Genomic DNA, 56,297 nt, shown 5'->3' with positions numbered 1-56,297 from the left:
GGGCGCACTTTGGACGTGGATGTGCTCTGCCAGATCTGCCTGTTCAACGGCGAGCCCTACGGCATGATGATGGCGCAGGACATCACCGCCCACTTCGCCATCGAGAAGAAGCTGCGGCGCAGCCTCAGGCAGCTCGAACTGGCGCAGCAGATCGCCATGCTCGGCCACTGGGAGTTCGATCCGGAGAGCGGGCGGGTGCAGTGCTCCCCGGAAATCCATGGCATTCTCGGCTTCGACCGTGGCCAGGAGGAGCTGCCCAGCGCCCGCTACCTGCAAGCCATCCATCCCGCCGACCGCGAAGCCTTCGTCCAGGCCCAGCGTACAACCCTCGCCGACGGCCAGCACACCCATCGCTACCGGGTGGTGCGGGCCGACGGCGGGGTGCGCTACATGTTCGAGCGGGTGCAGGTGAACACCGACCCGATCAGCCGGAAAAAGACCCTGTTCGCCGCCAGCATGGACATCACCGAACTGGAGCTGGCCGAGCGCCGGCTGGCGCGCCAGCAGCGCCTCTACGAACGCATGGTCAACAGCTTGCCGGAGGGCGTGCTGGTGATCCGCGGCGGCCGCATTCACTACTCCAACGAAGCGGCCCGCAACATGCTCGGCGGCCATCGCGAACGCTCGCTGGAAGGCGTCGAGTTCGCCCAGTGCATCCAGCCGCCGCAGCGCGCCCGCGAAGTCGACCGGCTGGCGGCGCTGCACCAGGGGCTGACCGGCGAACAGCCGCTGCGCGCATTGAAGATGCAGCGCCTGGACGGCAGCGCCTTCGAGGCGGAGGTAGCGGAAATCCGCCTGGAGAACAACGGCTGGCAGGATGTGCAGTTGCTGGTGCGCGACGTCAGCCAGGCCCGGCAGATGCGCCAGGCGCTGGAGGATGCCAACCGGCGCCTGCAGCATCTTTCCCAGCGTCTGATCGAAGTGCAGGAAATCGAACGTCGGCAGCTCGCCCGCGATCTACACGACGATGTCGGCCAACAGCTGACCGGGCTCAAGCTGCACCTGCAGCGCCTGTTGCGCAAGCGCGACGGCGACGACGAAATCACCGAGATCGCCAGCACCCTGGTGCAGAGCACCGACGAGGCGCTGGCGAAGATCCGCAGCCTGTCGCTGATGCTGCATCCGCTGCAGCTGGAAACCCTCGGCCTGGAGGCCGCGGTGCGCTGGCACCTGAAGCATTTCCTCAGCCCCACCTCCGCCGAGTGGGAGCTGCAGGTAGAGGGCGCGCTGGGCGAGATCCCAATGGACAAGGCGCTGACCGCCTTCCGCGTCATCCAGGAAGCGGTGAACAACGTGGTACGGCATGCCTCGGCCAGGCAGGTGCGGGTCCTGCTGAGCCAGATCGGCGACGACCTCACGGTGGAGGTGCTCGACGACGGCTGCGGTTTCGACGTGGCCAGCGCCGGCCATAGCGCACGGAGCCTCGGCCTGACCAGCATGCAGGAACGGGTCGCCGCCTCCGGCGGCGAGTTGAAGATCTCCAGCCTGCCGGGAGTCGGCACGCGCATCGGCGCGCGGCTGCCTGCCGCGCACGGCAGCGAACGAAGGAGGGCCTCGGGATGACCAAACGAGTTGCACTGGTGGACGATCACGCCCTGGTCCGGGCCGGCCTGCGCGCCCTGGTGCAGGACCAGCCGGGCTACGAAGTGGTGGCCGAAGGCGGCGACGGCAGCGAACTGGAAGCGATCCTGCAGCAGCACCAGCCGGATATCGTGCTGCTGGATATCAGCATGAAGCAGATGAGCGGGCTCGACGCGCTGCGCCGCTGGCAGGCGCGCTACCCGCTCGTGCAGTTCCTCATTCTGTCCATGCACGACACCGCCGACTATGTGCTCAGCGCGCTCAAGAGCGGTGCGCGCGGCTACCTGCTCAAGGATGCCGCCGCCCAGGAACTGGACCTGGCCTTGCAGGCACTATCGCGCAACGAGTCCTATCTGAGCCCCGGCATCGCCCAGACCGTCATCGAGTCGGCAGTGGCCGAGGGACGTCGCGGTAGCGGCAGCGCTCCGGCCCTCACCCCACGGCAGACGGAAATCCTGCGGCTGATCACCCGCGGCTGCTCGACCCGGGAAATCGCCGACGGCCTCGGCCTGAGCGTGAAGACCGTGGACACCCACCGCGCCCAGATCATGGAGCGCCTGAACCTGCGCGACGTGCCCTCGCTGGTGCTCTACGCGGTGCGCCAGGGGCTGGTCAGCCCCGACGACTGAGCCGCCGCCAGCGCGGACCTGGCCCGCGCCCGGGCGCCTGCCGGGTGTCGTCATCCGCCTGAGCGCAAGGGGCACCTGGCGAGCGCCTAGGGGTTTCACCGATAGCCGGCTAAGGCAGGAATGCGCAACGCTTCGGCATCTGGCAAGCGCAGCGAGAACCCTATGCACAGCTCCTCCGATTCGTTCCTGGACCACTACCTGGCCCGCCACGCCGCCGAATCGCCCCGGGACGGACTGCCTGCCTGGCTGTCCTGGCTGATGGCGCTGACCCTGGCGGCCAGCGGGCTGCTCTATCCGTACCTGGACACCCACCTGGTGCTGTTCCCGGCCTGGGGGCTGGCCCTGGCCCTGGTCCAACGCGGCCTGCTGGCGTGGCCCCCGGTGGCGGTTAGCATCCTGCTCAGCCTGGCCGGCCCGCTGCTTGACCAAGGGCTGGCCGCCGAGCTGCTAATCGCCGGGGCCCTGGCGATCCTCGCCGCCTACCTGCTGGAGTGCCTGAAAAGCCAGCGCGACCGCATGGACGAACAGGCCCGGCACGCACAACTGCTGCGGCAGTTCAGCCAGGCGTGGCGCAAGACCCAGGGCCACGGTCTGCTGGAAATCGACCTGAGCGGCCGCTTGCTGGCCGGCAGCGACGCCATCCACGGCGCGATGCTCGGCAGCGATGTCTGGCTCGACTGCTGGCAGAACGGCACCGCGCAGCCGGCGCAGACGGCGTTCGACGCCGCCAGTCTGGGTCAGCTCGGGCGATTCTCCGGCTGCTGCGCCAACCGCGCCTGGTGGGACGTGGTGCTGATGCCGGTGACCGGGCCGAGCGGCAACATCGAATCCCTGCTGGCCCTGTGCAGCGATATCAGCGAGGCGAAGGAAGGCGCGCTCGAACTGCACCGCGCCCACGAGGAACTGAACAACCTGCTCGATCACCTCAACGATGGCTTCTACCGGCTCGACCAGGGCTGGCGCTTCGTGCAGATCAACGCCAAGGCCGAAGAACTGCTGCAACGCAGCCGCGGCGAGCTGCTCGGCGAGCACATCTGGGACCAGTTCCCCGAAGCCCTCGACAGCGAGCTCGGCCCGGCCTTCCTCGATGCCATGCACTCCGGCATTCCCCGCCACCTGGAAATGTTCTTCGCGCCGCTGAAGGCCTGGTATCGAGTCCATGCCTACCCGCACCCGAAGGGCATCAGCGTGTTGTTCAGCAACATCGACGCCGAGGTGGCGGCCCTGCAGAAGAGCCAGACCAACGAGACACGCCTGCGCCTGACCCAGGAGATCGGCGGCTTCGCCGACTGGCAGTTCGACCTGGCCAGCCAGCACCTGATCCTCTCCGAACAGGCGCTGCAGTTACTGGGTCTGCCGAGCGGCAGCGAGACATCCCACCAGGACGCCCTGGTGCGGCGCCTGCATCCGGATGACCGGCTGGCATTCATCGCCGCCCTGCTCGACCTCACCGAGAACCGCAGCAACGTCAGCCTGCTGCTGCGCCTGCAGGACGAGCTGCGCCCAGGCGCCTGGCGCGACTTCCAGTTCGTCGGCCTGCTGCTGCATCCGCAATCCCATCGCCGCGGCCTGCTGGTCGGCTGCATGCAAGACGTCAGCGATCAACAGCGCCGCGAGCGCCGGCTGATCGAGGCGGAATCCTTCACCCGCAGCATCATCGACGCGCTGCCCCAGTACGTCGGCGTGCTCGACGAATTCGGCCGGCTGATCACCGTCAACCAGGCCTGGAACGACCTGATCGAGAACCAGCGGGACACGCCGCTGTGGGCCGATGCGGGCAGCGACTACCTGGCCCTCTGCCACGCGGCCGCGATGCGCGGGGTGGCGGTCGCGCCGCTGCTGCTGGAACGCCTGCAGGGGCTGCTCGACGGCCGGGAAGACGAGCTGGAACTCGACTACCAGTTGCCCCTCGGCGGCGACCTGCGCCACTTCCGCGTCCGTGCATTGCCGATGGAGGCCGAGCAGCGGCGCCTGCTGATCGTGCACGAAGACATCACTGCCACCGCGCACTTGCATGAAGCGCTGGGCAACCAGGCCCAGCGCCTGCGCCTGGTACATGAAGGCGCCAACGACGGGCTCTGGGAGTGGGTGCCGCAACGCGGCGAGCTGTACGTTTCCGAGCGCTTCGTCGAGCTGACCGGCAGCCATCTCGACAGCCGGCGCGACTTCACCGAGTGGCTGCTCGAACAGGTCCACCCGGATGAGGCGGCGCCCCTGAGCGACGCGTTGGACGCTCACTTCCAGCGCGACGAGCCCTTCGACATCGAGCTGCGCCTGGCCAGCCCCGGGGGCTGGCGCTGGTTCCGTGCCCGTGGCAAGGCCGAATGGCAGCAGAGCGAGATGGTGCGCTTCGCCGGCTCGCTGATGGACATCAGCCTGCAACGGGACCTGCTGGCGCAGATCCAGGCCAGCGAAACGCGCTTTCGCGAGATGGTCGAATACCTGCCCCAGGTATTCTGGATCTACGACGTCGCCAAGCGCGCCGTCAGCTATGTCAGCCCAGCCCTGGAACGCATCTGGCGCCTGCCGGCCGAGCAGCTTTACCAGGACGAGAGCCAGTGGCTGAAGCTGGTGCACCCGGAGGACCTGGCGATCGCCGAACGCTTCCGCCAGCGGGCGCTGGTGGAACATCGCCAGGGCGAAGCGGAATACCGCTCGCTGAATGCCGAAGGCGACCTGCTGTGGATTCGCAACCGCGCCTTCCCGTTCCGCGACGCCAGCGGCAGGGTGACGCGCATCGTCGGCATCGCCGAGAACATCACCGAGGCGCGCACCTACAAGGAGCGCCTGTTCGCCGTGGCGCATTTCGACAGCTCCAGCGGGCTGCCGAACCAGGCGATCTTCCGCAAGCGCCTGGAAGTGCAATGCGCCCAGGCCCTGAAGAAAAAGCAGCAGTTCACCGTGCTGTTCATCGCCCTCGACCGGCTGAAATGGGTGCAGCAATGCCTCGGGCAAAAAGCCCGCGATGCGCTGATCCAGCAGGTCGCCGAGCGTTTCCGCCGGGCCCTGGACAGCAACGGCTACCTGGCCAGCTTCGGCGGCGGCGAATTCGCCGTGCTGCTCAGCCGCGAGGAGGAACTGAGCCAGAGCCAGGCGATCATCCACGCACTGCTGAAGTCGCTGGCCCCCTACTTCACGCTGAACGACGAGAGCCTGGCGCTGAGCGCCTGCGTCGGCGCCGCGCGCTTCCCCGGCGATGGCGAGCAGGCCGAGCAACTGATCCGCAACGCCAACGCGGCGGTCTACGCCGTTCAGCAATCCGGGCGCAGCGGCTACCAGTTCTACAAGGCCGACCTGCAGGAACACAACCTCGACACACTGCAACTGGAAACGGAACTCAAGCGCGCCCTGGACCGGCAGGAATTCGTCCTGCACTACCAGCCCAAGCTGTGCCTGCGCAGCCAGCGGCTCTGCGGCGCGGAAACCCTGGTGCGCTGGCACCATCCGGCGCACGGGCTGATCGGCCCGTTGCGCTTCATCCACCTGCTGGAGGAAACCGGCCTGATCGTGCCGCTCGGCCTCTGGTGCATCGACCAGGCCCTGGCGCAGCTGGCGGCCTGGCGGCGGCAGGGCATGGACGGTTTCAGCATGGCGGTGAACCTTTCGCTCAAGCAGCTGCAACCGGGGTTGGTGGACAAGGTTCGCCAGGGCCTGGAGCGCCACGCCATCGCCGCCGAGTACCTGGAATTGGAACTGACCGAATCGATCATGCACGAGTCGGGTGCGGCCATCATCGTCAACGAACTCAAGCAACTGGGGGTGCGCATCGCGGTGGACGACTTCGGCACCGGCTATTCCACCCTCGGCAGCCTGAAGTCGTTCGTGCCGGACACCTTGAAGATCGACAAAGGCTTCCTGCACGACATGGTCAGCGATGCCGCCGACCAGGCCATCGTGCGCGGGGTGATCGAGATGGCCCACGCCCTGCACATGAACGTGGTGGCCGAAGGCGTAGAAACGCTGGAGCAGAAGCGCCTGCTGGAGCAGCTGCATTGCGACCAGATCCAGGGCTACCTGTTCAGTCCGCCGATCGACGCCGCGGCTTTCGAGCGGGAGTTCATCACCCAGGCCAAGACCGCATAGGCGGCTGAACCTCGTAGGCTGCAGTTGAGCGCAGCGAAGCCCAACAAGGCCGCACCCGCTGGGCTTCTTCGCTGCGTTGCTTAACCGCACTCCACTTTTCCGTACCGACATGGGCGGAGCGCATGGGTCAGCGTTGCCGCAAAAGCATCTGCAGATCATCCGGCAGCGGTTGCGGCGTCAACGGGCCGACACGGCGGGTGCCGGGGTTGCCCAGCGGGTAGTAGCCGAACAGCGACCCCAGGCTGCCCGGCAAGCGCAGCAGTTGCGCGGCCAGCTCGGCCCAGTCGCGCCGGCGCCAAGCCCAACCGAGCAGCCATAGGTGGCTGAGCAGGTGGTCGCGAAAATTCGGCTGACCGAGGATATGGGCGCGCTCCAGATGCAGCAGTTCGCCCGCGGCATCGCTGCGCTGGCGGTAGAGAGTGGCGAGCAGGTGCTCGCGCTGAAAGGCCTGGCGACGGGTCATGGCACGGCTCCGGGAGTCAAGGGAAGCGCCATGCTGCCGCCATGGGGCCGCCCCCAGGTCAACCTCCTCGGGCGTCCCGCGGGCGGACGAAGCGCGCGCTGGCTTCGGCGCATAGACGACCGTGGCGGTCATGCAGGCTGGCCTTGGCGAACACCTGCCGACCTTCGCGTCCCCTGATGTGCGCCTCAACCTGCAAGGGCAGGCTGTCAGCGTCGAGCGCCTGCCGGTAGGCGACCTCCAGGCCGGCAGTGACATACACCGCGTCGGCCTCGGCCAGCGAATGCACCGCCAGGCCCAGCGCTGCGTCGAACAGCGTGGCGGTGTAGCCGCCGTGCACACCGCCGAGCGGATTGAAGTGCTCGGCGGCGGGCTGGCAGCGCAGTCGCGCCTGCCCGCCCTCGGCCTGCACCTCCAGCAGGCCGTAGGCGCGCCCCAGGTCGCCGGCCAGCCACTCGCGCAAGCGCTGGAAGACGTGCGACGGCCTCATGCGAGGTGCGGCGTGCTGCGCGCCAGCAGCGCGCCGACGTCCAGCCCGCGCGGCAGCGTGCCGTAGACCCGCCCGCCCTGGCCCAGGCGGCTGCCGATGAAGGCATCGGCGACCGTCGCCTGCCCGGCTTCCAGCAGCAGCTTGGCCTGCAGGGCCACCGCCACGTCCTCGGTGAGCTGGCGCGCGCGGTACTGGATATCGGCGGTATCGCGGAAGGCGCTGTGCAACTGCTGGATATGCGCTTTCAGCCGCGCATCGCCATGGCCGTCGCCCAGTTCGGCGAACAGCGCATCGAGCACGCCGGGTTCCTTGGACAGCGCACGCAGCACGTCCAGGCACTGCACGTTGCCCGAGCCTTCCCAGGTGGAATTGACCGGCGCCTCGCGGTACAGCCGTGGCAGAATGGTGTCCTCGACATAGCCGGCGCCGCCCAGGCACTCGGCGGCCTCGTTGATCATCGCCGGCGCGCGCTTGCAGATCCAATACTTGCCGATGGCGGTGACCAGGCGAGCGAACTTTTCTTCCTGTTCGTCATGGGCATTGTCCAGCGCGCGCCCCATGCGCAGGGTCAGCGCCAGCGCCGCTTCGCTCTCCAGGGCCAGGTCGGCCAGCACGTTCTGCATCAACGGTTGCTCGGCCAGCACGCGCCCGCCGACCTGGCGATGGGCGCAGTGGTGGGCCGCCTGGGTCAGCGCCTGGCGCATCAGCGCGCTGGAGCCGATCATGCAGTCGAAACGGGTCAGCGCCACCATCTCGATGATGGTCGGCACGCCACGCCCTTCCTCGCCGATCATCCAGGCCAGCGCCCCGCGGTATTCCACTTCGCTGGAAGCATTCGACCAGTTGCCCAGCTTGTTCTTCAGACGCTGGATGTAGAACTGGTTGCGCGTGCCGTCCGGGCGGTGGCGCGGCAGCAGGAAGCAGGTCAGGCCCTTGTCGGTGTAGGCCAGGGTGAGGAAGGCATCGCACATCGGCGCCGAACAGAACCACTTGTGGCCGACCAGTTCGTAGGCCTGCCCCGGGCCGGGAATGCCCACCGGATAGGCCTTGGTGGTGTTGGCGCGCACGTCGGTGCCGCCCTGCTTCTCGGTCATCGCCATGCCGATGGTGACGCCGGCCTTCTGCTCCATCGGCAGGTTGCGCGGGTCGTACTCGGTGGCGAGGATCTTCGGCAGCCAGCGCTCGGCAATGTCCGGCTGCACCTGCAATGCCGGCACGCTGGCGAAAGTCATGGTCAGCGGGCAGCCGCTGCCGGCCTCGGCCTGGCTGTGCAAGTAGCTCATGCCGGCGCGGGCGACGTGGGCACCGGCACGCGGGTCGGTCCAGGGCATGGACGGGATGCCATGCTCGATGGCCGCGCGCATCAGCTCATGGTAGGCCGGGTGGAACTCCACCAGGTCGACGCGCTGGCCGTAACGGTCATGGCTCTTGAACACCGGCTTGTTCTCGTTGGCGAGAAAGCCGGCCTGCATCAACGGGCCGCCGGCCAGGGCGCCGTAGGCGTGCAGCTTGTCCTCGGCCCAACCGCCCTGGTAGCGGCGCAGCCACTCCTGCAACGGCAGGTCGAGGCGGTAGAGGTTGGCTCCATCCAGCGGCGGCACCTGGTTGAACACGTCATGGGTTTCGGCGTACTGGTGCAGGTTCATGGCTGGGAGTTCTCCGGCAGTTGGGCGCCGATGGCGCGCAGACAGAAGGTCACAAGGGCCCGGCTGACGTCGTCCAGGGCCAGGCACGGCCAGCCCGCCTCGCGGGCGGCACGGGCCGGTGGCGACAACGGACCGACCAGGGACTCGGCAATGGCGCCCACCAGGCAGGCGGCGCTGAGGGTGATCGGCTGGGCGGGAAAGGCGCCAAGGCGCACGCCCTGCTCCAGCAGCTCGACGAAGAGTTCGGCATAGGCTTCGCGGTAGAGCAGGCGCTGCTCGTCAACCTCGGGGTCGACCGGCTCGGCGATCAGTGCGAAGGCCAGTCGCCGGCTCTGCCAGGCGCGCGCGGCGAACTGCTCGAGTCCCGCCGCCAGCCGCGCCGCCGGCGGCCCATCGCCACGCAGCGCGAGCGCCAGCGCCTCGACTTCGCGCTGGCTGGCGCGGGCGAACACCTCGGCGGCCAATTCGCCCTTGCCGCGAAAGTGCCGATACAGGCTGCCGGTAGCGATGCCCGCAGCCTCGGCCAGCGCCTGCATGGTCAGCGCGGCGAATCCGCCCTCCGCGACCAGCGCCAGGGCGCAATCGAGAATGCGCTCGCGTTGCAGCTGGTCACGATCGATACGGGCAGCGGTGACGCGGTAGACCATGATCTGAATCCCGGTTCAGGAGTTACCGGCAGTGAATCAGGATTCAGGGTTTGAGAAAAGCGGCATTTCGGCCAAGCAACAGGGCTACGACCGGCAGGACTCAGGCGCGCTTGTCCGATTCGGCGTCCTCGGCCATCTGCACCTCGGCCTTGCCGGAGTGGCAGAGCACCCAGTCGTGCAGAAGCGCCTGCAGTTCGGCGAACTTCACCGGTTTGGCCAGGTAGTCGCTCATGCCCGCGGCCAGGCAGCGCTCGCGGTCGCCGCTATGGCTGTGGGCGGTGATCGCCAGCACCGGCAGGTCGGCACAGCCGTGCAGGCCGCGCAAGGCGCGACAGGTGGCGAAACCGTCCATGACCGGCATCTGGCAGTCCAGCAGCACCGCATCGACATGCTCGCACCGCAGCACGTCGAGTGCCTCGGCGCCGTTGTCGGCGGTTCGCACGCGGTAGCCGAGCTTCAGCAGCATGCCGCGGGTCACCAACTGGTTGATGGCATTGTCTTCCACCACCAGCACGGTGCACTGCTCCGGGTGCCGCAGCAGTTGCCCGCCGGCGCGGCGCGGCGGCACCGCCAACTGGCGGCTCTGGCTGGGTAGCACGAGCTTGAGATCCAGGCGGAAGCAGCTGCCCTGGCTCGGCCGCGAGTGGTGGCTGAGCCGGCCTCCCTGCAATTCCACCAGTTGCCGGCATAGCGCCAGGCCAATGCCCAGGCCGCCGTACTCGCGGGTCAGCGAGCCGTCGAGCTGGTGGAAGCTCTGGTACAACGAGCCGTCGCTCGGCGTGGTGAAACCGATGCCGCTGTCGATCACCTCGACGAACAATGGCAGGCTCTCGCCTTCGATATCGCCGCCGACCCGCAGGGTCACGCCGCCCTGGGCGGTGAACTTGATGGCGTTGTCCAGCAGATAGCCAAGGCTCTGCGCCAGCTTGCCGGCGTCGCCTTCGAGGGTATCCGGCAGGTTGTCGTCCAAATCGAGCAGGAAGCTCAGGCCCTTCTCCTCGGCGCGCGGGGCGTACTGCGCCCGCAGGCTGTCGAACAGCCCGCGCAGGCTGAACGGCTCGCGCCGCGGGTACAGCTTGCCGGCCTGCAGTTCGGTCAGGGCGAGGATGTCGTTGACCATGCGCATCATGTCGCGCGCCGAACCGGCGGCGGTCCGCTGGTACTGCTCCAGCTCCGGTTCCATGCGGACCGTCTGCATCAGTTCCAGGGAGCCGATCACCCCGTTCATCGGCGTGCGCAGCTCATGGGTTACCGAGGCGAGGAACTCGTCCTTGAGGCGGTTGCTGTTGGCCAGCTCGGTGTTCAGCAACTCGAGCTTGCGGCCGGACTCCTGGAGGATGCGCGTGCGCTCCTCCTTCATCGCGTTGATGCGGTCGGCCAGCGCCAGGGACAGCAGGCCCACCTCCAGCGCCGAGCCGATCTGGCTGGCGTACATGGTGAGGAACATGTTCGGCAGGTAGCCAAGCACCATCAGGGTGTTGACGATGCCGCCCACCAGGAAGGTCGTCCAGGCAATGATGAAGTAACGTGCCACGCGCATGCCGCGCAGCCAGGCGAGCACGCCGGCGGTGAATACCATGCCGGTGAACAGCAACGCCAGGGAAGTCGCCAGGCGCAGCGCGACGGCATATTCGGTGACCAGGGCCAGCACCATCACCAGCGCGCCGTAGGCCATCAGCAGGAGCAGGCCGCGGTCGATCCAGCGGCTGTGCTCGGAAGTGTGCAGGAAGCGACGGGCGAACTGGCAGCCGAACAGCGCAGCCGAGCCGATCAGAAAAGGCGTGGCGGCATTGGCCCACCAGGGGTTGTCCGGCCACAGGTACTGGATGCCGGCACCGTTCACCGATATCTGGTAGAGCCCGAACGAGGCGATATAGAGGATGTAGTAGAGATAGCTGGTATCGCGGACGCTGAGGAAGATGAACAGGTTGTAGATCAGCATCACCAGCAGCACGCCATAGATGATGCCGAGCACGTAGACGCGCTGCGGCTGCTCTTCCAGGTAGGCATCCGGCGACCAGAGGGTCAGCGGCACCTGGATCGAGCCCTGGCTTTCCACCCGCAGGTAGAACCGCTGCGGCTGGTTTGGCGGCAGCATGAACTCGAACAGATAGTTGTCCTGCTTGATCTGGCGGCTGGCCAACGGCAAGGCGTCGCCGGTGCGCTGGGCCAGGCGAAAGCCGCCCTGGCCATCCGGCACGTAGAAATCCAGGTGATCGAGCGGCGGGTAGGCCAGCTCCAACAGCCAGGCCCGCTCGCCGGCATCCTGTCGGGGGCGGTAGTTGAGATCCAGGCGCAGCCAGAATACCGAGCGCGAATAGCCGGCGTTGAGCACGTCCTCGTCATGCTGGCGGAAGCTGGCGGCCAGGGCCGGGGACGTGATCTCCTCGATGCTGGCATCGCCACGCACGTCCTCGAACACAGCCATCTCGCGGCCCAGCGGTAGCCGCCGGGTCTGCTCGTCGAAGTCCACTGCCGATGCCAGCAGCGGCAGAAAACTCATCAGGAATAACAGAAAATAACGCATGCGGCCCCGCATGAGGTCTGCCGGGCTGCGCCCAGCGAGCCTCTCCTCTCCCTGAGTGCCGCAACCAAGCAGTACCTGATTGTTCAATCGGCTCACTTTAGCACAGGCGAGCAGTCTCGGCGGTGAACTCCGTCCTGGCTTGCATGGCTCTATTCCGGTGTTTTGCACGCCCCTGCGGGAAAACTTGGGCATGACCGAAACCGTAGGGTGCGGCGCCGCGGACAGCGGCGCAGGAACGAATAAATGATAAGCTCGCGCACCATGAACATTCCGATCTCCCGCCCCATCGTCCTCTGTCTCTCCGGCCACGACCCCAGTGGCGGCGCCGGCTTGCAGGCGGACATCGAAGCCCTGCTCGCCCAGGGCTGCCATGCCGCCCCCACCGTCACCGCGCTGACCGTGCAGGACAGCGTCGACGTCAGCGACTTCCGCGTGCTCGAGCGCGCCTGGGTACTGGCCCAGGCCCGTACCGTGATTGCCGACCTGCCGGTGGCCGCGGTCAAGCTGGGCATGCTCGGCTCGGTGGAGATGGTCGACACGGTGGTCGAGCTGATGCAGGCCCTGCCGGGCATACCTCTGGTCTGCGACCCGGTGTTGCGCGCCGGCGGCGGCGGTGCCCTGGGCAAGGACGACGTCGGCTACGCGCTGCGCGAACGTTTGCTGCCGCTGGCCACCATCGCCACACCGAACCTGCCGGAAGCGCGTCTTCTCGCCGACCTGCCCGATGGCAGCGCCGACGACTGCGCGGCCAGGCTGCTGCCGTACTGCCGCAACCTGCTGATCACTGGCGGCCATGGCGACGAACGGGAAGTGCACAACCGCCTCTATCGCCGCGCCGAAGAGCCGCAGACGTTCACTTGCCAGCGCCTGCCCGGCAGCTACCACGGCTCCGGCTGCACCTTGGCCAGCGCCCTCGCCGGCCGCCTGGCCCACGGCGAGGCGCTGCTCAGCGCAGTCAACTCGGCCCTCGACTATACCTGGCGCACCCTGCGCGATGCCGAAGCGCCGGGCCGCGGCCAACACTTCCCCCGTCGCCTGCCCCTGGATTTCTGCTGATGCCCGCCGCCAAGCTCCGAGGCCTCTACGCCATTACCGATAGCCAACTGCTGACCGGCGGCCGTCTGCTGCCCTATGTCGAAGCCGCGCTGCGCGGTGGCGCGCGGCTGCTGCAATATCGCGACAAGTCACACGACCAGGCACGCCGGCTGCGCGAGGCCGAAGCCCTGCACAACCTCTGCCAGCGCCACGGCGCGCAGTTGATCATCAACGACGATGCCGAACTGGCCGCCCGACTCGGCGTCGGCCTGCATCTCGGGCAGACTGACGGCTCCCTGGCCGCCGCCCGCGCGTTGCTCGGCCGCCAGGCGATCATCGGCGCCACCTGCCATGCCCAGTTGGACCTGGCCGACACCGCCGCGAAGGAGGGCGCCAGCTACGTCGCCTTTGGCCGTTTCTTCCAGTCCAACACCAAGCCCGGCGCGCCGGCGGCGACCGTCGAGCTGCTGCAACAGGCCAAGGCGCGCATCCACCTGCCGATCGTCGCCATCGGCGGCGTCACCCTCGAGCACGGGCCCGAACTGATCGCCCGGGGTGCCGATCTACTGGCGGTGATCCACGCCCTGTTCGGCGCGGACAATCCCGCCGACGTTCGCCGCCGAGCCGAAGCCTTCAGCGCCCTGTTCGCCTGATCCCGTTATCCGCGACCACCCTCGCACCCGAATCGGAGAAAACCATGTCCCGTTCCGAAACCCTGTTCGCCAATGCCCAGAAGCACATCCCCGGCGGCGTCAATTCACCGGTGCGCGCCTTTCGCAGCGTCGGCGGCACGCCGCTGTTCTTCAAGCACGCCGAGGGCGCCTACGTTACCGACGAGGACGACAAGCGCTACGTGGACTATGTCGGCTCCTGGGGCCCGATGATCCTCGGCCACAGCCATCCGCAGGTGCTCGATGCCGTGCGCCGGCAACTGGAACACGGCCTGTCCTATGGCGCGCCGACCGCCATGGAGACCGAGATGGCCGACCTGGTATGCAGCCTGGTGCCGTCGATGGAAATGGTGCGCATGGTCAGCTCCGGCACCGAGGCGACCATGAGCGCCATCCGCCTGGCCCGCGGCTACACCGGCCGCGACAGCATCATCAAGTTCGAAGGCTGCTACCACGGCCATTCCGACAGCCTGCTGGTGAAGGCCGGCTCCGGCGCCCTGACCCAGGGCGTGCCCAGTTCGGCCGGCGTGCCAGCAGCCTTCGCCAAACACACCCTCACCCTGCCGTTCAACGACATCGACGCGGTCGCGCAGATGCTCAGTGAAGTCGGCAAGGAGGTCGCCTGCATCATCGTCGAGCCGGTGGCCGGCAACATGAATTGCGTGCCGCCGACTGCCGGGTTCCTCGAAGGCCTGCGCGAACAGTGCGACAAGCACGGCGTGGTACTGATCTTCGACGAAGTGATGACCGGCTTCCGCGTCGCCCTCGGCGGTGCCCAGGCCCACTATGGCGTGACCCCGGACCTGACCACCTTCGGCAAGATCATCGGCGGCGGCATGCCGGTCGGCTGCTTCGGCGGCAAGCGCGCCATCATGGAGTGCATCGCCCCGCTCGGCCCGGTCTACCAGGCCGGTACGCTCTCCGGCAATCCGCTGGCGATGGCCGCCGGCCTGACCACGCTCAAACTGATCAGCCGCCCCGGCTTCCACCAGGAGCTGGGCGACTTCACCGCCCGCCTCCTGCAAGGTCTGCAGGACCGCGCCGATGCCGCTGGCGTGCCCTTCGTCACCACCCAGGCCGGCGGCATGTTCGGCCTGTATTTCAGCGGCGCCGACGACATCATCACCTTCGAGGACGTGATGGGCAGCGACGCCGAGCGCTTCAAGCGCTTCTTCCATTTGATGCTGGAAGGCGGTGTTTACCTGGCACCCAGCGCCTTCGAGGCCGGCTTCACCTCCATCGCCCATGGCGACGCGGAACTGAAGATCACCCTCGACGCCGCCGAGCGCGCCTTCGCCGAGCTGAAGAAGGGCTGATGGCCTACACCGTACTCTGCGCCGCCCTGCTCGCGCTGGCCTGCCTGGCCGCCGGAATCTACCTCGCGCTCGGCCGCCAGCACTATGCCGAAGCCGACCAGCCGGCACTGTTCTGCGCCCTGCTCGGCCTGCTGCTGCCGGCCGGCTCGGCGTTCTGCGCAGTAGTGCCGGCCTGGCGCGAAGCCGAACTGTGGCTCGGCCAGGCCAGCGCGCTGCTCGGCCTGCCGCTGCTCGGCGCCGTCGCACTGTGCCTGGGCCGCGGCTGGGTCTGGAGCCGGCCGACCTGGGGGCGCGTGCTGCTCGGGCTGTGCGTCTGCTTCGAACTGGCGCGACGCACCGGCCTGCTGGAGGAATACCGCTTGGTCCTGCCCCTGGCGAGCCTGTTGCCGGTGCTCTACGCCGGGATCGTCCAGTGGCCGCGCAAGGCGCCGCCGCTGGCGGCCTGCGGGGTGGCCGGGCTATTCCTGCTGGCCGGCCTGGCCGAGCGCAGCGGGCGCATAGAGGTGTTCCACCTGCTCCTGGCACCGGGCTATCCCCTGCTCGCCTGGCTGCTGTTGGCACTTCCGGCTCGCTCGATGCAAGAAAAGCCCGCAAAGGCTTTGTAACGACTGATTGCTTATTCCATAATGTGACGGCCGGCGCGTTTCGCCGGCCGGGCCCATCGCCCGCTCCGATTCTCGAGGCGCTCCGATTTCCATGATCCGCACCAGCCGCACCCTGATCCTGGGCTGCCTGTTGCTTCTATCCCCTCTGGCTAGCGCCGGCGGCAACTCCCTGCTGATCCCGGCCAGCGGCCGTTGCTCCCTGCACACGGCCCCGGAAGACCTGCCCGAAGCCCTGGCCGCCTGCCAGGATGCTGCGCAAGGCGGCGATCCGCAGGCCCAGTTCGAACTGGCCGAGTTCTACTACGACGGCACCCGCGCCCCGCGCGATCCTTCCAAGGCGCTGAAATGGTACGAACAGGCCTCGCTGCGCGGCCATGCCCAGGCCCAGTACCGTTTGGGCTTGATGTTCTTTCGCGGGGAAGGCGTGCCGGCCAACAACGTGCAGGCCTACATCGTGCTCAAGATGGCCTCGGTCAATGGCGCCGACGAGGCCATGGACAGCGCCGACCTGGTCGCCGCGCAGATGGGTCGCGAAGAGCTGGAGATCGCCAGCCAGGTGCTCGGCCAGATCTTCCGCAGCTACCTGCTGGAGTTGCGCACCGTCGACGGCGGCTCGCCGTTCGCGCCGCTGCCCTGAGGGGCAGCGGCGAGCCTCGAGCAGGAGTAACCACCGAGCAGGCCTATGGCTTGAAGCTTATTGCTTACTTCTCCGGCATCGGCATGGGAAACGGCATCACGTTGCCGCCACCCTTGGCCTCGCTGATCTTCGGCGTGCCGAGGCGCTCCACTTCATCGATGCGAATGATCGCGTGCAGCGGTACGAAGCTGCGCACCACGCCGTCGAACTGCGCCTTGAGCTTCTCTTCGCTGGGATCGACCACCACCTGGGTGCGCTCGCCGAAGACGAACTCCTCGACCTCCAGAAAGCCCCACAGATCGCTCTGATAGATCTGCTTGGCATACATCTCGTACACCTGGCCCTGGTTGAGGAAGATCACCTTGTAGATCGGGTTTTCACGCTTGCTCATGGATGGCGAATGACGATGACTGGTGGCAAAAGGGGCGCGAAGCATAGCACAAGGCCGGCAGCGGCAAATCCGCCGCCTGGCGCTAGGAAGCCCGCGACTTGCCCCCTATAATGCGCGGTTCTTCGAACCACCCCAGCGACGACCCTGCATGGCCAAGAAGCTTTTCATCGAAACCCACGGCTGCCAAATGAACGAGTACGACAGCTCGCGCATGATCGACCTGCTGGGTGAACATCAGGCTCTGGAACTCACCGAAAACCCGGCAGATGCCGACGTTATCCTGCTCAATACCTGCTCGATTCGCGAAAAAGCCCAGGACAAGGTCTTCTCCCAGCTGGGCCGCTGGCGCGAGCTGAAGAACAGCAACCCGGACCTGGTGATCGGTGTCGGCGGCTGCGTAGCCAGCCAGGAAGGCGCGGCGATCCGCGATCGCGCGCCCTACGTCGACGTGGTGTTCGGCCCGCAGACGCTGCACCGGCTGCCGGAAATGATCGACGCCGCGCGCACCACCCGTGCGCCGCAGGTGGACATTTCCTTCCCCGAGATCGAGAAGTTCGACCGCCTGCCCGAGCCGCGGGTCGACGGCCCGAGCGCCTTCGTCTCGGTGATGGAAGGCTGCAGCAAGTACTGCACCTTCTGCGTGGTGCCCTACACACGCGGCGAGGAAGTCAGCCGCCCGCTGCTCGACGTGCTCACGGAAATCCAGCACCTGGCCGAGAACGGCGTGAAGGAAATCACCCTGCTCGGCCAGAACGTCAACGGCTACCGCGGCGAGGCCGGCGACGGCCATGTGGCCGACTTCGCCGAACTGCTCTACGCAGTGGCGGCCATCGAGGGTGTCGAGCGCATCCGCTATACCACGTCGCACCCGCTGGAATTCTCCGACGCCATCATCCAGGCCCACGCCGACATCCCGCAGTTGGTGAAGTACCTGCACCTGCCGGTGCAATCCGGCTCCGATCGCGTGCTGGCGGCAATGAAGCGCAACCACACCGCGCTGGAGTACAAGTCGCGCATTCGCAAGCTGAAGGCGGCGGTGCCGGACATCATCATCAGCTCGGACTTCATCGTCGGCTTCCCCGGCGAGACCGAGAAGGACTTCGAGCAGACCATGAAGCTGGTGGAAGACGTTGGCTTCGACTTCTCCTATTCCTTCGTCTACAGCTCGCGCCCCGGCACTCCCGCAGCAGACCTGGCGGACGATACCCCGGACGAGGTGAAGAAGCAGCGCCTGGCGATCCTCCAGGCCCGCCTGAACCAGCAGGGCTTCGAGAACAGCCGCCGCATGGTCGGCACCACCCAGCGCATCCTGGTCAGCGACTACTCCAAGAAGGACCCCGGCATGCTGCAGGGCCGCACCGAGCACAACCGAGTGGTCAATTTCCGCTGCGACAATCCGCGCCTGATCGGCCAGTTCGTCGACGTGGCGATCATCGAGGCCCTGCCGCACTCGCTGCGCGGCGAACTGATCGACTGAGCGCGCCGGCACAGGCAGGCGGGCGTCGACAGCGACCGCTCGCCTGTAGCCGACGCCCCCTTCCAGCGTTATTCTTCACTCACTACCCCAGCCGACTGGCGGCCATTACACGACATTGAACGCACCCATAGAACCGCATCGTTTCACCCTCGAACCCTTTGAAGCCCGTCGCTTCGCCAATCTCTGCGGGCAATTCGACGAGCACCTGCGCCTGATCGAGCAGCGCCTGGCCATCGAAATCCGCAACCGCGGCAACCAGTTCGAGCTCGTCGGCGACCCCACCCACACCCTCTCCGCCGAACACCTGCTGCGCCGCCTGTACCGGGAAACCAACGGCACCGAGCTGTCGCCCGATCTGGTGCACCTGTTCCTCCAGGAGTCGGCGATGGAAGAACTGGGCAACGGCAAGAGCGATACCGGCAGCGTCGCCCTGCGCACCCGCAAGGGCATGATCCGGCCACGCGGGGTCAACCAGCAGCGCTACGTCAAATCCATCCTCGACCACGACATCAATTTCGGCATCGGCCCGGCCGGCACCGGTAAGACCTATCTCGCCGTGGCCTGCGCGGTGGACGCGCTGGAGCGCGAGCAGGTGCGCCGCATCCTGCTGGTGCGCCCCGCGGTGGAAGCCGGCGAGAAGCTCGGCTTCCTGCCCGGTGACCTGTCGCAGAAGATCGACCCCTACCTGCGCCCGCTGTACGACGCGCTCTACGAAATGCTCGGCTTCGAGCAGGTGGCCAAGCTGATCGAGAAGCAGGTGATCGAGGTGGCGCCGCTCGCCTACATGCGCGGGCGCACCCTCAACAACAGCTTCATCATTCTCGACGAGAGCCAAAACACAACGCTCGAGCAGATGAAGATGTTCCTCACCCGCATCGGCTTCGGCTCCACCGCCGTCATCACCGGCGATATCACCCAGGTCGACCTGCCGCGCGGCACCAAGAGCGGCCTGACCCACGTGATCGAGGTGCTGCGCGACGTACCGGGCATCAGCTTCACCCATTTCAAGCCCAAGGACGTGGTGCGCCACCCGCTGGTGCAACGCATCGTCGAGGCCTACGAGCGCTTCGAACACGGCAAGCCAGTGGCCAAGGATGAAGACGCCGATGCTTGAACTGGACCTGCAGCTCGCCACTGACCTCGCCACCCCCGGCGAGGCCGAGTTCCGCCACTGGTGCGAACTGGCGCTGCGCCAGCGCACGGCGGACTCCGAGCTGACCATCCGCCTGGTCGACGAGGCCGAGGGCCGCGAGCTGAACCGCACCTACCGGCACAAGGATTACGCCACCAACGTGCTGTCGTTTCCCGCCGAGGTGCCTGAAGGCTTGCTGGATATCCCGCTGCTCGGTGACCTGGTGATCTGCGTGCCGGTGGTCGAGCGCGAGGCCGCCGAGCAAGGCAAGAGCCCGCAGGCCCACTGGGCGCACATGGTCATCCACGGCTGCCTGCACCTGCTCGGCTACGACCATATCGACGACGACGAAGCGCTCGAGATGGAAACCCTGGAACAACAATTGCTCGCCGAACTGGGTCACCCCGACCCCTACGCCGGCGATGAATGACCCGCGCCACGCGGGCACTGCGAGCACGAGAACATGAGCGAAGATCGATCGAGCAACGGGCAGAGGTCCTGGCTGGATAAAATCACCCAGGCCTTTGCCCATGAGCCGAAGAACCGCCAGGAGCTGCTGGAGCTGCTGCGCGAAGCCCACCGCAACAAACTGCTGGACAGCGAGGCCCTGGCCATCGTCGAAGGCGCCATCCAGGTCGCCGACCTGCAAGTACGCGACATCATGGTGCCGCGCTCACAGATGATCAGCATCAAGGCCAGCCAGACGCCCAAGGAATTCCTTCCGGCGATCATCGACGCCGCCCACTCGCGCTACCCGGTGATCGGCGAAAGCCTCGACGACGTGATGGGCATCCTGCTGGCCAAGGACCTGCTGCCCCTGCTACTGCAGGACAGCGAGCAGCCCTTCAATATCAAGGACCTGCTGCGCCCGGCGACCTTCGTCCCGGAGTCCAAGCGGCTCAACGTGCTGCTCAAGGAGTTTCGCGCCAACCGCAACCACATGGCAGTGGTCATCGACGAATACGGCGGCGTCGCCGGTCTGGTGACCATCGAGGACGTGCTCGAACAGATCGTCGGCGACATCGAGGACGAGCACGATGTCGAGGAAGACAGCTACATCAAGCCGTTGCCCAGCGGCGACTTCCTGATCAAGGCGCTGACCCCGGTGGAAAGCTTCAACGAATTCTTCGACAGCGCGTTTTCCGACGAGGAATTCGACACCGTCGGCGGCCTGGTGACCAGCGCCTTCGGCCACCTGCCCAAGCGCAACGAGATCACCGAACTCGGCGAGTTCCGCTTCCGCGTGCTGAACGCGGACAGCCGCCGCATTCACCTGCTGCGCCTCACGCCGCTGGCGCGCTGAGCGCAGGCCGAGGCGCAGCGCGCAGGCTGCGCCCCGTCGCCTCCACGGCGCCGGTAGCCTGCCGCCCGCCGCTCCGCTACCCTTGCCGCGCCTTTCCCAACAAGGATTTCCCATGCGCTGGATCACCCGCCCCGGCTGGCCGGGCAACCTGCTGGCCCTGGCCGCAGGAGCACTCACCCCGCTGGCGCTGGCGCCCTTCTCGCTGTGGCCGCTGGCGCTGCTGTCCATTGCCCTGCTCTATGCCAGCCTGCGCGAGCTGACCGCACGCCAGGCGCTGTGGCGCGGCTGGTGCTATGGCTTCGGCCTCTACCTCGCCGGCACCAGCTGGGTCTACGTCAGCATTCACGACTACGGCGCCGCCTCGCCGGCACTGGCGGCGTTCCTCACCCTGGGCTTCGTCGCCGGACTGGCATTCTTCTTCGCGCTGCCAGGCTGGCTGTGGGCGCGCTGCCTGCGCCGCCGCGAAGCGCCGCTGGCCGACGCCCTCGCCTTTGCCGCGCTGTGGCTGGCCCAGGAAGCCTTCCGCGGCTGGTTCCTCACCGGGTTTCCCTGGCTCTACGCCGGCTATAGCCAGCTCGACGCACCGCTGGCGGGCCTGATGCCGCTCGGCGGGGTATGGCTGGCTTCCTTCGCCCTGGCGCTGACCGCCGCGCTGCTGGCGAACCTGCCGCAGTTGCGCCAGAAACCGGCGTTTCTCGGGCTGGCCCTGGCGCTGCTGGCGGGCCCCTGGCTGACTGGCCTTGCCCTCCAGGGCCATGCCTGGACCCAGCCGTCGGGCGCGCCGCTGAAGGTTGCCGCGATCCAGGGCAACGTCGCACAGAGCATGAAATGGGATCCGGAGCAGCTCAACGCGCAACTGGCGCTCTACCGCGACCTGACCTTCGCCGAAGCGCGGCAGGCCGACCTGATCGTCTGGCCGGAAACCGCAGTACCGGTGCTAAAGGAACATGCCGAGGGCTATCTGACGGTCATGCAGCGCTTCGCCAACGACAACAACGCCGCCCTGATCACCGGCGTGCCGGTGCGCCAGCGCAATCGGCAGGGCGAACCGCGCTACTACAACGGCATCGTCGCCCTCGGTGAAGGCCAGGGCACCTATCTGAAGCAGAAGCTGGTGCCATTCGGCGAGTACGTGCCACTGCAGGAGCTGCTGCGCGGGCTGATTGCCTTCTTCGATCTGCCGATGTCCGACTTCGCCCGCGGCGATGCCGGGCAGCCCCTGCTACAGGCCAAGGGTTATCGCATTGCGCCCTATATCTGCTACGAGGTGGTCTACCCGGAGTTCGCCGCCAGCCTGGCTGCGCAGAGCGATATCCTGCTGACGGTGAGCAACGACGCCTGGTTCGGTACGTCCATCGGTCCGCTGCAGCACCTGCAGATGGCGCAGACCCGCGCACTGGAAGCCGGGCGCTGGATGATTCGCGCCACCAACAACGGCATCACCGTGCTGATCGACCCGCTGGGCCGCATCACCGAGCAAGTGCCGCAGTTCCAGCAGGCCGTGCTGCACGGCGAAGTGCTGCCGATGCAAGGGCTGACGCCCTACCTGCGCTGGCGCGCCTGGCCGCTGGCGATACTCTGTGGGCTGATACTCGGCTGGGCCCTGCTGGCCAGGCGCCTGGCCACCACGGTCTGAAGCTCGGGCAAGGCGCGCTGGCCTATCTGCCATAGGCCAGCGGGTAGGCCAGCAAACCCACCACTTCGTTGATCAGCATGCTGTTCTGCCAGACCGCCTTGTTCTCCGGCAGCCAGCCGCCGAACGGCCGGCCATTGGGCACGCCGAGCGCGCCGACCGGAGCGGCGACCACCTCGAGGCCGACCTGTTCGAAGCACCAGCGCGCGCGCGGCATGTGCCAGGCCTGGGTCACCAGCACCACCCGCCGAATGCCGGCGGCCTTCAGTATCTGCGCGCTGTACAGCGCATTCTGCCACGTCGTGTGGCTGCGCTCCTCGCGCCAGCGCACCGGCACGCCGTGGTCGCGCTCCAGGGTATCGGCCATCAGCGCCGCCTCGCTGGGCGGCTCGCCGAAATGCAGCCCGCCGCTGGTCAGCAGCGGCAAGCCGGACGCCCTGGCCAGGCGCGCGGCATAGCGCACCCGCTCGACTGCCAGCATGCCGGGCTGGTCGGCACCCCAGGCCGGATCGTTCTGCTGGCGCCCGGCGCCGAGCACGACGATTGCCTCGGCGCGCTGGCCGAGTTCCGGCCACTCGGCTTCGGCCAGCGCCGGCTCGCGCTCGATGGCCCGCGCCGTCCATTCCACCACCACCGGCAAGCTGCCCAGCCACAAGCCGGCAAAGCCGAAGACGAAACAGAGCCCCGCCAGGCGCGGGGCGCGACGACGCAGCCACCAGCCGACCAGCAGCAACAGCAGCAGGCCGCCGGGCGGCAACAGCAATTGTTTGAAGAAATAGCGAATCGGCATGGGCACCTCCAGGGTGCCGCAGCCTAACGGGGATTGCCGGCGCGGAAAAGCTGCGAGCCGCAGACTGTGCAGGCCTGCGCACCCTTGCCGCGCCGCAGCTCGGCGACGGTGCCGCAGAGTGCGCAGTAGAGTTGCTGGCGGCGCCGGAACGAGGGTTTGAGCTTGGACGGCGGCTTGCCAGGCCCCTTCACCGCCTTCGCCGTGCGCGACGGCTTCTGCTCGATCACCGCCAGCTCCTCGGCCGCGGCATGCCAGCCACTCAGCCAGTGCAGGTCACGATCGAGGTAGGCGCGGATCAGCTCCAGCTCCGCCGGGGTCAGGCCGCGCAATTCCAGCTCGCTGGGCTCCTCCGCGCGCAAGCGGCTGGCGGTGTCGGCTTCGTCCAGCGCCAGCGCGAGGCGTTGCAGCAGCCGCTCGTAGAGCCCGCCCCCCGCTTCAGCCCGCCGCGACTCAGCCATCCATTCACCTCATGCCCTGAACGTTCCCGCCCCTTCACCAAGCTTAGCGCCCCGCCCTAGGCCGACGATGCGCCGCGACAAACGGCGGGACGCGAGGCGGCAGCGGGCGAGCAACGATTTTTGCGAGCCATCGGCAGCCTGCCTCATGTATGCTACGGCGTTTTCCGCAAGCCTCTTTCCCAACGCCAGCAGCCATGCACGAACAGTATCAGCCCCGCGAAATCGAAGCCGCCGCGCAAGCCCACTGGAATGCGCAGAAGTCCTTTATCGTTTCGGAACAACCGGGCAAGGAGACCTACTACTGCCTGTCGATGTTCCCCTACCCCAGTGGCAAGCTACACATGGGGCACGTGCGCAACTACACCATCGGTGACGTGATCGCACGCTACCAGCGCATGCAGGGCAAGAACGTGCTGCAACCGATGGGCTGGGATGCCTTCGGCATGCCGGCGGAAAACGCCGCGATGAAGAACAAGGTCGCCCCGGCCAAGTGGACCTACGAGAACATCGCCTACATGAAGACCCAGCTGCAAAGCCTGGGCCTGGCGATCGATTGGTCGCGCGAAGTCGCCACCTGCAAGCCGGACTACTACCGCTGGGAGCAGTGGCTGTTCACCCGCCTGTTCGAGAAGGGCGTGATCTACCGCAAGAACGGCACGGTGAACTGGGACCCGGTGGACCAGACCGTGCTGGCCAACGAGCAGGTCATCGACGGCCGCGGCTGGCGCTCCGGCGCGCTGATCGAGAAGCGCGAGATCCCCATGTACTACTTCAAGATCACCGCCTACGCGGATGAACTCTTGAGCAGCCTGGACGAGCTGGACGGCTGGCCGGAACAGGTCAAGACCATGCAGCGCAACTGGATCGGCAAGTCCCGTGGCATGGAGATCGCCTTCCCCTACGACGCAGCCAGCATCGGCAGCGAAGGGCTGATGAAGGTCTTCACCACTCGCCCCGACACCCTGATGGGCGCCACCTATGTGGCGGTGGCCGCCGAACACCCGCTGGCCACCCTGGCCGCGCAAAACAACCCCGAGTTGCAAGCGTTCATCGACGAATGCAAGCGCGGCGGCGTCGCCGAAGCCGACATCGCCACCCAGGAGAAGAAAGGCATCGCCACTTCACTGCGCGTGCAGCACCCGCTGACCGGCGAGCTGCTGCCGGTGTGGGTCGCCAACTACGTGCTGATGAACTACGGCGAAGGCGCGGTGATGGCCGTGCCCGCCCACGACGAGCGCGACTTCGAATTCGCCAGCAAGTACGGCCTGCCGATCAAGCCGGTGGTGCGTACCAGTGCCGGCGACACCACCCCGGCGCCCTGGCAGGACGCCTACGGCGAACACGGCCAACTGATCAACTCCGGCGACTTCGACGGCCTGGACTTCGAAGGCGCGTTCGACGCCATCGAAGTCGCCCTGCTGAAGAAGGGCCTCGGTCAGGCTCGCACCCAGTTCCGCCTGCGCGACTGGGGCATCAGCCGCCAGCGCTACTGGGGCTGCCCGATCCCGATCATCCACTGCGACGCCTGCGGCGACGTGCCGGTGCCGGAAGACCAACTTCCGGTGGTGTTGCCCGAAGACGTGGTGCCGGACGGCGCCGGTTCGCCGCTGGCACGCATGCCCGAGTTCTACGAATGCAGTTGCCCGAAATGCGGCCAGCCGGCCAAGCGCGAAACCGACACCATGGACACCTTCGTCGAGTCGTCCTGGTACTACGCCCGCTACGCCTCGCCGACCTATGACAAGGGCATGGTCGACCCGGCCGCAGCCAACCACTGGCTGCCGGTGGACCAGTACATCGGCGGCATCGAGCACGCCATCCTGCACCTACTGTACGCGCGCTTCTTCCACAAGCTGATGCGCGACGAAGGGCTGGTGAGTTCGAACGAGCCGTTCAAGAACCTGCTGACCCAGGGCATGGTGGTCGCCGAGACCTACTACCGCGTCGCCGAGAACGGTGGCAAGGACTGGTTCAACCCGGCCGACGTGGAAGTCGAGCGCGACGCCAAGGCCAAGGTCATCGGCGCCAAGCTGAAGTCCGACGGCCTGCCGGTAGAAATCGGCGGCGTCGAGAAAATGTCCAAGTCGAAGAACAACGGCGTCGACCCGCAGGCGATGATCGATGCCTACGGTGCCGACACCTGCCGTCTGTTCATGATGTTCGCCTCGCCGCCGGACATGAGCCTGGAATGGTCCGACTCCGGCGTCGAGGGCGCCAGCCGCTTCCTGCGTCGTGTCTGGCGCCTGGCCCAGGCCCACGTGAGCCAGGGTCTGCCGGGCGCACTGGACAAGGCCACGCTGAACGACGAGCAGAAGGGCATTCGCCGCGCCATCCACCTGGCCATCAAGCAGGCCAGCCAGGATGTCGGCCAGCACCACAAATTCAACACCGCCATCGCCCAGGTGATGACGTTGATGAACGTGCTGGAGAAGGCGCCCACCGCCACCGAACAGGATCGCGCCCTGCTCCAGGAAGGCCTGGAAACCGTGACCCTGCTGCTGGCGCCGATCACCCCGCACATCTGCCATGCGCTGTGGAACGAACTGGGCCATGCCGGTGCGGTCATCGATGCCGCCTGGCCGGCGCTGGACGACTCCGCACTGGTGCAGGACACCCTGCAACTGGTGGTACAGGTCAACGGCAAGCTGCGCGGCCACATCGACGTCGATGCCGGCGCCTCCCGCGAGGACGTCGAAGCCGCTGCGCGCAGCAACGAGAACGTGTTGCGCTTCACCGAGGGCCTGACGATTCGCAAGGTCATCGTGGTGCCGGGCAAACTGGTCAATATCGTCGCCAACTGATTAAGCCCGGCGCACAGCGCCGGGATGCTCGCCAAGGGGATAACAAGATGATGAAACGGAATCTGGTGATAGTAGCTCTGGCCGGTTTGCTCAGCGCCTGCGGCTTTCAGTTGCGCGGCACGGGCGACGTGCAGTTCGCCCTCGACGAACTGAGCGTCAGCGCGCGCAATGCCTACGGTGATACCGTGCAGCAATTGCGCGACGTGCTGGAAAGCAACGACGTCAACGTGCACCCCGGCGCGCCCTACAAGCTGATCCTGACCAACGAGAAGGAAACCCAGCGCACCGCCAGCTACACCCGCTCCGCGCGCAGCGCCGAATACGAGCTGACCAGCATCCTGGAATACGAGATCCGCGGCGCCAACAACCTGCTGCTGACCCAGGACGAACTCGAAGTGCAGAACATCTACGTGCACGACGAGAACAACCTGATCGGCTCCGATCAGGAAGCCAGCCAGCTGCGTCAGGAAATGCGTCGCGAACTGGTGCACCAGATGGTCCAGCGCCTGCAACTGATCACCCCGACCCAACTCGAAGAGATGCAGCGCGCCGCCGAAGCCAAGGCCAGGGCCGAAGCCGAGGCGCTGGAAGCCGCCCGGCGCGCGCAGGCTGCCGAGCCGCAGCAATCGCCGATCGAACTGCCGATCGAGTAAGCGGACGGGTCGCCATGGCGACCCGCCACTTTTCCGCGCCATGAAGCTCAACCCCGCCCAACTCGCCAAGCACCTGCAAGGTACCCTGGCACCGGTATACGTGGTCTGCGGCGACGAACACCTGCTCTGCCAGGAAGCTGCCGATGCCATTCGCGCCGCCTGCCGAGCCCAGGAATTTGGCGAACGCCAGGTCTTCAACGCCGAAAGCGGTTTCGACTGGGGGCAATTGCTGGAGGCCGGCGCCAGCCTCTCGCTGTTCGCCGAGAAGCGCCTGCTGGAGCTGCGCATTCCTACCGGCAAGCCCGGCGACAAGGGTGCCGCCGCCCTGCTCGAATACCTGGCACGGCCGGCGGAAGACACCGTGCTGCTGATCAGCCTGCCAAAGCTGGATGGCAGCACGCAAAAGACCAAATGGGCCAAAGCGCTGATCGACGGACCGCAGGTGCAGTTCGTGCAGATCTGGCCGGTGGACGCCCACCAGTTGCCGCAATGGATTCGCCAGCGCCTGTCCCAGGCCGGCCTGGCCGCCAATCAGGAAGCCGTGGAGTTGATCGCCGCGCGGGTGGAAGGCAACCTGCTGGCCGCCGCCCAGGAAATCGAGAAGCTCAAGCTGCTCGCCGAAGGCGGCCAGGTCGACGCCAGCACCGTCCAGGCCGCGGTGGCCGACAGTGCACGCTTCGACGTCTTCGGCCTGATCGACGCGGCACTCAATGGCGAGGCTGCCCACGCCTTGCGCATGCTCGAGGGCCTGCGCGGCGAAGGGGTGGAAACCCCGGTGATTCTCTGGGCGCTGGCCCGCGAACTGCGCCAGTTGGCCGGCCTGGCCCAGCAATACGCCCAGGGCGTGCCCCTGGACAAGGCCTTCAGCCAGGCACGCCCGCCGATCTGGGACAAGCGCCGTCCGCTGATCGGCAAAGCCCTGCAACGTCACTCCGCCTCGCGCTGGGCCCAACTGCTCACCGACGCCCAGCGCATCGATGCGCAGATCAAGGGCCAGGCAGCCGGCGATCCCTGGAGCGGTCTGGCGCGCCTTTGCCTGCTGCTGGCCGGGCAGCGGCTGGCCCTGCCCGCCGAATAGCCCCCACGACAATCGCGCCGGGCCAGCCCGGATTGTGACCGGCTCCAGATTTCCCTCGCATTCTTGTGCAGGCGTCCACGGGACTTGCTAAAAAGCCGGCCCGATCGAAAAGGAATTCACCCATGTCCGGTAAACCCGCCGCCCGTCTCAGTGACCCTGTCGCCTGCCCGCTGCCGGGTCATGGCGTCAACCCGATCCAGTCCGGCTCGCCGAACGTGCTGACCAACAACCTGCCGGCGGCACGCCTGAGCGACGTCGCGGCCTGTGGACAGGCCATCAGCGGCGCCTACTCCGCCACTGTCATCATCAACGGCCTCAACGCCGCCACCCTCGGTAGCACCACCAACCACGGCGGCGTGATCGTCGGCGGTTCGGGCAACGTGCTGATCGGCGATGCCTTCAGTGCCGCGCCGTTCGTTGCGCCGCTACCGCTTCCCGGCCAGGACGGCGTGGAATTCCGCGCCCTCGAGCACAGCAGCGGCCAGCCAATCGCCGAGCAGCCCTACGAAGTGGAAACCGCGGAGGGGCGCATCTACCGCGGCATTACCGACCCTCAGGGAATGACCTCGCGCATGCCGACCAAGCAGCCCGAGAAAGCCACCATCCGCTGGATATTCTAAGCAGCGCTCAGGGACGAACATGACCGCACAAGCCCTTGCCCCACACGACCTGGACATCAAGAAGCTCTGGGACAGCAGCCGCGACATCGCCGAATGCAAGCGCGAAACCCGCAGCGAAAATGGCGCCAAGACCACCCGCACCGACGTGCCGATCGTCACCTGCGCCTGCCGCTGGCGGCGCTTTCAGAAAGAAGCGGAGGAATGGGTCGCCCCCGGCGGCACCCTGATCGCCGACCCGCAGGCCCGCAATCGCCGCATCAACGCCGCCTACGCCCAGCTCTGGCTGTCGGACCGCCGTTTCCAGTGGGCCGGCCTCGCCGCCTTCGCCTCCAAGCAAGTCGGCTGCGGCCTGTTGCATGCGAGCAAGACCATCGATAAGTCGCTGGAGCAGATGCGCGACATCGCCTGGGACCCCAGCATCACCTCCAATACCGATGCGGCCTACGCCAATCTGGTCCCCTCTACGAGTGCGGCCGGAGCCGGCTACGTCTACCAGAAGCTGGCGCTGGGCAATACCGCGCTGTTCCTGGATATCTACCCGTTGCACCGGTTCTATAGTGTGAATGGCCTTTCGGAACTCAAGGAGTGCCTGGGCAGCCGGCGAAAACTCGCAGCGGAGAGCTATTGGCCCGTGGCCGACACCGTAGGCTTTGGCGTCGCTTTTCCACAAATTCGAAGTGCATTTGAAGCCTTGGAGGCAGGCCATATTGAGCAAAGCGTTGTTCATCTTGCCCGCCACGAACAGCTGAATATCTTGCAGCCGGCCATCTACCAGGACCCGACATTCGAAACCGCTCTACGTGCCAACCAAGTGTCTTGGGTTACCGGCTTCCTATCCGGCGTGGCCGAAGAAGCCCAATTGACCCTGGCCGCCCAATGCAAGGTCAGGGACAGTCGCAGCATCGGCTTCAGCAGCAGCGCTTTCGCCAATCTGGCCAACACCGATCAGCGCATGGAGTTCGTCTACCGAGCAGCGGAGCAATTCGACCAGTTGCTGAAAGGGCCGCAGCGCGCCCAAGTGGAACAGTCTATCCGCATCATCGCCAACGGCGGGGGAGTGAACTGATGAGCAAGTGGGGCGGCGGTGCGCTCCTGCTGGCGGCTGCGGTGATTGTCCTAGCCATCGTCAATCCACCTTCCTCAGAACTTGCGGTCCATATCGGCAAACCCTATGACGCCGTCATCCGGGACTCCAGCTTCCCAGTCAAGGGTAAAACTGTCTTTTACCCCAGCACTCCCCCCCAAGTTGACTCAACCTGGATCGAACACGATCCGGTGACTATCCGTTTCGACGATCCACTGCATGGCTTCACTTTACCGCGCACCCGATTTGGCGCTATTGGGTACGAGGAAGGAAAGGTATCCACTATTACCACTTCGCCGATGCTGGAAACCCTGCCTTTCCATCAAGCGGTCACGCTGCTGCAGGAGCTGCAGACGACTTTCCGCAACGCCGGCTGGCGCCCTAGGGACTCCAGGGAAGGCAACGACTGGCTGGATACGTCGATGAACAACCGGGCCAGATTGCAGGCAGGCCTGTTCAACCATGCGGAAACGGTGACATTGGTAGTACCCGGCAAGTACTACATGTACCTCAACTTCAAGTGCTATCACCGCTGTAGCGAGCGCGACGAGGACACCGCCAAATATCTGATCGACGTCGGTATCGGCGCAGAGTGAGACCGAAACGAATGGGCAGGGTCGATGAGGGCGTGGTTCGTTGCAGTCGTCACGTTACCGAATGTAGATGATCGCCCCCGGCCGAGATCTCGGCTCGTATCGGCAAACACTCTGCCTTGCCACACCCCCCTGGACATTTTTTGAGCAAACCCCGATGATGCGCGCGCCTGGATATCCCAGGCCCGAGATGAGGAAAGGTCGATGGCCAAGAAACCCAAACCCGGCCCGAACAAGGCCAAATCCCTGGTTGCCCAGCCGCTGTTCCGCTGCCGCCAGGAGAAACCGAAGAAAGGCAAAGGCAGCTACCGTCGCGAAGCCTCCCAGCACAACCACTGGGAGGCTTCGGTCTTTCTGGCCGCCTAAAAAGGCGCCGGACGTGTTAAGGTCGCGCTCTGCGCCCAGCACGCCCACGACCTGCCAAGCCCCCGAGATTTTCCATGTTCGACCTCCCGGCCTTCGGCCCGATTTTCCGCCAGTTACTGACCGGCATGTCCCTGGCCTTGCTCACCTCCTGTGCCGATCACCCGCCGGCCGCGGCCTCCAACGCGCCCCCGACACCCGCTTCGACGCCTAGCCCGGCACCCGTCGCCCCGGCGCCCAAGCCCACCCAGAGCTTCGCCGACTGGCGCGCCGAGTTCCGCCAGCAGGCCCTGGCCGCGGGCATCCGGCCGCAGGTGTTCGATGCCGCCTTCGCCGGGGTTACGCCCGACCCCAGCGTGGTCGCCGCGGACCGCAGCCAACCCGAATTCACCCGCCCGGTCTGGCAGTACCTGGAAGGCGCCCTGTCCAGCCAGCGTGTCGCCAAAGGACAGGTATTGCTCCAGCAACATGCCGACACGCTGCACCAGATCGAGCAGCGCTATGGGGTCGATCGCCACACCCTGGTGGCGATCTGGGGCCTGGAAAGCAACTATGGCCAGATTATGGGCAACAAGCCGGTGATCCGCTCGCTGGCCACCCTCGCCCACGAAGGCCGCCGTCCCGATTTCGCCCGCACCGAGCTGCTCAACGCGTTACAGATTCTCCAGCATGGCGACGTGCAACCCGCCAGCATGATCGGCTCCTGGGCCGGTGCCATGGGCCAGACCCAGTTCATCCCCAGCACCTACAATCGCTATGCGGTGGACCACGATCGCGACGGCAAGCGCAACGTCTGGACCTCCTCAGCCGACGCCCTGGCCTCGACCGCCAACTACCTGCAAGCCTCCGGCTGGCAAACCGCACAGCCCTGGGGCCTACAGGTGGAGTTGCCGAAAGGTTTCGACTACGCCCTGGCCGACACCGAGATCCGCAAGCCGCTGAGCGCATGGCAGGCGCTAGGGGTGAAGGGCATCATTCCCGAAGAACTGCTCGCCCAGCCGGCCAGCCTGCTGCTGCCGGCCGGCTATCGCGGCCCGGCGTTCCTGGTGCTGGACAACTTTCGCGCCATTCTCAAGTACAACAATTCCTCGTCCTATGCGCTGGCCATCGGCCTGCTCGGCGACAGCTTCCTCGGCCGCGGACAGATCTTCGGCACCTGGCCGAAAGAGGACCTGCCGTTGTCCCGCGCCGAGCGCATCGAATTGCAGGAATTGCTGGCTGCTCGTGGGTTCGACCCGGGTGCCGCCGACGGAATCATCGGCGCCAATACCCGCCGCGCCATTCGCGGCTTCCAGCAGACCCTGGACTGGCCGGCGGACGGCTATCCGACCCCGGCACTGCTGCAGAAGCTGCGCGCCGCGCCCTGATCCATGGCGCCCTCCGGTCTGGAGACGCAGCGCCTGCTGCTGCGTCCCCTGGTTCTCGCCGACGCGCCGGCGATCCAGCGGGTTTTCCCGCAATGGCGGATCGTGCGCTTCCTCGCCGCGAACATTCCCTGGCCTTACCCCGACGATGGCGCGCGCGTCTTCCTGCAAGACGTCGCCCTGCCGGCCATGGCGCGTGGCCAGCAGTGGCATTGGTCGCTGCGGCCACGCTCCAACCCCGAGCAGCTGATTGGCGTCATCGGCCTGCTGGATGAACCGGACAATCACCGTGGCCTCTGGCTGGACCCAGACTGGCAGGGACGCGGCCTGATGCACGAAGCCTGCGAGGCGGTCACCGACTATTGGTTCGACACCCTCGGCAAACCGCTGCTGCGGGTGCCCAAGGCACGCCCCAACCTGGGCTCGCGCCGACTCTCGGAAAGGAGCGGGATGCGCTGGGTGGCGACCGTCGAGCACGACTACGTCTCCGGTCGTTTCCTCACCGATATCTGGGAGATCACTCGCGATGAATGGCGGGCGCGGCGCACCCCGCCTCACTCGCCATCGGGAGCGGACAACCGATAGACCTCGGCGTCGAAGCGCCGCGTCTCGCGGCGAAACATCCAGCTGAACCCCGGCCAGATCACCACATTGCGCCCGGTCTCGGGGTGGCGATACCAGCTCTTGCAGTTGCCCAGGCTCCACACCGCGCCGCGCAAGCGCTGGCGCAGGCGCGCGGTGAAGCGTTCCTGGGCCTGCGACTGTACCTCGACGCTGGCGGCGCCTGCCGCCGCCAGGGTGTCCAAGGCGCCGAGGATGTAGGCGATCTGCGATTCGATGATGTAGACGATGGAGTTGTGACCCAGGCCCGTATTCGGCCCCATCAACAGGAACAGATTGGGAAAGCCGGCCACCGTGGTGCCCTTGTAGGCCTCCGGGCCACCGAGCCAGGCATCGGTAATGTCGCGACCGCCACGGCCGAAGATCATGCCCGCCGGGAAGGGGCTGCTGGCCTTGAAGCCGGTGCCGAAGATCAGCGCGTCCAGGCTGTGCCTTTCGTTGTCCTGGGTGATCACCGCGTCCTCGGTGATCTCCCGGATACCGCTCGTGACCAGCGCCACGTTCGGCTGCATGAAGGCCGGGTAATAGTTGTTGGACATCAGGATGCGTTTGCAGCCGATGGCGTAGCTGGGGGTCAACTGGCGGCGCAGGGCCTTGTCCCTGACCTGGCGGCGCAGCAGGTTGAGCGCCAGCAGCTTGTGAAAGGCCATCAGCCGCGGGTTGAACACGAAGCCGAGCACCCGCGCCTCCAGGGTGGCATAGATCACCCCGCGTACCAGCCGCTGCCATGTCGGCCAGGCTCGCAGCAGCCGCTGCTCCCAACGGGCGAAGGCGCGGTCTGGCTTCGGAATGATCCACGGCGGCGTGCGCTGGAACACCGTCAGCCTGGCCACCTGGGGCTGGATCTCGGGGATGAACTGCACCGCCGAGGCGCCGGTGCCGATCACACCGACCCGCTTGCCGCTCAGGTCGTAGTCGTGGTCCCAGCCCTGGGAGTGGAAAACCCTGCCGCGAAAGCGTTCCAGCCCGGGAATCGCGGGGTAGTCGGGAGTCGATAGCGCGCCGGTGCCGGCCACCACCACCCGGGCGAACGCCACCCGACCGGCACCATCGATTACTTGCCAGAGGCCCTGCGGTTCCAGCCAGCGCAGCGAGGCGACCTCGGTGCCGAAGCGAATGTGCGCCAGCAGCCCGTACTTCTCCGCGCAGCGTGCCAGGTAGTCGCGGATTTCCGGCTGCGGGGAAAAGCGCCGCGACCAGTCGGGATTGGGCTCGAAGGAGAACGAATACAGGTGCGAGGGAATGTCGCAGGCGCAACCGGGATACTGGTTGACCCACCAGGTGCCGCCGATGCCAGCCTCCTTCTCGTAGATGACGAAGTCGTGCTCTCCGCGCTGACGCAGGCGCACCGCCATGCCGATGCCGGAGAAGCCGGCGCCGATGATCAGGGTCCGGTAGACGGGTTCTGCGCTCACTGGTGTCTCCTGCGGGGCGCCGCCCGAGCCGCGGCGGCGATGCATGCTCGTGTCGCTGCATCCTCGGAAAGCCGGCCGGCAAAGGGAATACTCCGGACGGCGTATTCCCGGCAAAACCGCCAGGGGCGCATATTCGGGCCAGCACTGCCAGGGCCTGGTTTCGGCGCTTCGCACCCTGCCTAGCGTTCGTGCTCGCAGCCTCCATCAAACGCCGAGACGACCGGTCTCGCCGAAATCACCGGGAGATAGCATGGCTTTCAAGGAATACTCAGAGTTCGACGCCATCGGCCTTGCCGAGCTGGTCAGGCAACGCGAGGTGCTGCCTTCGGAGCTGACCGAGGAGGCGATTCGTCGCATCGAAGCCTTCAACCCGGCGGTCAACGCCGTGGTCTACAAGGCCTATGACCTGGCCCGTTCGATGGCCGCGCAGCAGGACAAGCAGGCCCCCGGCGGCTCGTTGCATGGTGTGCCGTTCCTGCTCAAGGACATTCTCGGCGATTGCCAGGGGCTGCCCTCCACCCTGGCCTCGCGCATGCTGCGTGAGCGGGTGATGGAGCAGGACAGCGAACTGGTCAGCCGCTTTCGCAAGGCCGGCCTGGTGTTCGTCGGCAAGTCCAACTCGCCGGAATTCGGCATCCTGCCGACCACCGAGTGCGCCTTCTACGGCCCGGCGCGCAACCCCTGGAACCTCGACCACTCCACCGGCGGCTCCAGCGGCGGCGCGGCGGCAGCGGTGGCTACCGGTATGGTCCCTGCCGCCCATGGCAACGATGGCGGCGGCTCGATCCGCATTCCCGCCTCCTGCTGCGGGCTGGTCGGGCTCAAGCCGACCCGCGCGCGCAACTCCCTGGCGCCGGACTTCGGCGAGCTGCTCAGCGGCCTGCTCGACGAGCACGTGCTGACCCGCAGCGTGCGCGACAGCGCGGCCCTGCTCGATGCCACCCATGGCGCCATGCCCGGCGATCCCTACCGTGCGCCGCCGGTGAGCGGCCGCTTCCTCGACGAGGTGGGACGCGAGCCCGGCCCGCTGCGCATCGCCTTCTCCAGGGTCGACCCGGCTGGCCGACCGTTGCACCCCGACTGCGTGGCCGGGGTGGAGAAGACCGCCCGTCTGCTGGAATCGCTCGGTCATATCGTCGAGGAGGCGCAGCCGCAGATCGAGCCGCAGAGCTTCGTCGAAGCCTTCACCGCGCTGTGGTTCGCCGGCATCGCCTTCGCCGTGGAACTGATGACCATGCAGCTCGGCCGGCCGCCGCAGCCCGGCGAGCTGGAGGGCCTGACCCGCGCCGTGCACCAGCGCGGCCTGGGTGTCAGCGCCGTCGAATACCAGCTATCGGAACTGGTGCTGCAGCAGGCCGGGCGGGAGATGGGCCGCTTCCACCAGACCTACGACTGCTGGCTGACGCCGACCCTGGCTACCCCGCCGATCCGCAACGGCCTGGTCGATGTGCAGCAGGAAGACCTGGAAAAAGCCTACGCGCCGATCGTCGACTACAGCCCGTTCACCGCGATCCAGAACGCCTCCGGCCAGCCGGCGATTTCCCTGCCGCTGCACTGGAATGCCGAGGGCCTGCCGATCGGCATGATGTTCAGCGCCGAGAACGGCAACGAAGCACTGCTGCTGCGCCTGGCCGGCCAGTTGGAACAGGCGCAGCCGTGGAAGCAGCGGCGGCCCGAGCTGTTCCAAGCGACCACGACCGACGCCGTGCCGGCCTGACGAAGGGGGTTCGATGAACGCCGATGCCACCCTGAGCACCACCGGCGCCGACGCGCCGGTGGCCTGGCCGACGGACTCGATGAACGCGGAGGAACGGGTACGCTTCGGCAAGGAGCTGATCCGCCAGACGCTGCCCTTCACCCGCGAGGACCGCCGGCGCAGCTGGTGGCACTTCTGGACGACCTTCGCCCTGATGGCCGCGCTCATCGCCGGCGCGGCCAGCCCGCTGTGGTGGCCGCTGCGGCTGGCCGCGAGTGTGCTGCTCGGGCTGGCGCTGATCCGCATGTTCGTGCTCTACCACGACTACATGCATGGCGCGATCCTGCAGGGTTCGCGCTTCGCCGAGCTGTTCTTCAAGGCCTACGGACTGCTCCTGCTGGCGCCGCCGACGCTCTGGAAGCAATCGCACAACTACCATCACGGGCACAGTTGCCAGTACGTCGGCGCCGAACAGGGACGCCTGCCGCTGCTGTCCCCCCATACCGATCTCGGCACCTTCCCGCTGATGTCCACCGAGGAATACGCCCGCGCCGACGGCTGGAAGCGTCTGCGCTACCGCATCGCCCGCCATCCGTTGATGATCCTGCTGGGCTCGCAGACCATCTTCGTCTTCAGCATCTGCCTGGTATCACTGGTCACCCAGCCGCGCCACCGGCCCTGGGCGACACTGGCCCTGGCGTTGAACCTGGCGGCGGTGGTGGCGCTGAACCTGTATGCGCCGGAGGTGCTGATCTTCGCTTTGCTGATCCCGATCCTGGTCGGCTCGGCCCTTGGCGTGTACATGTTCTACTGCCAGCACAACTTCCCCGGCGCGCGTTATCTGGGCGAGGACGAATGGGACTACGCGGTGACCGCCGTGCATTCCTCCAGCTACATGCGCACCGGCCCGGTGATGGCCTGGTTCACCGCCAACATCGGCTACCACCATGTGCACCATGCCAATCCGGGCATTCCCTTCTACCGCCTGCCCGAGGCGATGGCGGCGATCCCGGCGCTACGCGAGCCGACCGTCACCACCCTGCATCCACGGGATATTTATCGCTGCCTGAGCCTCAAGCTGTGGGACCCGGCGCGCCGGCGCCTGGTGACCTTCCGCGAGTTCAACGCATTCGAAAGCCGCCAGGCCCAGCCGGCAACCGCCTCATAACTCGCCGCGCCTGGCCAGTTCGCGGATGCGGTCGGCAGTGCGACAGGCGATGGCCTGGATGGTCAGCGACGGATTGACCCCGCCCGAGGTGGGGAACACCGAGCCGTCGCAGATCCACAGGTTGCGAATGTCCCAGCTGCGGCAGTCGGCATCCACCACACTGGTTTCGCGGTCGAAACCCATGCGCGCCGTGCCCATCAGGTGCGCGGTGTTGTCGGCTTCCGACCAGATGTCGGCGGCATCGATGGCTTCCAGGCCTCGACGCATGAAGTCCACGGCATGGCCGATCAGACGCCTGTCGTTATCGCCGAAGCTCCAGGTGACGCGGGCGATAGGCAACCCGTACTGGTCGCGCTCGCCGGCCAGGGTGACCCGGTTGGCCTCGTCGGGCAGGGTCTCGCCGACGATCTTCAGCCCCACCTGGTGGTTGTACTTTTCCATCTCATCGACCAGCGCCTGGCCCCAGAGCCCGTGGTTGCCGGTCTGGGTGGCGACCCAGGCACCGGGCAGCGGGCCCTGGCTCATGAACGCGTAGCCGCCGTGGAAGTCCTTGCCGCGATCCTCGTAGTTCCAGTGCTCGCACAGCGCCAGAGACGGCGGGCCCTTGTACCAGCGCACCTCCTCTTCCAGGGTGCCCCACACCGCCTGGTTGGAATGCACCATCAGGTTCTTGCCGACCAGCCCGGAGCTGTTGGCCAGGCCGTGCGGATAGCGCGCGCAGGCCGAATTGAGCAGCAGGCGCGGGGTCTCGATGGCATAGCCGGCGACGATCACGTTGCGCGCCCGCTGGAATTGCCAGCGCCCTTCGCGCAGGAAGTGCACGCCGCTGGCCAGGCCGTCGTCGCGGGTTTCGATGCGCCCGACCATGGCCAGGTCGCGGATTTCCGCCCCGGCCCGCAGCGCCCGTGGAATCCAGGTGTTGAGCACGCTCTGCTTGGCATTGGTGGAGCAACCGGTGACGCAGAAGCCGCGATAGACACAGGGCGGCGCGTCGTCCCGCGGAGCCGACAGGGTCGCCAGCGGCGTCGGCACCCACTCCACGCCGAGTGCCTCGCAGGCCCGCCCGAGGGCCAGCCCGGATGCATTGACCTGATGCTGCCGGTAGGGATAGCGCGGGCGCTTCGGCCCCCAGGGGTAGCTGAGCGGTCCGGAGATCTTCAGCGCATCCTCGACCTCGGCGTAATAGCGCCACATCTCTTGCCAGTCCAGCGGCCAGTCGACGCCATAGCCCAGTAGGCTTCGCGCCTTGAACCATTCGGGCCGGAAGCGCAGCGAAACCATGGCGAAGTGCACGGTACTGCCCCCCACCGCCTTGCCGCTGTTGTTGCTGCCGAGCTTGAGCGGGTTCTCCCCGTCGCAGAGGCGCTCGTCGTTCCAGAACAGCTTCTGCTGGTGGGCCTCGTCCGAGGCGAATTCTTCCAGCGGTCGCCACCAGGCCCCGGCATCCAGCGCCACCACCGAGAATCCGGCCTCGGCCAGCTTGCAGGCCAGGGTGCCGCCACCGGCGCCGGTGCCGACGATGGCGAAGTCGACCCGCTCGTCCGGCGAGTACTCGCGCATCGGCACCCAGCCGCCACGGGTGAACACGTCAGGCGCACGGCCGCCGCGACCGCGCGGCGTCTGCATGGCTTGCAGGTAGGGGTCAGCGGACACGGCGATTCAACTCCAGGGCTTGCTCCTGCGTACCGGGCCGGGCTTCGGCCGCTTCCCAGGCGTCGCGCTGGTTGGCGTCGAGCCGCACGTAGCCACGCGGACTGGCCGGTCCGCCGAAGCCGATCTCGTTCCAGGCAGTGGGATGGCCGTAGTAGGCCGCCGCGATGTCATGCACCAGGCGCTCGCTGAAGAACAGCTTGGCCGGCATCTGCCCCCACGCGGGGTGGTGCAGCTCGCCCTTCTGCATGGCGCGCAGCAGCGCGTCCTGCTGGCTCGCGGCAAGCCGCACGAAGGGCACGCCATGGCGCGCCTCGGCCTCCGCATCGAGCGCCGCCAGCCCCTGGCGCCAGGCTGCCTGCACCGGCGGCAAGCGGGCATCGCGATAGCCATCGCTGCTGCCACCCAGCACACGGGCATCGACCATCGCCGCCACCGGAATCGGCGGGCGGTTGCGCGGTTGCGGCACGATGCGCTCGCACAGCGCCTCCAGCAGACGCCACTGCGTCTCATCGAAGAAGCGCGGCTCATGGGGCAGAGCAATGCGCTCGTCGATCACCCGCCGGGTCGCCTCGTTCCAGGATGGCCCGGAGCGCTTGCTCTGCACGTCGTAGCCGGGATAGCGACCGCTCATCGGCGCCACCAGCGCAGGCGTTCGAGTTGCCGCTCCTCCTCCAGCAGCGTATGCGCCGCCAGCCCCGCCAGGGACAACCCGGTGAAACCCGAGGGCGCCGGCAGCGGCGGCCCGGCCTGCAGGTTCTGCCGCCAGTTGCGCCAGCCGCCGCGATTGCGCGAAACGCCGAAGGTGTGGAAACCGGTGCCGACCAACCCCATCAGCGTGGTGAAACGCAGCAGCAGCCGCGACAACCAGCGCAGCCGTGGGCGCCGCGGCCCGGCCAGTGCGGTACCGACGAGCAGCCCCGCCGCCAGCGGCGGGGCGGTCACCGGCAGATACATCGAAGGGTTCTGGAACGAACCGCGAAAATGCAGCAGCGCCGCCTCGGCAGTGGTGCCGAGCAGCCCCGCCGCGCACATCAGCGCCACCGCCTGGCCGGCCGGCAGGCCGAACACCCGTGGCACGCTATCGGTCGAGGCCTCGCGCACCCGTTCGGCATACAGGCCGAGTACACCGGACAGCACCATCGCCGAGGGCGCGCCCAGCGGCGCGGCGTAGAACAGGTTGCTCCAGCAAAAGCCGCCGGGTCGCTTGCTGACGTTGTAGAGATGAAAGCCGGTGCCGATCAGCCCGGTCAGTGCCGCCCCGTAGTAGATCGGGTCGCGCACCCGGTGCGCCGATGGCTTGAGGTCCTGCACGCCATGCCCGCTGGCCAGCAGCGACAGGCTCGAGGCCAGCAACGGGGCGTACATGGCGCGGTTGCGAAAATCGCCGCGATAGTGCTCCAGCGCGCTGTCGGTGACCACTGCCAGGGCCAGCAGGCCGGCGCCGCGATTGAGGGTGCGCGCCGCGTCCACCAGCACATTGGTGTCGGGCCGCACGATCAGCCCGCGAGCGCGGCGCTCATGGCGCTGCCAAATCAACGCGGCCACGCCCAGCGCGCTGGTGGCACCGAACGACAGCCATTTCAACGCATTCCGCGAAGGCATGAATCCTCCCTATCAGAGCGCATAACGTCGTGCATCGGCCAGCCTGAGGCTCAACCCGTTGCCGACGTGATCGAGGTCCGGGGCGATGGCGCCATTGCGCAGTTGCGGGGCGCCGTCGAAGAACAGCGATTCGATACGCACATGATCGTGAAACCATTCCAGATGGCGCAGACGGGGCGCCGCGCAGGCCACATGCAGATGCAGCGCCGGCGCGCAGTGGGCGGAACAGTCCAGGTGATAGGCCTCGCATAGCGTTGCCGCGGCGAGAAAGCCGCTGACCCCGCCGCAGCGGGTGATATCGGCCTGCAGCACGTCCACCGCGCCGGCCTCCAGCAAATGGCGGAAGTCATCGAGGGTGTAGCCGTATTCCCCGGCGGCCACCTCGACCGGCAGACCCAGGGCGCCAAGTCCGTCGCGCACCCGGCGCAACCCATCAGGGTCGTCGGAGCTGACCGGCTCCTCGAACCACTCGATGCCCTGCTCCCGGACATGGGCGGCGAAGGCGAGCGCGCTGCGGCTGCTGTGGGCGCCGTTTGCATCGACGAACAGCCCGGCGCCGCCGATGGCCGAGCGTGCCGCGGTCACGCGCTGGGCGTCGCGGGCGGCGTCGGCGCCGATCTTCATCTTTACCCAGCGGCAGCCGCCCTCTTCCACCCAGCGCCCCAGTTGCTCGCGCAGGCGACCATCGTCGTAACTGATGAAACCGCCGCTGCCATACACCGGCACCTGCTCGCGCAAACCGCCGAGCAGGGTCACCAGCGGCAGCTCCAGCAACCGGGCCTTGAGGTCCCAGAGTGCAAAGTCCAGGGCGGAGATGGCGCACGCCGTCAGCCCCGAACGGCCGAGGTTGCGCACGCTGCGCCAGAGCCGCCGGCCGATCAGGCCGACCGCGAAGGCATCGGCGCCTTCGACCAGCTTGCGGCAATGCTCGTCGATCAGCCGCACCAAGGAGGCATCGGCATAGGTGTAGCCGATGCCCGTGCAGGCGCCGGCCTGCACCTCCACCAGCACCAGCGTGGTCGCCCGCCAGTCGAAGGTGCCATCGGCTTCCGGCGCATCCGTGGGTATCCGGTAGGCCGCCGCGCGAACCGCGGTGATCTCGGGCCCCTGTCCGCCCCTCACAAGCTATTCCTTGCTGCCGCCGGGCAGGAGGGAGCCGAGCACCTGCTTGGCCGATTGCACGAGGATGCTGCCCTCGTTCGGATCGCCCTGCAGCAGGGTCTTGGCGAACTTCTTGGCCTGGGCCACGGTGATGTGCGGCGGCAGCGGCGGCACGCTGGGGTCGGTCTTGAACTCGATCAGCACCGGCCGGTCGGCGGCCAGGGCCTCCTCCCAGGCACCGGCCACCGCATCCTCGCGGTCGACATAGATGCCCTTGAGGCCGATGGACTCGGCGAACTTGTGATAGGGCACGTTGGGAATGTTCTGCGACGCCTCGAACTTCGGATCGCCGGCCATCACGCGCTGCTCCCAGGTGACCTGATTGAGGTCTTCGTTGTTGAACACCGCGCAGACCCACTTCGGGTTGTCCCACTCGCGCCAGTACTTGGCCACGGTGATCAGCTCGGCCATGTTGTTCATCTGCATGGCGCCGTCGCCCACCAGCGCCACTACCGGGCGGTCCGGGTGGGAGAACTTGGCGGCAATCGAATAGGGCACCGCAGCGCCCATCGAAGCCAGGCCGCCGGACAGCGAGCACATCATGCCGCGGCGAATCTTCAGGTCGCGGGCGTACCAGTTGGCGCAGGAGCCGGAATCGCAGGTGACGATGACCCGCTCCGGCAGACGCGGCGACAGCTCGTAGACGACCCGCTGCGGGTTGATCGGGTCGGCCGAGAACAGCGCGCGCTTCTCCAACGTGCGCTCCCAGTCGGCACGCCAGTCCTCGATGGCGCCGCGCCAGCTGCGGTCGTCCTTCTCCTGAAGCAACGGCAGGAGCGCGCGCAGGGTTTCCGCCGAGTCGCCGACCAGATTGACCTCCATCGGGTAGCGCAGGCTGAGCATGTCCGGCTGGATGTCGATCTGCACACCGCGCGCCTGCCCCACTTCCGGCAGGAACTCGGAATAGGGAAAGCCGGAACCGATCATCAGGAAGGTGTCGCACTCGGTCATCAGCTTGTAACTGGGCACGGTGCCAAGCAGGCCAATGCAGCCGGTGACCCAGGTCAGTTCGTCGGGCAGCACGGCCTTGCCGAGCAGCGCCTTGGCCACGCCGGCACCGAGTTTCTCGGCGACCTGAATGACCTCGTCGGTCGCACCGAGTGCGCCGGCCCCGACCAAGATGGCGACCTTCTTGCCGGCATTGAGCACATCGGCGGCACGCTGCAGGTCATCTGCGTAGGGCACTACCTTGGGCTTGCTGTAGCCAACACCGGTATGCACCGCGCCGTGCTTGCGCGGCGGCTCGCTGTAGGTGGCCTCCTGCAGGTCGTTGGGCAGAATGATCGCGGTCACCCGGCGTTCGCCGACCGCGGTGCGGATCGCGCGGTCCACGAGGTGACGCACCTGCGCCGGCGCGCTGGCCTGCTGCACGAAGGCCCCTGCCACATCCTTGTACAGCGAGACCAGGTCGAGTTCCTGCTGGTAGTGGGCGCCCAGCGAGGTGCGCGCCTGCTGCCCGGTGATCGCCAGCACCGGCATGTGGTCCATGCGCGCATCGTAGAGGCCGGTCACCAAGTGCGATGCACCGGGCCCGGAGGTGGCGATGCACACGCCCAACCCGCCGCTGAACTTGGCATCCGCCGAGGCCATGAAGGCGGCCATTTCCTCATGCCGCGCCTGGATGAACTTGATCTTGCCCTCGGCCCGGTTCAACGCGCCGAACACGCCGTTGATGCCATCGCCCGGATAACCGTAGATACGCCGCACGCCCCATTGATGGAGCCGCTCGACGATGAAATCGCTGACTGTCATTGCCATGGCAATACCCTCGCGGTGCTGGCCGTTCGATATGCAAAGCCAGGCACACACAAAGGCCGATGAGCCATGGGCGTCACGAACAACGCGTGCTGAGGGCCCTCGAATGCCTGGTCTCTAGGTCTTGACCGGAGACTGGCGCAAGAGTTTTCCGGGCTTGCCGGGCGGAGGGGCACGCCGCGTTGCGCTTGAAAGGCGCGTATCGCCCAGGCGCCGGGGCATCCGGCCAAAGAAGGTACGAGCAGAAAAGCGCCAGAAAAAACAAAGCCCCCTGACGGGGGCTCGTATACAGCGCGGCGGAAGGCTCAGCCGATCTTGTTGCCGTGGGCCTGTTGGTCGGCATGGTAGGAGGAACGCACCAGCGGCCCGGAGGCGACGTTCTTGAAGCCCATCTTCTCGCCCTCTTCGGCGAACCAAGCGAAGGTGTCCGGATGCACGAAGCGCTGCACCGGCAGGTGGCTACGCGAAGGCTGCAGATACTGGCCGAGGGTGAGCATGTCGATATCGTGCTCGCGCATGCGCTGCATGACCTCGATGACCTCCTCGTCGGTCTCGCCCAGGCCGAGCATCAGTCCGGACTTGGTCGGCACATGGGGCACCATCTGCTTGAAGCGCTGCAGCAGGTCCAGCGACCACTCGAAGTCCGAGCCCGGACGCGCCGCCTTGTACAGGCGCGGCACGGTTTCCAGGTTGTGGTTGAACACGTCCGGCGGCTCGGTGGCGGTGATCTCCAGCGCCACGTCCATGCGCCCACGATAGTCGGGCACCAGGGTTTCCAGCTGCACGCCGGGGGACAGCTGGCGAATCTCGCGCAGGCAGTCGGCGAAGTGCTGGGCACCGCCGTCGCGCAGGTCGTCGCGGTCCACCGAGGTGATCACCACGTACTTCAGGCGCAGGTCGGCGATGGCGATGGCGAGGTTCTTCGGCTCGTCCGCATCCAGCGGCTTCGGTCGGCCGTGGCCAACGTCGCAGAACGGGCAGCGACGGGTGCAGATGTCGCCCATGATCATGAAGGTGGCGGTACCGCCACTGAAGCACTCGCCAAGGTTCGGGCAGGAGGCTTCCTCGCAGACGCTGTGCAGCTTGTGCTTGCGCAGCAGTTGCTTGATGCGCTCGACCTCCGGGGTGACCGGGATGCGCACGCGAATCCAGTCCGGCTTGCGCGGCAACTCTTCGGTGGGAATGATCTTGACCGGGATGCGCGCGACCTTTTCCGCGCCGCGCAGTTTGACGCCCGCTTCGACTTTGGCCGGTTTGCCGGCGCCTTCGACAGTACTGCTCATAAGGATTCGATACCGCCCGTGAGGGTCTTCTGTTCAGCGTAATCGAGGTGTGAGACGAGCTGCGCGCGCAAGCGGGCACTTACCTCGGCGAAATCGACGGCGCACCCGGCCAGCAGGTCGCGCAACTGGGTCATGGCCAGCCCGGCGTAGCCGCACGGGTTGATCCGGCGGAACGGCTCCAGGTCCATGTCCACGTTCAGCGCCAGGCCATGGAACGAGCGGCCGTTGCGGATGCGCAGGCCCAGCGAGGCGATCTTCGCGCCGTTCACGTAGACCCCCGGCGCATCCGGCCGGGCGTTGGCCTGCACGTCGTACTCGGCAAGCAGGTCGATCAGGCTGGCCTCGATGCGGCTGACCAGCTCGCGCACGCCGAGCCGGGAACGACGCACATCCAGCAGCAGATAAGCGACCAGTTGGCCGGGGCCGTGGTAGGTCACCTGGCCGCCGCGATCCACCTGCACCACCGGGATATCGCCGGGCAGCAGCAGGTGCTCGGCCTTGCCGGCCTGGCCCTGGGTGAAGACCGGCGGGTGCTGCAGCAACCAGAGCTCGTCCTGGGTTTCCGGCCCGCGCTCGTTGGTGAAGCGCTGCATGGCCTGCCAGGCAGGCAGATAGTCGACCAGCCCCAGCTCGCGCACCCCGAGGGCGGCGGACATCAGAGCACCATGTGCACGCGGCCGGTGGCCCGCAGGTCGACGTGGATCGCCTGGAGCTGCTCCACGCCGGTGGCGGTGATCAGCACCTGTACCGAGAGGAAACGGCCGTTGCGGCTGTCGCGCACCACCAGGCTGGCGGTGTCGAGATCGGGCGCGTGGCGCTGGATCACTTCGACCACCAGGTCGGCAAAGCCTTCGCCGGCGTCGCCGATCACCTTGATCGGGTAGCGCTCGCAGGGAAAGTCGATTTTCGGGGCTTGGATATCGTCGGTCATAGAGGCTCGGGCGGACTCGTGATCCGCGCTGCGGGCGCCCCGGATAGAGGCGCCCGCTCAGGAAAAATCAGTTGAACAAACCGTAGAAGAACAGGCGGATGCTATCCCACAGGCGGCGGAAGAAGCCACCTTGCTCGACGCGGTCGAGGGCAATCAGGTCGGCGCTGTGCACCACCTCGTCCCCCAGCTTGACCTCGACCTTGCCGATCACCTGGCCCTGCTCGATGGGTGCCATCAGCTGCGGATCGATGACCATGCTGGCTTCCAGCTTCTCCAACTGGCCCTTGGGCAGGGTCAGGGTCAGATTGTCGGCCAGCCCGGCCGTGACCTCGCGGGCTGTGCCCTTCCAGACCATGGCCTTGGCCAGCTCGGCGCCCTTCTTGTAGAAGGTGCGGGTTTCGAAGAAGCGGAAGCCATAGGTCAGCAGCTTCTGGGTTTCCTCGGCACGGGCCTTCTCGCTGTTGGTACCGAATACCGCGGTGATCAGGCGCATGCCATCACGCTGGGCGGAGGCCACCAGGCAGAAGCCGGCTTCCTCGGTGTGCCCGGTCTTCAGGCCGTCGACGGTCTTGTCGCGCCACAGCAACAGGTTGCGGTTGGGCTGCTTGATGCCGTTCCAGAGGAATTCCTTCTGCGCGTAGATGGCGTAGTGTTGCGGGTCCTCGTAGACGATGGCACGGGCCAGCCTGGCCATGTCATGGGCCGAGGAATAATGCTCCGGGTCCGGCCAGCCGGTGGCGTTGACGAAGTGGGTGTTCTCCATGCCCAGGCGCTGGGCATGGTGGTTCATCATGTCGGCGAAGGCATCCTCGCTGCCGGCGATGTGCTCGGCCAGGGCCACGCTGGCATCGTTGCCGGACTGGATGATGATGCCGTGCAGCAGGTCGCTGACCGATACCTCGTTGCCGACCTCGATGAACATCTTCGAGCCGCCCATGCGCCAGGCTTTCTCGCTGACGCGCACCATGTCGCTTTCCTTGATCTCGCCCTGGTTGATCTGCAGGGTGGCGATGTACGCGGTCATCAGCTTGGTCAGGCTGGCCGGCGGCAGGCGCTCGTCGCTGTTGTTCTCCACCAGTACCTGACCGCTGGCAGCATCCATGAGCACATAGGACTTGGCTGCCAGTTGCGGCGGCGCCGGGATCACCGTATCGGCCAGAGCCAGCGGCGCAGCGAGCAACAGGGATAAGGAAAGGTTGCGGGCAAAGCTGATGATGTTCATCCGTCTCTCTGAGATTCGTGGGTGGCGGCCCTCGCGGGCCGGGGGTGAAGCGTCAGTCCAGCTGGACCAGGGTCGGTTGGCCGAGGTTGGCCAGCCGCAGGCTTTCCTGCAGCCGCTGCACCTCATCCTGCGTTTCGATCGGCCCCAGTCTCACCCGGTGCAATATCTGCTGATCGCGCACGACCGAGCTGATGAACACCGGCGCACTGGACATCCCGTTCAGCTTGGCCTTGAGCAGCTCGGCAGCGTCCGGATTGGCGAAGGCTGCCACTTGGAGATACAGGCCAGAGGCTCCGACTGAAGCGTTTTTTTTTGAGTCGATCTGCACCGGCAGCACGGCCGCGGCGTGCTGCTGCGCGGGCGGCACGTATTCCTCGATCGGCTGGGCGGCGGCCTGGACAATCGGCTGCGGCTTGGCCGGCTGTTGCCCGGCGGCTAGCACCAGCGGCACCGGACGCCCTTGCTGGGCCCACCACTCCTTGGGGTCGATGCCTTCGACCTTGACCCGCGCCACGCCGCGCTCGGCGTAACCGAGCTTCTTCGCCGCGGCAAAGGACAGGTCGATGATGCGATCGGAGTAGAACGGCCCGCGATCGTTCACCCGCAGGATCACGCTGCGGCCGTTCTCCAGGTTGGTCACCCGCACGTAGCTGGGCAGCGGCAGGGTCTTGTGCGCCGCGGTCATGCCGTACAGGTCGTAGGTCTCGCCGTTGGCGGTGGCCTGGCCGTGGAAGCGCGTGCCATACCAGGAAGCGACGCCCACCGCCTGGTACCGGCGCACGTCGCTAAGCGGGTAGTAGGTCTGGCCGAACACCGTGTAGGGGCTGTTCTTCAGCGGGCCGTTGTAAGGCATGGGCACTGCATCGGGAATCCTCGATACGTCGACGTCCCACCAGGGCGCGCCGTCCTTGTGCGGACGCGTATAGTCGCCCGGCCCGGAGATCGGCTGGCTGCCGGGAGCGACCGGCTGCGGCGCACGGTTGCTCGAACAGCTGGCCAGGACCAGCGCCAGGATGCCGCAGGCGGCGAGTTTGAAAGAGGTGTCGCGCATTTACTTCTTGCCTCGCGCCTGGACCAGCAGATCGGACAACTGATGCACGGCCATGGCATACATCACGCTGCGGTTATAGCGGGTGATCACGTAGAAATTCTGCAGGCCCAACCAGTGCTCCGGCCCGGCCTCGCCTTCCAGGCGAAAGGCGATGGCCTTCATGTCGTCGGCCAGCGCATCCTGACTGCTCCAGCCCAGGCTGCGCAACTCGCCGACGCTCTTCACCGGGTCCAGGCCCTCGGTGAGTCCGGCGTCGGCCTGCTCGCCCTTGACCTCGGCGCGACTCACCACCGGTTCGCCGGCGACCCAGCCATGACGCTGAAAATAGCTGGCGACACTGCCGATGGCATCGGTGGGGTTCTGCCAGATGTCGATATGGCCGTCGCCGTCGAAGTCGACCGCATAGGCGCGGAAGCTGCTAGGCATGAATTGCGGCAGGCCCATGGCGCCGGCGTAGGAGCCCTTGAGGGTCAACGGATCGACCTGTTCCTCGCGGGCCAGCAGCAGGAATTCCTTGAGCTGCTGACGGAAGAACGGTGCCCGTGGCGGATAGTCGAAGCCCAGCGTGGACAGCGCGTCGATCACCCGGTAGCTGCCGGTATTGCCGCCATAGAAGGTTTCCACGCCGATGATCGCGACGATCACCTGCGGCGGCACACCGTATTCGCGCTCGGCACGGGCGAGGTCGGCCTCGTGCTCGCGCCAGAAATCCACACCGCGGGCGATGCGGGTCTCGGTGATGAAGATCGGCCGATACTCCTTCCACGGCTTGACCCGTTCGGCCGGCCGCGAAATGGCATCGAGAATCGCCTGCTTGCGCTGCACGTCATGGAACAGGCTGACCAGTTGTTCGCCGGCGAAGCCGTAGTCGCGGGTCATTTCGGCGACGAATTCGGCCACCTGCGGCGAGCCGATGTAATCGCCGGCCTGGGCCGGCGCGGCAAGCAACGCCGACAAACCGATCCAGGAACCGTGGCAAGCCACCCAGCGATACATCCGTTTCATTGAACTCATGCGTGCTTCAAACCTGCGCGATCCACTTGCGGTGGGTGTGGACCGCCATCAAAACCCCGAACCCTGACAGCAGGGTCACCAATGAAGTTCCACCGTAGCTAATGAACGGCAGAGGTACTCCCACCACCGGCAGCAGTCCGCTGACCATGCCGATGTTGACGAATACATAGACGAAGAATGTCATGGTCAGGCTGCCTGCCAGCAGCTTGCCGAACAGCGTCTGTGCCTGGGCGGTAATCACCAGGCCGCGACCGATCAGCAGCAGGTACAACAGCAATAGCAGGCAGATGCCGACCAGACCGAACTCCTCGCCCAAAACGGCAATGATAAAGTCCGTATGGCTTTCCGGCAAAAAATCCAGATGCGACTGGGTACCGAGCAGCCAGCCCTTGCCCAGTACCCCCCCGGAACCGATGGCCGCCTTGGACTGGATGATGTTCCAGCCGGTGCCCAGCGGGTCGCTTTCCGGGTCGAGGAAGGTCAGCACGCGCTGCTTCTGGTAGGTCTTCAGCACGAAGAACCACATGCCGATGGCGATCGGCACCACCGCCGCCACCGCACCGAGAATCCAGCGCCAGCGCAACCCGGCCATGAACAGCACGAAGGCGCCGGACACCAGGATCAACAGCGAGGTACCAAGATCCGGCTGCTTGAGAATCAGCAGGAACGGCACGCCGATCAGTGCCAGGCTGATGGAGATGTGCTTGAGCCGCGGCGGCAGGCTGTGGCGCGACAGGTACCAGGCGATGGTCGCCGGCATGATGATCTTCATGAACTCCGAGGGCTGGAAACGAATCACCCCGGGGATGTTGATCCAGCGCGCGGCACCCTTGGCCTCGTGGCCCATGACATCCACCACTACCAAGAGCCCGACGCCGACCAGGTAGGCCAGCGGCACCCAGCGGGACATGAAGCGCGGCTCGAACTGGGCGATCACCAGCATCGCCAGCAGGCCCACGCCGAAGGACACCGCCTGCTTCATCAGCATGTCCATGCTCTTGCCGCTGGCCGAATAGAGCACGAACAATCCGCCAGCGGCGAGCAATAGAAGTAGCAACAGTAATTGCCCGTCGATGTGCAGGCGCTGCAGCAGGCTGGCGCGGCGGCGCATGACGTCTTCGCTGGACAGGGTGCGGTCGAAATTGCTGTTCATCGGCTGCTCACCTGCGGGGCGCCCGGGCTGCGATATTCGGCCTTCAGCTCGCCGTTGTCGTCGAGCAGCCAGGCATCCATGACTTGCTTGACCACCGGTGCGGCGACGCCGGAGCCGGACTCGCCGTTCTCCACCATCACCGCCACGGCGATCTGTGGGTTGTCCGCCGGCGCGAAGGCGACGAACAGCGCGTGGTCGCGATGCCGCTCCTGCAGCTTGGTGCGGTCGTACTTTTCGCCCTGTTTGATCGCCACGACCTGGGCCGTGCCGCTCTTGCCAGCGATGCGGTAGACGGCGGTATCACCAACCTTGCGCGCCGTACCGCGCGCGCCGTGCATGACCTGCTCCATACCCAGACGGCTGTAGTCCCAGAACTTCGGATCGCGCAACTGGATGTCGGGCATCGGCTCGGGGTCGACCGGCGGTTGCCCGTCGACGGTCTTGGCCAAGTGCGGGCGAATCCACTTGCCCCGGTTGGCCATCAGGGTGACCGCCTGCGCCAGCTGCAACGGCGTGGTCTGCATGTAGCCCTGACCGATCCCGAGGATCAAGGTTTCGCCCGGATACCAGGGCTGATTGTAGCGGGCGCGCTTCCACTGCCGGGAAGGCATCAGCCCGTCGGTTTCCTCGTTCATGTCCAGCGCCACGCGCTGGCCGAGACCGAAGCGCGACATGTAGTCGTGCATGCGGTCGATACCCAGCTTGTGGGCCAGGTCGTAAAAATAGGTGTCGTTGGAGCGCATGATCGCCATCTCCAGGTCCACCCAGCCATCGCCGTTGCGGTTCCAGTTGCGGTACTTGTGGCTGCTGTTGGCCAGTTGATAGAAGCCGGGATCGAACACACGCGTGCTCGGCGTGATCACGCCGGCGTCGAGCCCGGCCACCGCCATCATCGGCTTGATCGTCGAACCCGGCGGATAGAGGCCGCGCAACACGCGGTTGTACAGCGGCCGGTCAATGGAATCGCGCAGCTCGGCATAGGCCTTGAAGCCGATGCCGGTGACGAACGGATTGGGGTCGAAGCTCGGCTGGCTGACCATCGCCAGCACTTCGCCGGTGCTTGGCTGGATCGCCACGATCGCCCCGCGTCGCCCGTCCAGGGCTTTCTCGGCGGCCTGCTGCAGGCTCACGTCGAGGGTCAGCACCACGTCCTGTCCAGGCAGCGGGTCAGTGCGCTTGAGCACGCGCAGCACCCGACCACGGGCATTGGTCTCGACTTCCTCGTAGCCGACCTGGCCGTGCAACTGGGCCTCGTAGAATTTCTCGATACCGGTCTTGCCGATGTGGTGGGTGCCGCTGTAGTTCACCGGGTCGAGCTTCTGCAGTTCTTCTTCGTTGATGCGCCCGACGTAGCCCACCGAATGGGCGAAGTGCTCGCCCTGGGGATAATGCCGCACCAGTTGCGCCACCACCTCGACCCCCGGCAGGCGGAACTGGTTGACGGCGATGCGGGCGATCTGTTCCTCGGTCAGCTCGAACATCACCGGCACTGGCTCGAACGGCCGGCGACTCTGCTTCATGCGCTTGTCGAACAGCGCACGGTCGTCCTCGCCGAGCTCCAGCACCTCGACGATCACGTCCAGCACCTGCTGCCAGTCGCCCGCGCGCTCGCGGGTCACGCTCAGGCTGAAACTCGGCCGGTTGTCGGCGATGATCACGCCGTTGCGATCGAAGATCAGCCCACGGGTCGGCGGGATCGGCTGCACGTGCACCCGATTGTTTTCCGACAGCGTCGAGTGATGCTCGTACTGAATCACCTGCAGATAGTACAGGCGCATCACCAGCACGGCCGTCAGCAGCAGCACGAAGAATGCGCCGACCACCACCCGCTTGCGCACCTGGCGGGCGTCCCTCTCGTGGTCTTTCAGGCGGATCGGCTGCGGCATCGATAACTACTTGTGATAGGGATGGCCGGACAGGACGGTCCAGGCGCGGTAAATCTGTTCGCCGATCAGGATACGCACCAACGGATGGGGCAGGGTCAGGGGGGACAGCGACCAGCGCTGCTCGCTGCGCGCACAGACGTCCGGCGCCAGCCCCTCGGGGCCTCCGACCATCAGGTTGACGGTGCGCGCATCCAGGCGCCAACGGTCCAGTTCGCGGGCGAGCTGCTCGGTGCTCCAAGGGCGGCCTTCGACCTCCAGAGTCACGATGCGTTCCCCCGGCTGAACCTTCGCCAGCATGGCGTCGCCTTCCTGGCGAATCAAGCGCGACACGTCGGCATTCTTGCCGCGAGTGCCGAGCGGTATCTCCACCAGCTCCAGCGCCAGCTCAGGCGGCAGGCGCTTGGCGTATTCCTGCCAGCCCTCCTCCACCCAGCGCGGCATGCGCGAGCCGACGGCGATCAGACGCAGACGCACGGCGCGACCTCCGTCACTCGTGCTCGTGACCGTGCTGGGCGCGACTCTGCTCGGCGCCCTGCCACAGGCGCTCGAGATCGTAGAACTGGCGGGTGGCCACCTGCATCACATGCACCACCACGTCGCCCAGGTCGAGCAGGGCCCACTCGCCGCCTTCCAGGCCTTCGCTGCCCAGCGGGCGCACGCCCTGCTCCTTGACCTTTTCCAGCACATTGTCGGCCATCGACTTGACGTGGCGGCTGGAGGTGCCGCTGGCGATCACCATGAAGTCGGTGACGCTGGTCTTGCCGCGCACATCGATGGTGGTGATGTCCTGGGCCTTCATGTCTTCCAGGGCGCTAATTGCCAGCTGGACCAGTTGATCGTTTTGCATGCTAAGGAGTTACCTCGGTTGTCGCGGGGTACAGTCCCCGCGCTTGGATATAGGCCAGTACCGCGTCGGGCACCAGGAAACGGACCGATTTACCGCTGGCCAGGCGTTGCCGAATCTGCGTGGCGGATACCTCCAGCGGTGTCTGCCAGACGAAGGCGATCTGCCCGCTCGGCCCGGACAATGCCTGGGGATCGTTGACGCTGCGCGCCGCAAGCAGGTCGCGCAGCGCCTCCGGCGGCTCGCTGTCGGCGTCCGGCCGCTGCAGCACCAGCAGATGGCAGTGGTCGAGCAGCTCGGTCCAGCGGTGCCAGGTGGGCAGGCCGCAAAAGGCGTCCCAGCCCACCAATAGGAACAGCTGGTCGTCGGCCGCCAGCTCGGCGCGCAGCGATTCGAGGGTGTCGATGCTGTAGGACGGCTTGTCGCGCCTGAGTTCGCGGTCGTCCACGGTCAACGGCGGCACGTCGGCCACCGCCAGCCTGACCATCGCCAGACGCTCGGCCGCCGGTGTCTGCGGTTGGTCGCGATGCGGCGGCCGGAAGTTGGGGATCAGCCGCAGCTCGTCGAGGCCGAACTGCTCGGCGACCTCGAGGGCGCCGCGCAGGTGGCCGATGTGCACCGGATCGAAAGTGCCGCCGAGAATACCGATTCGTTTCGCCATCAGCCGCGCAGCTGACCGTCGCCGATCACCACGTATTTCTCGCAGGTCAGGCCTTCCAGGCCGACCGGGCCACGGGCGTGCAACTTGTCGGTGGAAATGCCGATCTCCGCCCCCAGGCCGTACTCGAAGCCGTCGGCGAAGCAGGTCGGTGTATTCAACATCACCGAGCTGGAATCCACCTCGGCGAGGAAGCGCCGCGCATGCCCCTGGTGCTCGGTGACGATGGCGTCGGTGTGGTGCGAACCGTAGCGGTTGATGTGCTCGATGGCCTCATCCAGGCCATTGACCACGCGGATCGACAGGATCGGCGCCAGATACTCGGTGCTCCAGTCCTCTTCGGTCGCCGGCAGCGCCTCGATCAGCGCGCGAGTGCGCTCGCAGCCACGCAGCTCGACACCCTTCTCGACGAACATCTGCGCCATGCCGGGCAGGAAGGTCGCGGCCAGGGCCTGGTCGACCAGCAGGGTCTCCATCGCCCCACAGATGCCGTAGCGGTAGCACTTGGCGTTGAAGGCGATGCTGCGGGCCTTTTCCAGCTCGGCCAGGGCATCCACGTAAACGTGGCAGATGCCGTCCAGGTGCTTGATCACCGGCACCCGCGCCTCGCGACTGATGCGCTCGATCAGGCTCTTGCCACCGCGCGGCACGATCACGTCGACGAATTCGGGCATGGAAATCAGTGCGCCGACCGCGGCCCGGTCGGTGGTTTCCACCACCTGCACGCAGGCCGACGGCAGGCCGGCATCGGCCAGCCCCTGCTGGATGCAGGCGGCGATGGCACGGTTGGAATGGATGGCTTCGGAGCCGCCGCGCAGGATGGTGGCGTTGCCGGACTTCAGGCACAGGCTGGCGGCGTCAATGGTCACGTTCGGGCGCGACTCGTAGATGATGCCGATCACGCCCAGCGGCACGCGCATCTTGCCGACCTGAATGCCCGACGGGCGATAGCTCATGTCACGGATGGCGCCGACCGGGTCGGGCAGCGCAGCGACCTGGCGCAGGCCGTCGATCATGCCGTCGATGCGCGCCGGGGTCAGGGCCAGGCGGTCTAGCAGCGCCGGCTCCAGGTCGTTGGCGCGGCCATTGGCCAGGTCCTGTTCGTTGGCAGCGGTCAGCTCGGCGCGGGCGGCATCGAGCGCGGCGGCGGCGGCCAGCAGGGCACGATTCTTCTGTGCGGTGGTGGCGCCGGCGATCACCCGGGAGGCCTCGCGCGCGGCGCGGCCCAGGCGGGTCATATAGTCGAGCACGGACTCGGTCATGGTCTGGTCGGTCTGGCAGTCGGAGAAAGCCGCTGATTATAGCGAGCGCGCCGGTCCACGCCCAGCGGCGGCGGGCAGATGGTAGACAGACCGTTCCCGCCGGCACCGCGGTAACGGCCATGAACGCAGGCCAGGGCGTCGCGCCAGGGGACGGTGACACCCAGGGCCGCGGGCCGCCCGAAGGTTGGGTAAACAAATCCGCCCCCGCTGTTTACCTTGGAATCACAAGAAGGCGCCCACCGTCGGAGACCCCGCCATGCGTTACCGCACAGACTACAGCGCCCAGCTCCTGACCGGCGCCCCGGACGTGCTCCACCTCGGCCGCTGGCGCCTGCACTACCAAGCCTACGCCCGGCATGCGAGCGACCCGCGCCCGCCGGTCCTGCTGCTGGGCGGCGCCTTCCAGAGCTTTCGCTCGTTCGCCGCCGAGGTGCAGGAATTGCTCGCCGAGCACCCGGTGATCCTGCTCGACCTGCCGAGCCAGGGCGGCAACCTGCAACCGGCGCCGGAGCTGCGCCTGGAAGATCTCGCCGACCTGATCGCCGCCTTCGCCGAGGAATTGCGCCTGGCGCCACTGATGCCCATCGGCCTGTCCTACGGATCGGCGCTCGCCGCGCTGTTCGCCGCTCGCCACCCGCAGCGCTGCGCGCGCCTGCTGCTGGCTGGCATCACTGCCTTCGGTCGCCCCGGTGCGCGGCGCCTGCTGGAGGAAGGCCTGGCACTGCTCGCCGAAGGCCGCAGCGAGGCCTTCGCCCAGGGCGCGCTGACCGGCCTGCTCAACCCGCTACGACTGAGCGAAACCGGCGTCGCGCCAGCCTTTCGCAAGGCCCTGCTGCGGCAGATGCAGCGCCTGTCACCTGCCGACTGCGAGCGCTACCGGCAGAACAGCCGCCGCCTGCTGGATTTCGCCGGCTTTTCCCGCCACCCGCAGTGCCCGACCTTGATCCTGGCCGGCGAGCACGATCACTTCACCCAACCCTGGGAGCACGCCTGCTTCGCCGCCGCCTGCGCCGAAGCCGAATGCGCGCTGATCCACAACGCCGACCATCTCGCCCAGTTCGAACGCCGCGCTGCCTGTGCCAGCCTCTACACCCCCTTCCTGCGTGGCGAACCGCTGCCCAGCCGCGGCCCTGGCTTCACCCGCCTGGCACGCGCGCGGCTCCTGGAACTGGAGAAACGCCATGAGCCTCGTCTGCAGCCGGCCCAGTGGCGTGCCCGCCTACACCATGCAGAAGCCGGCGAATGGCCGGTTGAATGGCGTGAACTAGGCTTTTTCGGTGGCCTGTTGCACGGCGACCTACCGCAGGAACTGCCCCTGCGCGGCTGGCAACTGCTCGGCAACGAACTGCCCGCCCTGGACCTGCTGCCGCTGCGCTGGGACGGCGACGGCATGGCGTTCGTCTTCCCACATACCGACGCCGAATCCAGCGCAGCACTGGCCGCACGCATAGGCCCACCGGCACCGCAGGCGGCTTGCGCCTAGCAGCCCACCGAACGGCAGGCGCGACTGCCAAGCCTGTTTCCATATAGCAGCCAACCCGCTTCGCGCCTGTCGATGACCGGACGAGCAGTGCGCAACTTGTTGCGCACCCTTCTGTGGATAAGCCGTGGGATAAACAGCGGCAACCCTTGCAAGCCCTACCGTTCAAGGCAGTGCGCAAGTTCTTGCGCAGCACTGCGCAAGTTCTTGCTCACTTTTCAGTGAGTTACCGCACAGTACGACCAAGCAAGCAAAATCAGTCATGCTATGTTACTGATTTAAATAGAAATTCAATTAATGGCACGGAAATGGCTCTCTCCTGGGCTCCCGGACCGGTCAAGGTCCACTACCAAGGCAAAGGAGAGCACCCATGCC

51 protein-coding genes (1 of these 51 running past the window's edge) are annotated in these 56,297 nt (G+C 66.7%); 25 read left to right on the top strand and 26 right to left on the bottom strand.

Going from position 1 to position 56,297, the window contains the following annotated elements:
• The 3 genes from ACWKV7_RS21145 to ACWKV7_RS21135 form a co-directional block, all read left to right on the top strand.
• Nucleotides 1-1,563, top strand: partial view of a sensor histidine kinase gene (locus tag ACWKV7_RS21145; RefSeq protein WP_483859675.1) — the 3' portion only. It extends 525 nt beyond the left edge of the window; only the last 1,563 of its 2,088 coding nucleotides appear in the window; the start codon falls outside the window, past its left edge; it ends in the stop codon at nt 1,561-1,563.
• Complete coding sequence (locus ACWKV7_RS21140) at nt 1,560-2,210, top strand: response regulator (RefSeq protein WP_483859674.1); 651 nt, start codon at nt 1,560-1,562, stop codon at nt 2,208-2,210. Before ACWKV7_RS21145 ends, ACWKV7_RS21140 begins: the two co-directional genes overlap by 4 nt.
• A 162-nt stretch (nt 2,211-2,372) precedes the next feature.
• On the top strand, nt 2,373-6,293 hold the full coding sequence (locus ACWKV7_RS21135; RefSeq protein ID WP_483859673.1) for an EAL domain-containing protein: 3,921 nt from the start codon (nt 2,373-2,375) through the stop codon (nt 6,291-6,293).
• Nucleotides 6,294-6,420: 127 nt separating this feature from the next.
• On the opposite strand, the gene ACWKV7_RS21130 is transcribed toward ACWKV7_RS21135, so the two are convergent.
• The 5 genes from ACWKV7_RS21130 to ACWKV7_RS21110 form a co-directional block, all read right to left on the bottom strand.
• On the bottom strand, nt 6,421-6,756 hold the full coding sequence (locus ACWKV7_RS21130; RefSeq protein WP_483859672.1) for a DUF3703 domain-containing protein: 336 nt from the start codon (nt 6,754-6,756) through the stop codon (nt 6,421-6,423).
• Nucleotides 6,757-6,814: 58 nt separating this feature from the next.
• The gene (locus ACWKV7_RS21125; RefSeq protein ID WP_483859671.1) at nt 6,815-7,243 is read right to left on the bottom strand and encodes a PaaI family thioesterase; all 429 of its coding nucleotides are present in this window, start codon (nt 7,241-7,243) and stop codon (nt 6,815-6,817) included.
• Nucleotides 7,240-8,889 carry an acyl-CoA dehydrogenase family protein gene (locus ACWKV7_RS21120; RefSeq protein WP_483859670.1) on the bottom strand — a complete coding sequence of 550 codons (1,650 nt, stop codon included), beginning with the start codon at nt 8,887-8,889 and terminating at the stop codon, nt 7,240-7,242. Before ACWKV7_RS21120 ends, ACWKV7_RS21125 begins: the two co-directional genes overlap by 4 nt.
• Nucleotides 8,886-9,536, bottom strand: a complete 651-nt coding sequence (locus tag ACWKV7_RS21115; RefSeq protein WP_483859669.1) for a TetR/AcrR family transcriptional regulator — start codon at nt 9,534-9,536, stop codon at nt 8,886-8,888. The genes ACWKV7_RS21120 and ACWKV7_RS21115 overlap by 4 nt, the downstream gene beginning before the upstream one ends.
• A gap of 100 nt (nt 9,537-9,636) precedes the next feature.
• On the bottom strand, nt 9,637-12,063 hold the full coding sequence (locus ACWKV7_RS21110; protein WP_483859668.1) for a hybrid sensor histidine kinase/response regulator: 2,427 nt from the start codon (nt 12,061-12,063) through the stop codon (nt 9,637-9,639).
• A gap of 261 nt (nt 12,064-12,324) precedes the next feature.
• Between ACWKV7_RS21110 and ACWKV7_RS21105 the strand changes: the two genes are divergently transcribed.
• The 5 genes from ACWKV7_RS21105 to ACWKV7_RS21085 all read left to right on the top strand — a co-directional run bounded on the left by ACWKV7_RS21105 (nt 12,325) and on the right by ACWKV7_RS21085 (nt 16,327).
• Complete coding sequence (locus tag ACWKV7_RS21105; protein WP_483859691.1) at nt 12,325-13,119, top strand: hydroxymethylpyrimidine/phosphomethylpyrimidine kinase; 795 nt, start codon at nt 12,325-12,327, stop codon at nt 13,117-13,119.
• The gene (thiE, locus tag ACWKV7_RS21100; RefSeq protein WP_483859667.1) at nt 13,119-13,751 is read left to right on the top strand and encodes a thiamine phosphate synthase; all 633 of its coding nucleotides are present in this window, start codon (nt 13,119-13,121) and stop codon (nt 13,749-13,751) included. Before ACWKV7_RS21105 ends, thiE begins: the two co-directional genes overlap by 1 nt.
• 44 nt (nt 13,752-13,795) lie before the next feature.
• A complete protein-coding gene (hemL, locus tag ACWKV7_RS21095) occupies nt 13,796-15,085 on the top strand; it encodes a glutamate-1-semialdehyde 2,1-aminomutase (protein ID WP_483859666.1) in 1,290 nt (429 codons plus the stop codon).
• Nucleotides 15,085-15,690 carry a DUF6962 family protein gene (locus ACWKV7_RS21090; RefSeq protein WP_483859665.1) on the top strand — a complete coding sequence of 202 codons (606 nt, stop codon included), beginning with the start codon at nt 15,085-15,087 and terminating at the stop codon, nt 15,688-15,690. Before hemL ends, ACWKV7_RS21090 begins: the two co-directional genes overlap by 1 nt.
• A 91-nt stretch (nt 15,691-15,781) precedes the next feature.
• On the top strand, nt 15,782-16,327 hold the full coding sequence (locus ACWKV7_RS21085; protein ID WP_483859664.1) for a tetratricopeptide repeat protein: 546 nt from the start codon (nt 15,782-15,784) through the stop codon (nt 16,325-16,327).
• 64 nt (nt 16,328-16,391) lie between these two features.
• On the opposite strand, the gene ACWKV7_RS21080 is transcribed toward ACWKV7_RS21085, so the two are convergent.
• A complete protein-coding gene (locus ACWKV7_RS21080; protein ID WP_483859663.1) occupies nt 16,392-16,718 on the bottom strand; it encodes a DUF1820 family protein in 327 nt (108 codons plus the stop codon).
• Between the two features lie 148 nt (nt 16,719-16,866).
• Between ACWKV7_RS21080 and miaB the strand changes: the two genes are divergently transcribed.
• From miaB to lnt, 5 genes are all read left to right on the top strand, one after another.
• Nucleotides 16,867-18,195: a tRNA (N6-isopentenyl adenosine(37)-C2)-methylthiotransferase MiaB gene (miaB, locus tag ACWKV7_RS21075; RefSeq protein WP_483859662.1), complete on the top strand. Its 1,329-nt coding sequence runs from the start codon at nt 16,867-16,869 to the stop codon at nt 18,193-18,195.
• Nucleotides 18,196-18,310: 115 nt separating this feature from the next.
• Nucleotides 18,311-19,309, top strand: coding sequence for a PhoH family protein (locus ACWKV7_RS21070; RefSeq protein ID WP_483859661.1), 999 nt, complete (start codon nt 18,311-18,313; stop codon nt 19,307-19,309).
• Nucleotides 19,302-19,757 carry an rRNA maturation RNase YbeY gene (ybeY, locus tag ACWKV7_RS21065; protein WP_483859660.1) on the top strand — a complete coding sequence of 152 codons (456 nt, stop codon included), beginning with the start codon at nt 19,302-19,304 and terminating at the stop codon, nt 19,755-19,757. Before ACWKV7_RS21070 ends, ybeY begins: the two co-directional genes overlap by 8 nt.
• A 33-nt stretch (nt 19,758-19,790) precedes the next feature.
• Nucleotides 19,791-20,630, top strand: a complete 840-nt coding sequence (locus ACWKV7_RS21060; protein WP_483859659.1) for an HlyC/CorC family transporter — start codon at nt 19,791-19,793, stop codon at nt 20,628-20,630.
• A 112-nt stretch (nt 20,631-20,742) separates the two neighbouring features.
• Nucleotides 20,743-22,266 (top strand): apolipoprotein N-acyltransferase, encoded by a 1,524-nt coding sequence (lnt, locus tag ACWKV7_RS21055; RefSeq protein WP_483859658.1) that lies wholly within the window; start codon nt 20,743-20,745, stop codon nt 22,264-22,266.
• Nucleotides 22,267-22,288: 22 nt separating this feature from the next.
• On the opposite strand, the gene ACWKV7_RS21050 is transcribed toward lnt, so the two are convergent.
• The gene (locus ACWKV7_RS21050) at nt 22,289-23,053 is read right to left on the bottom strand and encodes a YdcF family protein (protein WP_483859657.1); all 765 of its coding nucleotides are present in this window, start codon (nt 23,051-23,053) and stop codon (nt 22,289-22,291) included.
• A gap of 23 nt (nt 23,054-23,076) precedes the next feature.
• A complete protein-coding gene (locus tag ACWKV7_RS21045; RefSeq protein WP_483859656.1) occupies nt 23,077-23,511 on the bottom strand; it encodes a hypothetical protein in 435 nt (144 codons plus the stop codon).
• A 194-nt stretch (nt 23,512-23,705) separates the two neighbouring features.
• Here ACWKV7_RS21045 and leuS point away from each other — a divergent pair, with 194 nt between their 5' ends.
• From leuS to ACWKV7_RS21000, 9 genes are all read left to right on the top strand, one after another.
• Nucleotides 23,706-26,312 carry a leucine--tRNA ligase gene (gene leuS, locus ACWKV7_RS21040; protein WP_483859655.1) on the top strand — a complete coding sequence of 869 codons (2,607 nt, stop codon included), beginning with the start codon at nt 23,706-23,708 and terminating at the stop codon, nt 26,310-26,312.
• Between the two features lie 47 nt (nt 26,313-26,359).
• Nucleotides 26,360-26,965 (top strand): LPS-assembly lipoprotein LptE, encoded by a 606-nt coding sequence (locus tag ACWKV7_RS21035; protein ID WP_483859654.1) that lies wholly within the window; start codon nt 26,360-26,362, stop codon nt 26,963-26,965.
• A 40-nt stretch (nt 26,966-27,005) separates the two neighbouring features.
• A complete protein-coding gene (holA, locus tag ACWKV7_RS21030) occupies nt 27,006-28,043 on the top strand; it encodes a DNA polymerase III subunit delta (protein ID WP_483859653.1) in 1,038 nt (345 codons plus the stop codon).
• Between the two features lie 122 nt (nt 28,044-28,165).
• On the top strand, nt 28,166-28,663 hold the full coding sequence (locus tag ACWKV7_RS21025) for a PAAR domain-containing protein (RefSeq protein ID WP_483859652.1): 498 nt from the start codon (nt 28,166-28,168) through the stop codon (nt 28,661-28,663).
• Between the two features lie 19 nt (nt 28,664-28,682).
• A complete protein-coding gene (locus tag ACWKV7_RS21020) occupies nt 28,683-29,729 on the top strand; it encodes a DUF2515 family protein (protein WP_483859651.1) in 1,047 nt (348 codons plus the stop codon).
• The gene (locus tag ACWKV7_RS21015; RefSeq protein ID WP_483859650.1) at nt 29,729-30,343 is read left to right on the top strand and encodes a hypothetical protein; all 615 of its coding nucleotides are present in this window, start codon (nt 29,729-29,731) and stop codon (nt 30,341-30,343) included. Before ACWKV7_RS21020 ends, ACWKV7_RS21015 begins: the two co-directional genes overlap by 1 nt.
• Before the next feature lie 201 nt (nt 30,344-30,544).
• Nucleotides 30,545-30,706, top strand: coding sequence for an alternative ribosome rescue factor ArfA (gene arfA / locus ACWKV7_RS21010; protein ID WP_483859649.1), 162 nt, complete (start codon nt 30,545-30,547; stop codon nt 30,704-30,706).
• A gap of 74 nt (nt 30,707-30,780) precedes the next feature.
• Entirely contained in the window at nt 30,781-32,070 is a 1,290-nt protein-coding gene (locus ACWKV7_RS21005) for a lytic murein transglycosylase (RefSeq protein WP_483859648.1), read from the top strand.
• 3 nt (nt 32,071-32,073) lie between these two features.
• Nucleotides 32,074-32,652, top strand: a complete 579-nt coding sequence (locus ACWKV7_RS21000; protein WP_483859647.1) for a GNAT family N-acetyltransferase — start codon at nt 32,074-32,076, stop codon at nt 32,650-32,652.
• Here ACWKV7_RS21000 and ACWKV7_RS20995 read toward each other — a convergent pair.
• A complete protein-coding gene (locus ACWKV7_RS20995; protein ID WP_483859646.1) occupies nt 32,622-34,148 on the bottom strand; it encodes a flavin-containing monooxygenase in 1,527 nt (508 codons plus the stop codon). The genes ACWKV7_RS21000 and ACWKV7_RS20995 overlap by 31 nt on opposite strands.
• 205 nt (nt 34,149-34,353) lie before the next feature.
• On the opposite strand from ACWKV7_RS20995, the gene ACWKV7_RS20990 reads away from it, so the two are divergent.
• Together ACWKV7_RS20990 and ACWKV7_RS20985 are read left to right on the top strand one after the other, a co-directional pair.
• A complete protein-coding gene (locus tag ACWKV7_RS20990) occupies nt 34,354-35,820 on the top strand; it encodes an amidase (RefSeq protein ID WP_483859645.1) in 1,467 nt (488 codons plus the stop codon).
• 13 nt (nt 35,821-35,833) lie between these two features.
• Nucleotides 35,834-36,967: a fatty acid desaturase family protein gene (locus ACWKV7_RS20985; RefSeq protein WP_483859644.1), complete on the top strand. Its 1,134-nt coding sequence runs from the start codon at nt 35,834-35,836 to the stop codon at nt 36,965-36,967.
• On the opposite strand, the gene ACWKV7_RS20980 is transcribed toward ACWKV7_RS20985, so the two are convergent.
• The 17 genes from ACWKV7_RS20980 to ACWKV7_RS20900 form a co-directional block, all read right to left on the bottom strand.
• The gene (locus ACWKV7_RS20980) at nt 36,962-38,620 is read right to left on the bottom strand and encodes a GMC family oxidoreductase (protein WP_483859643.1); all 1,659 of its coding nucleotides are present in this window, start codon (nt 38,618-38,620) and stop codon (nt 36,962-36,964) included. The genes ACWKV7_RS20985 and ACWKV7_RS20980 overlap by 6 nt on opposite strands.
• Complete coding sequence (locus tag ACWKV7_RS20975) at nt 38,610-39,251, bottom strand: gluconate 2-dehydrogenase subunit 3 family protein (protein ID WP_483859642.1); 642 nt, start codon at nt 39,249-39,251, stop codon at nt 38,610-38,612. The genes ACWKV7_RS20980 and ACWKV7_RS20975 overlap by 11 nt, the downstream gene beginning before the upstream one ends.
• Complete coding sequence (locus tag ACWKV7_RS20970) at nt 39,248-40,222, bottom strand: hypothetical protein (protein ID WP_483859641.1); 975 nt, start codon at nt 40,220-40,222, stop codon at nt 39,248-39,250. Before ACWKV7_RS20970 ends, ACWKV7_RS20975 begins: the two co-directional genes overlap by 4 nt.
• A gap of 12 nt (nt 40,223-40,234) precedes the next feature.
• Nucleotides 40,235-41,344, bottom strand: coding sequence for an enolase C-terminal domain-like protein (locus tag ACWKV7_RS20965; protein ID WP_483859640.1), 1,110 nt, complete (start codon nt 41,342-41,344; stop codon nt 40,235-40,237).
• A gap of 3 nt (nt 41,345-41,347) precedes the next feature.
• Nucleotides 41,348-43,141: a thiamine pyrophosphate-requiring protein gene (locus ACWKV7_RS20960; RefSeq protein WP_483859639.1), complete on the bottom strand. Its 1,794-nt coding sequence runs from the start codon at nt 43,139-43,141 to the stop codon at nt 41,348-41,350.
• 302 nt (nt 43,142-43,443) lie between these two features.
• Nucleotides 43,444-44,421 carry a lipoyl synthase gene (gene lipA, locus ACWKV7_RS20955; protein ID WP_483859638.1) on the bottom strand — a complete coding sequence of 326 codons (978 nt, stop codon included), beginning with the start codon at nt 44,419-44,421 and terminating at the stop codon, nt 43,444-43,446.
• Nucleotides 44,418-45,077 (bottom strand): lipoyl(octanoyl) transferase LipB, encoded by a 660-nt coding sequence (lipB, locus tag ACWKV7_RS20950; RefSeq protein WP_483859637.1) that lies wholly within the window; start codon nt 45,075-45,077, stop codon nt 44,418-44,420. Before lipB ends, lipA begins: the two co-directional genes overlap by 4 nt.
• Nucleotides 45,077-45,352: a DUF493 domain-containing protein gene (locus ACWKV7_RS20945; protein ID WP_483859636.1), complete on the bottom strand. Its 276-nt coding sequence runs from the start codon at nt 45,350-45,352 to the stop codon at nt 45,077-45,079. Before ACWKV7_RS20945 ends, lipB begins: the two co-directional genes overlap by 1 nt.
• A gap of 67 nt (nt 45,353-45,419) precedes the next feature.
• Nucleotides 45,420-46,574: a D-alanyl-D-alanine carboxypeptidase family protein gene (locus tag ACWKV7_RS20940; protein ID WP_483859635.1), complete on the bottom strand. Its 1,155-nt coding sequence runs from the start codon at nt 46,572-46,574 to the stop codon at nt 45,420-45,422.
• Between the two features lie 52 nt (nt 46,575-46,626).
• Nucleotides 46,627-47,625: a septal ring lytic transglycosylase RlpA family protein gene (locus ACWKV7_RS20935; RefSeq protein ID WP_483859634.1), complete on the bottom strand. Its 999-nt coding sequence runs from the start codon at nt 47,623-47,625 to the stop codon at nt 46,627-46,629.
• Nucleotides 47,626-48,630, bottom strand: coding sequence for a lytic murein transglycosylase B (gene mltB, locus ACWKV7_RS20930; protein ID WP_483859690.1), 1,005 nt, complete (start codon nt 48,628-48,630; stop codon nt 47,626-47,628).
• A gap of 16 nt (nt 48,631-48,646) precedes the next feature.
• The gene (rodA, locus tag ACWKV7_RS20925; RefSeq protein WP_487249230.1) at nt 48,647-49,792 is read right to left on the bottom strand and encodes a rod shape-determining protein RodA; all 1,146 of its coding nucleotides are present in this window, start codon (nt 49,790-49,792) and stop codon (nt 48,647-48,649) included.
• Nucleotides 49,789-51,678, bottom strand: a complete 1,890-nt coding sequence (gene mrdA, locus ACWKV7_RS20920) for a penicillin-binding protein 2 (RefSeq protein ID WP_483859633.1) — start codon at nt 51,676-51,678, stop codon at nt 49,789-49,791. The genes rodA and mrdA overlap by 4 nt, the downstream gene beginning before the upstream one ends.
• Nucleotides 51,679-51,684: 6 nt before the next feature.
• The gene (gene rlmH, locus ACWKV7_RS20915) at nt 51,685-52,152 is read right to left on the bottom strand and encodes a 23S rRNA (pseudouridine(1915)-N(3))-methyltransferase RlmH (protein ID WP_483859632.1); all 468 of its coding nucleotides are present in this window, start codon (nt 52,150-52,152) and stop codon (nt 51,685-51,687) included.
• 13 nt (nt 52,153-52,165) lie between these two features.
• Entirely contained in the window at nt 52,166-52,525 is a 360-nt protein-coding gene (rsfS, locus tag ACWKV7_RS20910) for a ribosome silencing factor (protein WP_483859631.1), read from the bottom strand.
• Nucleotide 52,526: 1 nt separating this feature from the next.
• The gene (nadD, locus tag ACWKV7_RS20905) at nt 52,527-53,183 is read right to left on the bottom strand and encodes a nicotinate-nucleotide adenylyltransferase (RefSeq protein WP_483859630.1); all 657 of its coding nucleotides are present in this window, start codon (nt 53,181-53,183) and stop codon (nt 52,527-52,529) included.
• Nucleotides 53,183-54,442, bottom strand: coding sequence for a glutamate-5-semialdehyde dehydrogenase (locus ACWKV7_RS20900; RefSeq protein WP_483859629.1), 1,260 nt, complete (start codon nt 54,440-54,442; stop codon nt 53,183-53,185). Before ACWKV7_RS20900 ends, nadD begins: the two co-directional genes overlap by 1 nt.
• 256 nt (nt 54,443-54,698) lie before the next feature.
• Between ACWKV7_RS20900 and ACWKV7_RS20895 the strand changes: the two genes are divergently transcribed.
• Nucleotides 54,699-55,925 (top strand): alpha/beta fold hydrolase, encoded by a 1,227-nt coding sequence (locus tag ACWKV7_RS20895; RefSeq protein WP_483859628.1) that lies wholly within the window; start codon nt 54,699-54,701, stop codon nt 55,923-55,925.
• The last annotated feature ends 372 nt before the right edge of the window (nt 55,926-56,297 follow it).

Source organism: Zestomonas ipomoeae, assembly GCF_057128665.1.
Note: the sequence above shows the minus strand (reverse complement) of the source record. Positions and strands in the feature narration are given on the sequence as shown.

Excerpts from the sequence above, each read along its gene's own strand:
- ACWKV7_RS21140 (WP_483859674.1), top strand. The coding sequence starts at position 1,560 with ATGACCAAACGAGTTGCACTGGTGGACGATCACGCCCTGGTCCGGGCC.
- ACWKV7_RS21135 (WP_483859673.1), top strand. The coding sequence starts at position 2,373 with ATGCACAGCTCCTCCGATTCGTTCCTGGACCACTACCTGGCCCGCCAC.
- ACWKV7_RS21130 (WP_483859672.1), bottom strand. The coding sequence starts at position 6,756 with ATGACCCGTCGCCAGGCCTTTCAGCGCGAGCACCTGCTCGCCACTCTC.
- ACWKV7_RS21125 (WP_483859671.1), bottom strand. The coding sequence starts at position 7,243 with ATGAGGCCGTCGCACGTCTTCCAGCGCTTGCGCGAGTGGCTGGCCGGC.
- ACWKV7_RS21120 (WP_483859670.1), bottom strand. The coding sequence starts at position 8,889 with ATGAACCTGCACCAGTACGCCGAAACCCATGACGTGTTCAACCAGGTG.
- ACWKV7_RS21115 (WP_483859669.1), bottom strand. The coding sequence starts at position 9,536 with ATGGTCTACCGCGTCACCGCTGCCCGTATCGATCGTGACCAGCTGCAA.
- ACWKV7_RS21110 (WP_483859668.1), bottom strand. The coding sequence starts at position 12,063 with ATGCGTTATTTTCTGTTATTCCTGATGAGTTTTCTGCCGCTGCTGGCA.
- ACWKV7_RS21105 (WP_483859691.1), top strand. The coding sequence starts at position 12,325 with ATGAACATTCCGATCTCCCGCCCCATCGTCCTCTGTCTCTCCGGCCAC.
- thiE (WP_483859667.1), top strand. The coding sequence starts at position 13,119 with ATGCCCGCCGCCAAGCTCCGAGGCCTCTACGCCATTACCGATAGCCAA.
- hemL (WP_483859666.1), top strand. The coding sequence starts at position 13,796 with ATGTCCCGTTCCGAAACCCTGTTCGCCAATGCCCAGAAGCACATCCCC.
- ACWKV7_RS21090 (WP_483859665.1), top strand. The coding sequence starts at position 15,085 with ATGGCCTACACCGTACTCTGCGCCGCCCTGCTCGCGCTGGCCTGCCTG.
- ACWKV7_RS21085 (WP_483859664.1), top strand. The coding sequence starts at position 15,782 with ATGATCCGCACCAGCCGCACCCTGATCCTGGGCTGCCTGTTGCTTCTA.
- ACWKV7_RS21080 (WP_483859663.1), bottom strand. The coding sequence starts at position 16,718 with ATGAGCAAGCGTGAAAACCCGATCTACAAGGTGATCTTCCTCAACCAG.
- miaB (WP_483859662.1), top strand. The coding sequence starts at position 16,867 with ATGGCCAAGAAGCTTTTCATCGAAACCCACGGCTGCCAAATGAACGAG.
- ybeY (WP_483859660.1), top strand. The coding sequence starts at position 19,302 with ATGCTTGAACTGGACCTGCAGCTCGCCACTGACCTCGCCACCCCCGGC.
- ACWKV7_RS21060 (WP_483859659.1), top strand. The coding sequence starts at position 19,791 with ATGAGCGAAGATCGATCGAGCAACGGGCAGAGGTCCTGGCTGGATAAA.
- lnt (WP_483859658.1), top strand. The coding sequence starts at position 20,743 with ATGCGCTGGATCACCCGCCCCGGCTGGCCGGGCAACCTGCTGGCCCTG.
- ACWKV7_RS21050 (WP_483859657.1), bottom strand. The coding sequence starts at position 23,053 with ATGCCGATTCGCTATTTCTTCAAACAATTGCTGTTGCCGCCCGGCGGC.
- ACWKV7_RS21045 (WP_483859656.1), bottom strand. The coding sequence starts at position 23,511 with ATGGCTGAGTCGCGGCGGGCTGAAGCGGGGGGCGGGCTCTACGAGCGG.
- leuS (WP_483859655.1), top strand. The coding sequence starts at position 23,706 with ATGCACGAACAGTATCAGCCCCGCGAAATCGAAGCCGCCGCGCAAGCC.
- ACWKV7_RS21035 (WP_483859654.1), top strand. The coding sequence starts at position 26,360 with ATGATGAAACGGAATCTGGTGATAGTAGCTCTGGCCGGTTTGCTCAGC.
- holA (WP_483859653.1), top strand. The coding sequence starts at position 27,006 with ATGAAGCTCAACCCCGCCCAACTCGCCAAGCACCTGCAAGGTACCCTG.
- ACWKV7_RS21025 (WP_483859652.1), top strand. The coding sequence starts at position 28,166 with ATGTCCGGTAAACCCGCCGCCCGTCTCAGTGACCCTGTCGCCTGCCCG.
- ACWKV7_RS21020 (WP_483859651.1), top strand. The coding sequence starts at position 28,683 with ATGACCGCACAAGCCCTTGCCCCACACGACCTGGACATCAAGAAGCTC.
- ACWKV7_RS21015 (WP_483859650.1), top strand. The coding sequence starts at position 29,729 with ATGAGCAAGTGGGGCGGCGGTGCGCTCCTGCTGGCGGCTGCGGTGATT.
- arfA (WP_483859649.1), top strand. The coding sequence starts at position 30,545 with ATGGCCAAGAAACCCAAACCCGGCCCGAACAAGGCCAAATCCCTGGTT.
- ACWKV7_RS21005 (WP_483859648.1), top strand. The coding sequence starts at position 30,781 with ATGTTCGACCTCCCGGCCTTCGGCCCGATTTTCCGCCAGTTACTGACC.
- ACWKV7_RS21000 (WP_483859647.1), top strand. The coding sequence starts at position 32,074 with ATGGCGCCCTCCGGTCTGGAGACGCAGCGCCTGCTGCTGCGTCCCCTG.
- ACWKV7_RS20995 (WP_483859646.1), bottom strand. The coding sequence starts at position 34,148 with ATGCATCGCCGCCGCGGCTCGGGCGGCGCCCCGCAGGAGACACCAGTG.
- ACWKV7_RS20990 (WP_483859645.1), top strand. The coding sequence starts at position 34,354 with ATGGCTTTCAAGGAATACTCAGAGTTCGACGCCATCGGCCTTGCCGAG.
- ACWKV7_RS20985 (WP_483859644.1), top strand. The coding sequence starts at position 35,834 with ATGAACGCCGATGCCACCCTGAGCACCACCGGCGCCGACGCGCCGGTG.
- ACWKV7_RS20975 (WP_483859642.1), bottom strand. The coding sequence starts at position 39,251 with ATGAGCGGTCGCTATCCCGGCTACGACGTGCAGAGCAAGCGCTCCGGG.
- ACWKV7_RS20970 (WP_483859641.1), bottom strand. The coding sequence starts at position 40,222 with ATGCCTTCGCGGAATGCGTTGAAATGGCTGTCGTTCGGTGCCACCAGC.
- ACWKV7_RS20960 (WP_483859639.1), bottom strand. The coding sequence starts at position 43,141 with ATGGCAATGACAGTCAGCGATTTCATCGTCGAGCGGCTCCATCAATGG.
- lipA (WP_483859638.1), bottom strand. The coding sequence starts at position 44,421 with ATGAGCAGTACTGTCGAAGGCGCCGGCAAACCGGCCAAAGTCGAAGCG.
- lipB (WP_483859637.1), bottom strand. The coding sequence starts at position 45,077 with ATGTCCGCCGCCCTCGGGGTGCGCGAGCTGGGGCTGGTCGACTATCTG.
- ACWKV7_RS20945 (WP_483859636.1), bottom strand. The coding sequence starts at position 45,352 with ATGACCGACGATATCCAAGCCCCGAAAATCGACTTTCCCTGCGAGCGC.
- ACWKV7_RS20940 (WP_483859635.1), bottom strand. The coding sequence starts at position 46,574 with ATGAACATCATCAGCTTTGCCCGCAACCTTTCCTTATCCCTGTTGCTC.
- ACWKV7_RS20935 (WP_483859634.1), bottom strand. The coding sequence starts at position 47,625 with ATGCGCGACACCTCTTTCAAACTCGCCGCCTGCGGCATCCTGGCGCTG.
- mltB (WP_483859690.1), bottom strand. The coding sequence starts at position 48,630 with ATGAAACGGATGTATCGCTGGGTGGCTTGCCACGGTTCCTGGATCGGT.
- rodA (WP_487249230.1), bottom strand. The coding sequence starts at position 49,792 with ATGAACAGCAATTTCGACCGCACCCTGTCCAGCGAAGACGTCATGCGC.
- mrdA (WP_483859633.1), bottom strand. The coding sequence starts at position 51,678 with ATGCCGCAGCCGATCCGCCTGAAAGACCACGAGAGGGACGCCCGCCAG.
- rsfS (WP_483859631.1), bottom strand. The coding sequence starts at position 52,525 with ATGCAAAACGATCAACTGGTCCAGCTGGCAATTAGCGCCCTGGAAGAC.
- nadD (WP_483859630.1), bottom strand. The coding sequence starts at position 53,183 with ATGGCGAAACGAATCGGTATTCTCGGCGGCACTTTCGATCCGGTGCAC.
- ACWKV7_RS20900 (WP_483859629.1), bottom strand. The coding sequence starts at position 54,442 with ATGACCGAGTCCGTGCTCGACTATATGACCCGCCTGGGCCGCGCCGCG.
- ACWKV7_RS20895 (WP_483859628.1), top strand. The coding sequence starts at position 54,699 with ATGCGTTACCGCACAGACTACAGCGCCCAGCTCCTGACCGGCGCCCCG.